The sequence below is a fragment of the Prochlorococcus marinus str. MIT 9313 genome, assembly GCF_000011485.1.
In the GTDB taxonomy this organism is placed as follows: domain Bacteria; phylum Cyanobacteriota; class Cyanobacteriia; order PCC-6307; family Cyanobiaceae; genus Prochlorococcus; species Prochlorococcus marinus_D.
In genome coordinates this window covers 1,807,454-1,861,382 of record NC_005071.1, presented here as the reverse complement: position 1 = coordinate 1,861,382, position 53,929 = coordinate 1,807,454, and the positions used below count along the sequence as shown (strand labels likewise).

The following is a 53,929-nucleotide window of genomic DNA, read 5'->3' as shown; positions in this document are numbered from 1 at the left end:
CACAGTTCTCCCACACCCTGAAGGGTTGACCCCATTCTTCACAGGAAACTGGGGAGCCTATGCACAGAATCCTGATTCTTTGAATCATGCCTTTGGTACTTCTGAAGGCGCTGGCACGGCCATCCTTACTTTCCTAGGTGGTGTTCATCCACAGAGTGGTGCCCTTTGGCTGACTGACATCTCGCACCACCACATTGCGATCGGTGTCTTCATGATCATCGGTGGCCATATGTACCGGAATAGTTTCGGTATCGGCCATACCTTTAAGGAAATCACCGACGGTCACAACACCAATCATCCCAATGATCCTCATAAGGATGGTTTCCGAGAAAAAATCGGTCACTACGGTCTCAATCACAACGGGATCACCGACACGATCAACAACTCCCTGCACTTCCAACTTGGTCTTGCTCTTGCCTGTCTAGGTACAGCAGCAAGCCTTGTAGCGCATCACATGGGCGCCTTGCCCTCGTATGCCTTCATTGCGCAGGACTACACCACTCAGGCAGCTCTTTACACCCACCATCAGTACATCGCCATCTTCCTGATGTGCGGTGCCTTCTCCCACGGAGCAATCTTCTTTGTCCGTGACTATGACCCTGAGGCCAATAAGGACAATGTTCTTGCAAGGGTCTTAGAAACCAAAGAAGCACTTATCAGTCACTTGAGCTGGGTTTGCATGCTCCTCGGTTTCCACACCCTGGCGCTGTATCTCCATAACGATGTGGTGATTGCTTTCGGAACCCCCGAAAAGCAGATCCTTGTTGAGCCCATCTTTGCTCAGTTCATTCAGGCCGCTAGTGGCAAGGTCATGTATGGCCTTGATGTGCTGCTGGCGAATGCAAATAGTGCCCCTTCCTTGGCTGCGGCTGGGATGCCTGGGGATCACTACTGGATGGATCTGATTAATGCCAGTCCAGAGGTTTCCAACTTCATGCCTATTGGCCCAGGAGATTTCCTGGTTCACCATGGCATTGCCTTGGGTCTTCACACCACTGCATTGATCTTGATCAAGGGAGCACTTGATGCAAGAGGTTCCAAGCTGATGCCCGATAAAAAGGACTTCGGCTATGCCTTTGCTTGTGATGGCCCTGGACGTGGCGGCACCTGCGACATCTCTGCGTGGGACTCCACTTACATGGCTATTTTCTGGGCACTGAATACCATTGCTTGGGCAACTTATTACTGGCACTGGAAGCACCTTGCCGCTTGGCAGGGCAACATGGCTCAGTTCAATGAGTCCAGTACCCACTTAATGGGTTGGTTCAGGGATTATCTCTGGATCAATAGTTCCCAGATCATCAATGGCTACAACCCATTCGGGATTAATAATCTCTCCCCTTGGGCATACATGTTCCTTGCAGGCCATTTGGTCTGGGCAACAGGATTCATGTTCCTGATCTCTTGGAGGGGTTATTGGCAGGAGCTGATCGAGACTCTCGTTTGGGCTCATCAGCGCTCTCCGATTGCCAACCTGGTTGGATGGCGTGATAAGCCAGTAGCTCTTTCGATCGTGCAGGCCCGTCTGGTTGGCGTGACTCACTTTGCAGTGGGCAACATATTTACCTTCGGTGCCTTTGTGATTGCATCTACAGCTAGCAAGTTTGGATAACATCCCCTCTCGCTAGTTAGTTAGTCGATTCATCGGCAGAAATATAATTCCCCGTCAGGTTTTACTTGACGGGGTTTTTTTCTTGCTTTATTGGATGCATTTACTCTTAGAGTATTGGCTCGTACAACGCCTTATTGGTCAAGTAATGCCATGGAAAATGGTTGGTCAAAATCTTTGAAGCTGTCTGGCCAAAGTGTTTGGCTTTGATTGGATTAATTGAAAAAAGGATGCCAATTGAAAGCCGTCAAAAGTTTGTTCATGCCCGATAGAGGGTTTCTTTTTATTCGCTTTCTCTGGACTATCTTTTCTCTGAGTTAATCCGTTCTGTGTATATAAGTCGACTCAGGGAATCTTGTTAGGTGTTTTGCCCAGATTAGACTTTCGCCTCTCTTTGTATTGGCGAATACCAAGATGCGAATGTAGGCCCATTTGTTCTGTAAGCCTGCTCGCTTTGAGGAGGCGCCAATGCCTCTCTAATTGTCTATCCGATCTTATTCGAGTCTTTAGGCTCGCCTTAGTCTTCTTAGTGCCTTTTTCTCCCCTCCCAAGGCCTGAGATTTTGAAGTTGGGTGGGGATTTTCTGCCTCGCCTTGGCGAGGCAGAAAATCCTTAAAGCGATTGGCTTAAGCGGGCTAGAGGCAGGTTTCTTATTTCAACCTTGCCAGACCTGTAATCATTGGCCTTTCAGCATGCCTTGGCATTCTTGAAGCAATAAAAAACCTGGGGAAGCAATCAAGCCACCCCAGGAGAAGATTTTTTACTTTTCGATTTGATGATGTGAAAGCTTCTTGATTCTTAAGAAGCCCAGACATTCATGGGAACATTCAGCAGTGGTTGCATGTGCAAAGTGTTGCATAGGAACCATGCAAAGGCCGCGCCCGCGCAGCCACCCAGCCAAAAGCCACTTGTGAAGTCTGCCCAGCCTTTCCTTGTGAACAGGTCGGCAGGAGGGTTAGCAACAGTGACGTCCGGGGGTGGCACGGTGGGTGCCTTGCCGGGGACGTTGTAAAGCACTAAAAGAGCAGTAAGGATATGCACTGCTCCAACTGTTGCCAATAAAGCTGCTGTTGTAGCAAAATCGGTTGTTCTTAACGGACCCATTACAAGGAAGGGACCGTAAATGAAGTAGCCGATCGCGGCACCAGTTTCCAAGCCGCGGAAGTTTGCAGAAATACCCTCGCGATAGAGGGGAAGATTGTTGACTAAGGCTTTCACGAAGTAGCCACTATTGACTGGAGTGGCCAGGTTTCCGACGCAGGGGTCAGCAGCAGGCTGCACAGCCCACTCTTCTACGTGCCCTCGGTCACGGTACTTTTCGTTGAGCGTCTTGGGGCCTAGGGGCAGGTTCTCGTCAGTCATTCGGCATTAGGGGAGTCGGTTGGCTGGGGTTAAGCGTCTACAGCTCAGTCGGTAGCTGTGATATGGCGACCCACTAGGACAATGAAAATTGCCGGTGTCACTAGCACGATAAGGGGTACAAACACCGCAGGCAGCCAGGTGGCAGCAAAATCACTTGTCATGGCGTCAGCCAAAGGTTCCATAGCTACTGTATAGATCGCCTTTGAATAGGGCCTATTCAGGCCCTGTTGGCGACATAAAAGTTCAATCCATCACTATCGGGCTCATCATCGGTTACCGCTGTTTCCACGAGCCATCTTTCAATGAATCAACTGTTTGCTGGTGCTGCTGTTTTAGCTCTCACGCTGGTGCTCTGGGGTTTGGGTAGACGCCCTCGCAAGCTCCTGCTGAGCAGTACCGACGCCAGCAGCGTGGCTGCTTTGAATCGTGTTCAGCTAACGCTAGCCAAGCCTCAATCGCAGGGATCTGAGGATTCCACTTCGTTAGCCCTTGAGAGTCCGGTTACATGGAATTCGCCGGCTACATCTCTTGAACGCATTGCTCTGCAAAGGCAGTTACGTGAGGCCATGGCTGCCGGCCCTGAGCAACGATTAGAGGCTGTGACCCTGGCAGGCCTGTGGGGTCATGTTTCAGTTATGTCATTGCTGCGGCAGGGGCTGCACGACTCCGATGGCCGTGTTGTGGCTGCTGCAGCGGCAGCACTTGAAGGCTATCGAGGTAAACCGCGTGCAGAGCTAATTCAGGATGTACCGCCGCCGCGCAACGTCGCCCGTATGCGGTAGATCGGTCGCCCTTGGCTTTCGTGGTAGGTGCGCATGACCAACTCGCCTAGTAGACCAAAGCAAAACAATTGGACTCCAGTCAGGCCGAGTACCACTGCCATGGTGAGTAGTGGGCGGTTGCCAATGTCTTCTCCCATCAGCTTGATCGCCAGTAAATAGATACTCGTCAGCAGGCTCCCGCCCATGGCGAGCAACCCGCCGAAACCGAAGACGTACATCGGTCTGGTCAGAAAGCGCTTCATAAACCACACCGTGAATAGGTCCATCAACACGCGGAAGGTGCGATCGATCCCGTACTTGCTATTGCCGTATTGGCGTGCACGGTGGTTGACTTTCACTTCTGTGATCAGAGCCCCTTCGATAAAGGCCAAAGCCGGCAGGAAGCGGTGCAGCTCTCCATAGAGACGCATATCCGTCAGGATTTCTTTCCGATAGGCTTTCAGTGAGCAGCCGTAGTCATGCAGCCTTACACCGGTAACTCGGCCGATCAGGCGATTGGCAATTTTTGAGGGCAGTTTGCGCTTTAGGGCAGCATCCTGGCGTTGATGACGCCAGCCGCTTACGAGGTCGTATCCCTCACGCAACTTCGATAGGAGTAGCGGGATATCGGCGGGATCGTTTTGGAGATCGCCATCGATGCTGACAATCACTTCACCTTGGGATACGTCGAATCCTGCAGCCATGGCAGCCGTTTGGCCATAGTTTTTGCGTAGAAGTACGCCTACCAGTTCTGGCGTTTTAATACTTAGCTGCTCCAGCACCTTGGCGGTGCCGTCGGTGGAGCCATCATTCACGAGCACTAGCTCGAAGATTTCACCAGTAGGGCGTAAGGCTGCAAGGAGTTGATCTATCAACTTTGGCAGGCTTTCCTCTTCGTTGAAGAGGGGTACTACGACTGAGAGGTCCATGGGCGAGGGCATGCCGGAGGCCTTCCGCAGTAGAGAGCAACTTAGGCGCTGCCCTTCAGGGGAGGGTGGTTCCGTCATGGCAGCGTTCCACTCGCCCCGCCCCGCGCAGCTCAGCTCGGTAGTAGCAGGCCACTGGATGGGTGTCGTTGGCAGGCAGCCGATCGCAACCGATGCCGTTGCGTCCATGCTCTTGACCGGAGCTATGCCAGTAGCTTCCGTTGCCTCCATATACGCCAACGTGGCTGCAGTGTTTTCGACTGCCGAAGAAAATCAGATCTCCAGGGCGGAGTTGTTTGGTGTTGTCAGGTTGCACAGTTATTGGCGTACAGAACCTTTCCTGCTGATAGGCGTCGCGCGGTAGCCAGATGCCTTGACTAGCAAAGGCGGTCTGTACAAGGCCAGAGCAGTCAAAATCTGGCCCGATGCTGCCGCCCCATAGGTAAGTGTTTGGCTGGTTGGCTGCTGCCTCCACCCAGGTCATCACAGCCGCTAGTCGTTGCCGGATCTCTCTGATGGCAAGCAGTTGAGGTCGCCAGCGTCCCCGTTGAATGATCTGGCCGTTCACTTCGCGCAGATCAATCCAGCAGGGGTATCCGTCTTCCAGTAGCCGCACCCGTAGCCGTGTTACTGGCTGTTGATATGTGTTGGGCTTCGCTGCATCGAGCACTTCAAAGCTTCGGCCTGCGGCCGCCTGGGTGGCCAGTCCTGCTCCTTCGACACCGGCATAACCGTTGACTCCCTTTTGCAGTTGCCAGCAGCTGCCTGGAGCAAGAAGGTCAGTGGTGATTGGGGTGCCTAGGGTCGGCATTGCCTGAAGTGATTAGCAATGGCGTTCTACCGCCCCGATAGTGCTATGCAGGCTCAGCTAAAGGGGCTGTTAGATCGATTGGCGGCAGAGAGGCGCCCTGGCCTTCATAACAGCGTGGCGATCAGTTGGGTTCGTTATGACTGTTCTGATCCAACTCCCGGCAGTGGCTCGGGGGCCGGTTGGTCGGATCAGCGCATTCTTTTCCCTGCCAGTGTGGTCAAGCTTGTCTATGCCCTTGCTGCTGAGGCATGGCTCCAGCGGGACCTGTTGCCAGAGGCCGATGAGCTTCGTCGGGCGATGCGAGACATGATTGCTGATTCGAGTAATGACGCCACCAGCCTTGTGTTGGATTTGCTTACCGGCACGACAAGCGGCCCATCGCTGCTGGGAGAATCCTGGCAGACTTGGCAGCAGCAGCGGCACCTGGTGAACGACTGGCTGCAAGGGTTGGGCTGGGAAGAGTTGGAAAAGGTGAACTGTTGCCAGAAGACCTGGGGTGATGGACCTTATGGTCGAGAACGAGATTTTTATGGTGTAGGTCTCGGGAATCGCAATGCGTTAACCACTGCAGCTACAGCTCGCCTGCTTGAGTCAGTGATGACTGATGCTTTGGTGTCTCCGTTGGCCTGCAAGCGCTTGCGTCAACTTCTTTCAAGGTCTATTGATCTCATGCAGCGCAAGGCTGATCCAGAGAATCAGGTGGATGGATTTCTTGGAGAAGGTTTGCCGGTGGGATCCCGTTTGTGGAGTAAGGCTGGCTGGATGAGTCAGGCTCGTCATGATGCGGCTTGGTGGTCTTTACAAGGAGGCAGGCCGATGCTTTTGGTGGTCTTCACTCAAGGAAGGGAGCGAGCTAATGACACAACCCTCTTGCCGGCAATAGCTCGCGAACTCAGCAAGCTATAGGGTTAAAAGAATTGAGACCTCTAAGTAAATCAAACGAGAAAAAGTTGAATTTGAGTGAAAGCGGTATAAAGCAGACAGCACATGCCTAAATAGTATTTATCTATACAGATAAAGCCTTTAATAGTAAGTGATCTGGTGAATTCATATCCTTTTATCTTTTTAAAAGTGCTCCCGCCTTTCTCGTTTGGCGGGGCTTGAGTGGATCGATTCAGTTAAGTCGGTTAAAGCGGAATTGGTTTGGAGAAAAGCTACATATATTATGCTTGAAGTCAAAGTCTAACGCATGCTTTGGAGGTTCTCTGCTTAAGTAGAGAGGGCAAAATCTCCTGTTATAGCCCGTTTAGCAAATCGCCTTTAGAGGGGTAAAACGGTAGAGAATTTGTTAGATGTTTAATGCTTTTCAGCCCCAGCTTGGTTAGTTGAGTAAAAAATAATAAGCTTTTTAGATGTGTTCATTGCCTGCTTTTGTCGAGCTGGAGAGCCTTCCGTTGAACGTTACGCAGAATTGGATAACGAATTCCTTGCATGCCTTTGCAGTCAAAGCGATTTGCCATGCCACGAAGAAAAATTCTTGCCGATTATTGGATAGCTTCTTGGACAACACAAGCTTGCAGCTGGTCTAAACGGCGCAAATCCGTTTGACACGCAGGAACTGTTTGAGGGCAGTCGATTAAAGCCGTTTGAGGAGTGCCTGGCACTCTCGGAAACTGACTTTCAACGGAGAGGGAGGGATTCGAACCCTCGACAAGAGTTGCCTCCTGTAACTCCTTAGCAGGGAGCCGCCTTCAACCACTCGGCCACCTCTCCAGCGGCCTACATACCCTACCAATACCCACCTCTAGTGCTTTGTTTTAGTTGTCTGGGTTTGGTGTCAAATCACCAGTCTGGGTAGTCGATGTTTGAAGCTGCAGAGCACCTCCCATGGAATTGATCCACTCAGATCACTCCATTGTTGTGGTGTAATACAGGCGTCACCGTCCTTGCCTAGGAGGGTCACGATGCTTCCCACCTCTAGGTCGGGATGATTTGTGGCATCAAGCACGAGTTGATCCATGGTGATGGCGCCAACCTGTGGGAGAAGCTGACCATCGGCTATGGCAGAGATTTGGCCTGATAGGGATCGGCTAACCCCGTCGGCATAGCCGATTCCTACGACTGCTAGGCGACTGGGGCGTCGTGTGGTGAAGCGATGGCCGTAACTCACTCCCACACCTGCAGGCACATCCCTTATCAATGTCACCCTTGCTTTGACGCTGAGAGCTGGCTGAAGGTCTACTTTTCCTTGTAGTTGGAGGTTGGGGCTGTGGCCATACAGAGCAAGACCAACGCGCACCATGTCGTAGTGGAGTCCGCGATCGCGAAGGGTGCCGGCGGAGTTGGCAAGGTGCCGCGTAAATCCATTGTGTTGCTCTGGCAGCGTTCTTAGCACCGTCTCAAAGTGTTGCTGCTGCTGATCCGTCACCATTGCGGCTTTCCCTTGGAGATCCCCATCTGCCAGGGCTAAATGGCTATAGATACCCTTTAATTCCAGTTGATTGAGGTGGCCTATCGCCTCCACCAGCATGGGAGCTTCCTTTAGCTCGCAGCCGAGGCGGGTCATCCCAGTATCGATTTTGAGCTGAATCCTGAATTGCCGGCCGCTGCCATCTGCAAGGTTTTGGCAGAGCAGAGCCTCTCGCATACTGCTGAGGGTGGGCATGAGTTGCCAATGGAGGCAAGCTTTCAGGTCTTCGCTATGGGTGAGATTGCCTAGCACAAGCACTGGGGCATTGTGGCCGGCTTGACGAAGCTCAATCCCTTCTTGGAGGGTTGCTACTCCAAGGCTTTTTGCTCCTCCTTGCAAGGCGGCTCGGGCTACGGTTAAAGCGCCATGGCCATAGCCATCAGCTTTCACCACGGCCATCAGGGCACAACTTTCACAAAGGTGTCTCCGAAGGCTGCGGCAATTGGCTTCCACAGCTGCGGGGTTAACTTCCACCCAGGCGCGCTGACGTGGATCGGCTTTTGCAATCTGCTCAGGGTTTTTGCCCCTAGGTAGATCACCGTGTGGGGCGATCAGGTCTCGCATGCTGGCAGGGTAAACAAGGGAATCACCTCACCCTTGGAGTGTCGGTAGCATGGCGCTTAATCAGGGGGCTGGCATGAGCCAGGTTCTCGTACTCAACGCGTCCTATGAGCCTCTGAATATCACCACCTGGCGACGCGCCCTGGTGATGATGTTCAAGGGAAAGGCGGAGAGCCTGGAACAGGATTCTTCACGCATGGTTCGCGAGGACACCATGCTCCCTACGGTGATTCGGTTGCGGCATTTTGTTCGGGTGCCTTTTCGGCAATTGCCCCTGACGCGTCGAAATGTGTTTTTTCGCGATGGTCATTGTTGCCAATACTGCGGTTACCAAGGAGAGAAACTCTCCATAGATCATGTGATCCCTCGCAGCCGTGGCGGAAGCGATACCTGGGAAAACGTCACCACGGCTTGCTTGATTTGCAATGTACGTAAGGGCAGCCGTACTCCTCAGGAGGCTGAAATGCCTCTGCATCGGTTGCCGCGGCGACCACTCAGCAGTCTCAGTTTTGAGGCGACTCGACAGATTCACTCGGGCCGACACAGCGAGTGGGAAAAGTATGTAATCGGCTGGGGCTCTGGTGATACCAGCCTCAATGTCAGTCTTCCTCCTGATGACTGAGTTCTTCCAGTTGATGGCGTTGCTCTTCGGCAATGCAGGCGCCGATCAGCTCTTCCAGCTGGCCAGTCAGCACTGGCTCGAGGGAGAAATTGCGTCCTAATCGGTGGTCAGTGGTGCGATTGTCTTTGTAGTTGTAGGTGCGGATCTTTTCGCTGCGGTCGCCAGTTCCCACTTGGGCTCTTCTCGTTGAGCTTTCACGCGCGTTGGCTTCTGCAATTTGTCTTTCCAGCAACTTCGCTCTCAGGATTTCCATGGCACGTTCTCGGTTCTGCAGTTGGGAGCGTTGCTGGGTGCAGAACACCCTGATACCGGTGGGCTTGTGGAGCAGGTCCACTGCCGTTTCAACCTTGTTGACATTTTGTCCGCCAGCCCCGCCTGAGCGAGCAGTGCTGATTTCTAGTTCGCTGGGATCGATCTGCACTTCCACTGCATCAGCTTCTGGCATCACAGCCACTGTTGCTGTGGAGGTGTGCACTCGACCTTGGGATTCTGTAGCAGGAACTCGTTGAACTCGATGCACGCCGGCTTCGAATTTCAGTTGGCTGAAGACAGCATCGCCTTTGATTGAGAGGATGAGCTCACGGAATCCCCCCAAATCGGCCTCTGTTGCACTCAACGGTTGGACTGACCAGCCAATGCGTTGACCGTAGCGCTCATACATGCGGGCTAAATCACCTGCCCATAGGCAGGCTTCGTTTCCGCCTGCACCGGCGCGGATCTCCAGCATGACGCTGCGTTGATCACGAGGATCACTTGGGAGTAGGGCCAGGGTGAGGCGTCTCACCAAGACTGTTTTGCGTGCCTCTAGTTGTTGCAACTCTTCCTGGGCTAAAGACTCCATGGCGTCATCACCCCTACTTTCTCGTAGTAGCTGCTTGGTCTCTTGCCATTCCTGCTCCACATGCTGGAGGGCTTCAAAATCGAGTACGAGGGGTTCCAGTCGTGCTCTTTCTCGCGCAATACTTTCAAGAAGTTTGGGATCAGCTGCCACATCGGGATCAGCTAGCTGGCGCTCCAGACTTTGAAAACTGGTCTTGGCTGTTTCCAGCCGAGTGATGAGGGTTGAAGAGTCCATACCCATCAACAGCGGATGTTATTGGCACCCGGCGAAGTCTTTGAGGACAACAGCTCAGTCTTCTTTAGAGGTGTTGTCCTTGTTGTTGTTTTTGGCGTCTGGTTTTTTTTCATCCGCAGCAGCATCGGCACTGCCCATGCCGTACTTGCGCATGAAGCGATCCACGCGTCCTTCAGTATCAAGAATTTTCTGGGTACCGGTAAAGAAGGGGTGATTACCACTCCATACATCAACGTGGAGTTCTGGTTGGGTGGACCCGGTGGTCATCACCACCTCTCCATTGCAGATCACCTTTGCGTCGGGATACCAGTTGGGATGAATATCAGGTTTAGGCATATCAGGATCAGGAGATGGCAGTCCGGGAAAAGTAGGAGGGGTGAAGGATCAGCGCTTGGAGAACTGAGGAGCTTTGCGAGCTTTCTTGAGGCCGTACTTGCGACGTTCCTTGGCGCGGGGGTCTCTGCTGAGATGGCCTTCAGTTTTGAGCGGTTTACGGTTGTCTGCTGATAACTCACACAGGGCGCGTGCCGCACCCTGTTTGATGGCGTCGGCTTGGCCGGTGAGTCCACCACCGTGAACGTTGACGAGGACGTCGTATTGCTCGTTTAGACCAAGGGTTTGCAGGGGTGCTTTCACTGCCGCGAGATAGGCGGGATTGAAATTCAGATAGTGGTCACCGGGGCGTCCATTGATGGTGATCGTGCCAGAGCCAGGGACAAGGCGAACGCGGGCAACTGAGGTCTTGCGGCGGCCAGTGCCCCAGTAGACAACGCTGTTATTGGAACTGCTCATTGCGATGAAGCGGCGGGATTGAGCTGAAGGGTTTGGGGTCTCTGTGCGGAATGGGGATGTTCCGGGCCGCGGTAGACCTTGAGTTTGCGGAACAACTGTCTGCCAAGGGCGTTGTGAGGAAGCATCCCTTTAATGGCTTTTTCGACGATGCGTTCAGGTAGACGATCCTGCAACGCTTGGAAGGTTTCAACCTTCATCCCCCCGGGACGACCAGAGTGACGGCGGTAGAGCTTTTGATTTGCCTTGTTGCCGCTGACTCTGATTTTGTCCGCATTGACAACCACAACAAAGTCACCTGTATCCAGGTGAGGGGTGAAGCTTGGCTTGTTCTTGCCGCGCAGCACGGAGGCCACCTCAGTAGCAAGTCTGCCGAGTGTCTGATTCTCTGCATCCACCAGAAACCACTGGCGTTCGATCGAATCAATTGAGGGAACGGAGGTCTTGTTCATCACGCCGGCATGCCGGTTCGGAGATGCACTTATCGCAAGGGATAGTGCTGGGCAGGGAGCATCAGGCACATTTAGGACTGAGCCTGATCAAGCTCGATCTTTAACTTTAGCCTTTCATGGGAGCAAATCCAAAAAGATCACTCGTGGAATGGTTCGCGAAGCCCTTGTGTTTGCCTTAGGGGTGAGGCGTTGTAGTGGGAGTTCAGCTTGACTCCGGTGCAGATGGAGGATCCAAAGGAGGATCATTTGCTCCGAGGGAATAGCGCGGTTGGCAGTCATACCAACCGCCTTTAGAAAAAATGTCTTCTTCGTATCCTGCACGCAGGAGGCAAAGACCCTGAGCTGGTGCCGCTTCTTTCACTTCTTGACGGCGTTTCTCCTTCCAGCGCCGCTCAAAGGTCTCAAGATTAAGTCGGTGTTCGCCTAAGGCCACCAATTGGCCCATCAACAGCCGCACCATGCCGTAGAGGAAGCCGCTGGCTTGGATCTCAATCATTATTAAATCTCCCTGCCGCTCAATCTTTACTTCCTGAATTGTGGTGCGGGCATGGGCTCGTCGACTACCAGTTCGTTGAAAAGCGCTGAAGTCTTGCAACCCAAGGAGCCCCTCTAGAGCTATTTGCATCATGGTTTCATCAAGACGAACTTGGTAGCGGTGCCAGCTCCAGGGGGTGAGGAACAGATTGGGTCGCCGACCGTTGTAGATCGTGTAGCGATATCTTCGGTATATGGCTGAATGACATGCATGCCAGGAGGCTGGGCGCGCTACTGCTTCCCGCACACGAATCGTGCTAGGTAGTCGTCCGTTTAGAGCAGGTGCCCAGCGTTCGGCTGGGATGGGCCCACAGCAGTCGAAGTGCACAACTTGGCCCGCAGCATGGACGCCAGCGTCTGTGCGACCTGCTGCAACGGCTTGAATAGGCCTCTGAGGATCAAGCTGGGAGATTGCATCTTCAAGCACTTGTTGAACGCTCACCGCTTGTGGTTGACGCTGCCAACCGCAAAAGTTTGAGCCTTCATATTGCACGCTGAGGCCAATACGTCGAACTGGCGTACTTTTTGGCAGTTCGACTTTGGAGTTAGGGAACATTGCTGATCAGTTCAGCATGTTGTCACTGTTCCCAGGCTTTAGACCAACTCTATGATTGCCATCTCAGCATTGTCGCCGCGGCGAGGCACCGTACGGATGATGCGTGTATAGCCGCCTTGACGATCGCCATAACGGTCTTGGGCCTTGTCGAAAAGCGCATGAACCAGTTGCTTGTCGTAGATGTATCCGATGGCGCGGCGTCTTGATGCCAGGCTTCCGTTCTTCGCAAGAGTGATCATTCGTTCAGCTTCGTCCCGAAGGGCCTTGGCTCTGGCTTTAGTTGTTGTGACACGGCCTTCACGGATGAGTTGAGTGGTTAGACCGCGAAGCATGGCTTTGCGTTGATCAGTTGGGCGCCCAAGCTTTGGGACTCGACATTGGTGACGCATGGTTCTCGTTGGTGCGCTGGGGCGGGAATGGAAAAACGGCTAGGCGCTGGTGCGGCTTTGTGGAATTGAGATGCCGATGCGCTCTAGGGCTTCGATTACCTCGTCTGCAGACTTGGAGCCGAAGTTCTTGATCTCAAGCAGGTCTTCGTAGCTGAAGCCCATCAGATCAGAAACTGAGTTCACCTGGGCTCGCTTGAGGCAGTTGTAAGCCCTTACAGAGAGGTTGAGCTCTTCAAGGGGGATCTGTGATTCAGCGGAAGGCTCGGGTTCCAGGCCTGGTTCTTCCACCATGGTGACGGTGGCAAGGGGCTGAAAGAGTTCGATCAGTTGGTTGGCTGACTCTGCAAGGGCATCATCTGGTGTAGTTGAACCATCGGTGACAATTTCTATGCGCAGCCTCTCGCGGGTCGATCCTCCTTCGGCGACGGCAGTCTCGTCGATGGTGAAGTTCACCCGACGGACGGGCATGAACACAGCATCGATCTGTAGTAGATCAATGGCGCTTACATCTTCGTTGTGGCGATCAACAGGCCGGTAACCGATCCCCCGCTCAACATGAACTTCTAACTCAAGGCTGTGACCCTCATGCACAGTGGCAATTTGGCGGTCTCCATCCACTACTTGGACTTGTGAGGAGAATTGCAGGTCTTTAGCTTTGACCTGGGCAGGGCCAGTAACCACAAGTCGCCCAATCTCTAGTTCACTCGTTCGACTGTTTACCGACAGTTGTTTGCAGTTCAACAGGATGTCGAGCACATCTTCTCGGACTCCTGGGATGGTCGCGTACTCGTGGTTGACACCGGCTATGCGCACAGCGGTGATGGCGCTGCCCTCAAGGCCCCCCATCAGCACCCTGCGGAGGGAATTGCCAAGCGTGGTGGCTTGCCCGCGTTCGAGCGGTCCAATGAGGAAGACGCCTGTTTGGGCGCGATCATCGGCAACTTGATGCTCGATCCGGTCGATCTGGTATTGCAGCACGGTCTGAAGCGGGGAGAGAGGGCAGGAGCTAGGGAGTGAAACGTGGTTCAGACGCGCCGGCGTTTGGGCCGACGGCAACCGTTATGGGGGAGTGGGGTGACGTCTCTAATAAGAGTGATTTCGAGGCCTGCCACCTGCAGGGCGCGGATGGCTGTTTCACGGCCGGAGCCGGGTCCACGGACTAGTACCTCGATCTGACGCATGCCCTGTTCGAGTGCCCTACGCGCTGCAGCTTCAGCTGCAGTTTGAGCGGCAAAGGGGGTGCCCTTACGAGCACCCTTGAAGCCACTGGCTCCAGCAGATGACCAGGCAATAACTTCCCCAGCTGTATCGGCGATTGAGACGATCGTGTTGTTGAAGGTGCTCTGAATATGTGCAACGCCATTGGGGACGTTGCGCTTGGTCTTTTTGGAACCTGTTTTTTTGGTGGGTTTGGCCATGGGCTGGGGCCTGGTAGATACGGTTTTGGGAGGGTCTGCCTGGGCAGCTCAAATAGATGTTGCTTATTTTTTCTTGCCAGCCACGGTTTTGCGTGCGCCGCGCCTGGTACGTGCATTTGTTCTGGTGCGTTGACCGCGAACTGGGAGGCTCATGCGGTGTCGACGTCCCCGAAGGCAACCGATATCTTGCAGTCGCTTGAGGGCCATGCCTTCTTGGCGTCGAAGGTCTCCTTCAATCGTGAAGGCTTCTAAGGCCGTACGCAGCTTCTGCACATCTCCATCTTCCAGATCCTTGACTCGGATGTCCGGATTGACGTCAGATTTGGTCAGGATGGTTTTGGCGCGGGTTAGACCAATTCCATAGATGTAGGTGAGTGCAACTTCAACCCGCTTGTCACGGGGTATGTCTACGCCAGCAATCCGTGCCACTTAGCAGTTAATCGAGGGGGATAGGGGTCGCCGATGGTGGCGAGAAAGGTTGGTGATGATTGAAGGTCCAATTCAGGGGTGTTCAATCAACATTGAGCAACAGGGAGTTATCCCTGACGCTGCTTGTGCTTAGGGGTGGAGCAGATCACCATGACCCTGCCGTGGCGGCGGATCACCCGGCATTTGTCACACATTTTCTTGACCGAGGCACGCACCTTCATGGAGTGTGGCTCTCCAAATTTCCAAACGGCAACCATACCACGTAGGTCAACATAAGGATTTTTCGATGCTGATAGCGATTGATTCGATACTGCCGTGGGCTTCCACCGTTTGCAGCAGTCCTTGTTGGCGGTAATGGTCGATGAGGGGGGCTGTTTTCTCGCGGTAGACCTCAAGGCGATTACGAATCACGCTCTCGTTGTCATCACTGCGGCCTCGGGAAATTAACCGTTCAATTAAGACTGCATCGTTGAGTTCCAGTAGTACAACAGCCTCAATTGGTTGCTTGAGTTCCTCAAGTAAGGGTTCGAGTGCTTTGGCTTGGATCAAGGTGCGTGGAAAACCATCCAAGAGCCAACCACCATTTTGGTTCTTGAGTTGATTTTCGACGATGGCGAGCACCAGCTCATCGCTGACCAGCTCGCCTCGGTTCATAACAGCAGCCGCCTCCTGACCAAGGGGTGTTTTGGCGCCGACCTCAGTACGCAGTAAATCACCAGTAGATAGGTGCATTAATTCATGAGCTGCGCAGAGACGTTCAGCCTGGGTCCCTTTGCCTGCGCCAGGGGGCCCTAGGAATAGGAGACGTTGCTTCATGGATGGCAAAAAAGGGCTTTCAGACGGAGTGGGGAATGGTTCATTGGCGGACAAGGCCTTCGTAGCGTTGAGAAATCACATAGGTCTGAACTTGTTTTGCGGTGTCGATGGCAACACCTACAAGGATCAGCAGTGACGTAGCTCCGAGGCCTTGAAAGGTCTGAACGTTGGTGGCGCGTTCCACCGCGGCGGGAATGATCGCAACTGCACCGAGGAACAATCCGCCCAGCAGGGTCAGTCGGTTCTGAACTCCGGATAGGTAGTTCGCTGTAGCACTGCCTGGCCTCACTCCTGGGATGGCCACGCCTCCCCGTTTGAGGTTTGTGGCGATGTCTATTGGATTGATGGTGAGTGAGGCGTAAAAGTAAGAAAAGCCGACAATCAGCGCGAAAAACACCAAGGCATAGGGCCATGGATTAGCGGCACTTGGGTTAAGAGTGCTTGCAGCCCTGATGAGTAAAGGGTTTTTGGTGAAGTTTGCAATGGTGATTGGTAGAAAGATCAGTGCAGAAGCAAAGATGATTGGCATCACACCACCAGCATTCAGCTTCAGAGGTAGATAGCTCTGGCGGTTTGGTAGCAAATTGGTTCCACCTATCTGTCTTTTTGCGCTCACAATCGGCAGACGGCGTGATCCTTCCTGCACGAAGATGATCCCAACGATTGTCATTAGGAAAACCATCACGAGCACAATGATGCCGACCACATCGCCGCGATCGCCGGTTTGTGCTTTTTCAATTGTTGAAGCCAGTGCTTTTGGCAGGGTGGCAACGATGTTCAGGAAGATCACAAGGGAGGCCCCTTGACCAATCCCTCGGTCAGTGATGATTTCGCTCATCCACATCACGATCATCGAGCCTGTTACTAATGCCAGGGCTGTCTGCACGACAAAGACGACCTCACTGAGCCCTTCAACGGCGTACTGGCGGAGGATCAGGGCAAAAATCACACTTTGAACTAGACCCCAGCCAAGAGCTACATAGCGGGTGATCTGTGCGATCTTGCGACGACCAGCCTCGCCTTCGTTTTTTTGCAGGTCCTCGAGTTGGGGTAAGGCTGCGGTGAGTAACTGGAGAATGATTGAGGCGTTGATGAATGGGAGGATCCCAAGAGCGAAAATCCCCAGGGTGGAGATGCCTCCACCGGTGAAAATATCTAGAAAGCCGATCAGTTGTCCGCCCTGTTGTAGGAAGCTTTGAAAGGCCACCCGATCAATACCTGGCATTGGGATGTAGATGCCGAGGCGAATAAAAAGAAGTAATCCCAGTGTGGTCAGCACTCTGCCGCGCAGCTCTGGGTTGCGCACCAATTGGCTTATGACTTCAGCGGCACTGGGGTTGCGACCCCGACTGACGAACATTGAGAGAAGGGATTGGGTGGGTTTGAAGCAATAGAGCAGTCCGTTGACTGAAGACTTATCGGACTGCTCAGACCATAGATATCCAGGTGTATTGACTTGGCATCGTTTCAGTCAAGGATTTCGCATGTGCCGCCAGCGGCTTCGATCTTGCTGCGGGCTGTAGCTGTGAATGCAGCGGCCTGAATGGTCAGCTTGACTTTGAGTTCTCCATTGCCAAGTACCTTTAAAGGGTATTTGGGACTAGTGACAACACCATTTTTCACAAGGGTGTCGAGATTGATGGTGCTACCCGCCTTGAGCTCATTGAGGGCCGCTACGTTCACCACAGTGAACTCTTTTGAGTTCACTGTGGTGAAGTGTTTGAGTTTGGGTACGCGCCTATAGAGAGGCATCTGGCCCCCTTCGAAGCCCGGGCGGGTAGGGCGACCAGATCGGGACTTTTGGCCACGCATGCCGAAACCACAGCTTGCTCCTTGGCCAGCGGCAATACCGCGACCTTTACGCATTTTGCGGCGCCTTGCACCTACGTTGGCTTTGAGAGAGTCGAGTCGAAGAGTAGTCATAGGGGAATCAGGAGTAGATCTGCTCGAGGGAGATCCCCCGTTCCTTTGCGGTCTCCTTATGGGTGCGGAGACTTGCCAGAGCCACCATGGCAGCTCGGGCATTGTTTAGAGGGGTTTTGCTGCCAAGACGCTTGGCTAGAACGTTTTTGATTCCGGCTAATTCCAGAACTGTGCGAATTGAACCGCCCGCGATGACCCCTGTCCCTGGGGCAGCGGGGCGGATGAGAACGTTGGCAGCACCATCGCGTCCGTTGGACAGGGTGGGGATGGAGTTGTGACGAGTGAGAGGAACCTTGACCAGGTGCTTCTTGCCATCAGCAACACCCTTGCGAACAGCACCGATCACATCGCCGGCTTTACCGACTCCAACACCCACTTGGCCACGCTCGTTGCCGACAACCACAATGGCCCGGAAACTCATCTTTTTCCCACCTTTTACGGTCTTGGAGACGCGGCGAATCTGAACGACTCGTTCTTGCCATTCGGAATCACGCTCTTGGCCACGGCGGTCGCCACGGCGTCCGCCACCTCTGCGCTCTCGTCCCCCGCCACGGCGTTGCTGTTGTTGTTGTTCTTGTTGGCCTTCCGCAGCTGCGGGGACGTCATTTGGGGTGGTCTGGGTGTTGGGTTGGGTCATGGTGAGAGCAGGGATCAGAACTGAAGGCCCGCCTCACGGGCGGCATCGGCGAGGGATTTCACTCGGCCGTGGTACAGGTTGCCACCGCGATCGAAGACCACCTGTTGGATGCCCTTGGCGAGGGCGCGTTTTGCGACTAAGTCCCCGACGGCATTGGAGGCGTCACAGCTGCTGCCATCGGCTTTAAGGCTGGTGCGTAAGTCCTTGTCGAGAGTCGAGGCGGCGCAAAGGGTGTTTTGGGCCTCGTCATCAATAACCTGGGCATAAATGTGGTTGTTGGAGCGGAATACAGCCAGGCGCGGACGCTGGGCGGTGCCCTTGAGATGGCGCCGCAGGCGCCGATGGCGCTTTTGGGTCTGCTGCTTTCGGGAGAGGTTAGACATGGTGGGTAATGCGGAGGGAAGTCAGGCAGACCTCTATTTCTTGCCGGATTTGCCGGCTTTGCGCAGGATCCGTTCGCCCTCGTATCGGATCCCCTTGCCCTTGTAGGGCTCAGGAGGACGAATGGCTCGGATCTTTGCAGCTTCGTTGCCCACCAGCTCCTTGTCTGCACCTGAGACGGTGACGTTGGTGTTGTTCTCTACTGCAAAGGTGACTCCTTCGGGTGGGTCCATTTCTACCGGATGGCTGAAACCGGCACTCACTACCAGCTTTTTGCCTTTCACTTGTGCACGTGAGCCCACCCCGATGAGTTCTAGTTTGCGCGTGTAGCCCTTGCTCACCCCTTCAACCATGTTGGCGACAAGCGAGCGACAGAGACCGTGACGCTCACGCGACTTACGTTTCTGACTTGTGGGTGTAACCACAATTGTGTTCTCCACCTGACTGACGCTGACGCCTTCGGGAAGGGTGCGGCTCAGCTCTCCTTTGGGGCCCTTGACGCTGACTGCAAGACCATCAAGGGTTACAGCCACCTTGTCGGGGATGGGGATGGGATTCTTACCGATACGAGACATGGTTCAGGTTCCGGGTCAGTACACGTAACAGAGCACTTCTCCGCCAACGCCCTGTTTGCGGGCATCGCGGTCGCTCATCACGCCTTTGGAAGTGGAGATGATTGCCATTCCAAGGCCACCAAGGACTTTGGGCAGGGCGCGGGTGTTCTTGTAGATGCGCAGGCCTGGTTTGCTCACCCGCTGCATTGAGCGGATGGTGGGATGGCGGTGTTTGCCGCTGTACTTCAATTCGAGGACTAGATGGGTGCGTACACCTTCACCTTCTTCGCTGATTTCAGAGATGAAGCCCTCTTGCTGTAGGACTTTGGCAATACTGCGTGACATGCGGGAGGCAGGAACGCGGGTGGTTTGGTGACGTTTTTCACTCGCATTGCGGATGCGAGTGAGCATGTCTGAGATTGGATCGTGGTTGGCCATAGTTCAGTCGTCTCCGAAGAGGGCTTAATTGCTGCGGAACGGCATTCCCATCTCTCGGAGGAGGGATTGGCCCTCTTCATCCGTACGGGCGCTGGTCACGATGGTGATGTCCATACCCCTGATGGCATCGATCTTGTCGAAGGAAATCTCAGGGAAGATGAGTTGCTCCCTCACTCCAAGGGTGTAGTTTCCACGGCCGTCAAAACTCTTTGGGCTGACACCGCGGAAGTCCCGGATTCTGGGCAGTGCAAGATTGATCAGGCGCTCCAGGAAGGCATACATCCGCTCTCCGCGGAGTGTGACGGCGCAACCTATGGGCATTCCCTGCCTGATTTTGAAGCCAGCGATGGCCTTCTTGGCCCTAGTCACGACAACTTTCTGGCCAGTGATAGTAGCCAGTTCAGTAATTGAGGCCTCCAAGGACTTGGCGTTTTGGGCGGCCTCACCGAGCCCTCGGTTGACGGTGATTTTTAGCACCTTGGGGACTTCGTGAATATTCGAGAGACTTAGGTCCTTCAGCAGTTTGGGCTGAATGGTCTCCCGGTAGCGCTGTTTGAGTGACATGGCTTGGTGGAAGGGTTCTTCTGGACGTGGTCAGAAGATCGGGGATTGGGAAGAAAGGGAAGTTGGTGGGCTGGAAATTGTGATTTAGATGGCCCAGGGTTCTGTGGTTTGAGCTGTGATTAGTCGATCAACTCTCCGGTTTTTTTGAGGCGGCGTTTTTTGCTGCCGTCTTTTTCGACAACCAGCTCCACACGACTGGCGATCTTTTTTTTATTGGAATAGAGCATCACGTTGGAGGCGTGTACGGACGCTTCCTCTGTGACAATCCTGCCGCTTTCTCCCTCTTGGGTGGGTTTGACGTGACGGGTGCGAATGTTGACGCCCTGCACAATGACGCGGTTCTCTATGGGCAGAGTGCGTAACACTTCGCCAGTTTTTCCTTTGTCCTTGCCTGTGATGACTTGGACGGTGTCCCCTTTATGGATGCGCATCTTGATGCGCTGAGTGGTTTTTTGTTTGGGGGTTGCGATAGGCATTTCAGATCACCTCCGGAGCGAGGGATACGATTTTGGTGAAGTTGCGCTCGCGAAGTTCCCGAGCCACCGGTCCAAAAACACGCGTGCCTCTAGGGTTTTTGTCTTCGTTAATGAGCACTGCGGCGTTGTCGTCGAAACGAATCGAGTTGCCAGTATCTCGGCGCAGGGTTGCTTTTGTGCGCACCACCACAGCTTTGACGACCTCGGATTTCTTGACGCTCATATTTGGCATCGCGTCTTTGACGGCTGCCACGATGACGTCGCCTACATGGGCATAGCGACGGTTTGAGCCCAGCACACGGATGCATTGGATTCGCTTGGCGCCACTGTTATCGGCAACAGTGAGGAAGGATTCTTGCTGAATCATGTGGAGACCTCTTGAGCTTTGGGACTGTGGCTGAGGACTTCAGCAACCGTCCAACGCTTTGATCGGCTGAGAGGGCGTGTCTCAGTGATGCGCACGCGATCACCAACACGGCAGGTGTTACCAGCGTCGTGGGCTTTATATCGGGTGGTTCGGCTGACCGTCTTCTGATAGATGGGATGGGGGAAGCGGTTCTCCACCGCTACCACTACTGTTTTGTCCATCTTGTCGCTGACGACGGTGCCGAGCCTTTCCTTGAGTGCCATGGGTTCTAAGGGGAAAATCAGGAGGAGGCGGCGGAGCGGCTGCGCTCCTTCTGCACCGTCAAGAGCTGCGCCAGCTTGATGCGGGCCTCTTTGAAGCGGTGCGTATTGCTCAGCTGCCGGGTGGCTTGCTGAAAGCGGAGATCGAACAGCTCTCGGCGGATGCCATCGATCTGCTCTGTGATGTCGGCGTCGGTGAGTTTGCGCACCTCGGCGGCTTTGGGATGGGCCATGGGTTAGGACTCCGCGGTGATGGCGGGCACACTGGCAGGCTTGTCGCTACCAGCAACCTTCTCTTGGTCGTCCAGGCCGATGAACTTTGTTTTGATGGGCAGTTTGTACTGGGCAAGGCGCATGGCTTCCTTAGCAATGTCTTCGGTGATCTCTGCACCGCCCATTTCGAACAGAATCCGACCTGGCTTAATGACGGCAACCCAAAATTCAGGGTTGCCCTTGCCAGAGCCCATGCGTGTTTCAGCGGGACGCATAGTGACTGGCTTGTCTGGGAAGATACGGATCCAGATCTTCCCACCCCGTTTGACGTAGCGGGTCATGGCTCGGCGGCTGGCCTCGATTTGGCGTGAGGTAATCCAGCCACATTCCTGGGCTTGCAAGGCAAACTCTCCAAAGGCAATGGTGTTGCCCCTGGTGGCGACGCCGCGCATACGGCCTCGTTGCTGTTTGCGGAATTTGACGCGTTTTGGACTCAGCATGGTTCAGGCCTCCTCATCAACCCTCGTTTGAGCGATCTTCGAATTGTTGGGGTCGACGATTCCCCCTTCGCCGGGGGCTTGCACCCACAGGCATTGTCTGGGCCTCGTCTCCCAGTACTTCGCCTTTGAAGATCCAGACCTTGATGCCTAGGACTCCGTAGGTAGTGCTAGCCACTTTTGTGGCGTAGTCGATCTCGGCGCGAAGGGTGTGTAGAGGCACACGGCCTTCGCGGGTCCATTCGGTGCGAGCGATTTCGGCGCCGTTGAGCCGACCACCAACCTGGATTTTTAAGCCCAGTACACCCGCTCGCTGGGCCCGTTGTACGGCCATGCGGATGGTGCGGCGGAAGGCGACTCGCTTCTCGAGCTGCTGGGCGATGTACTCGGCCAGCAGGAAGGCATCGGCATCGACGCGCTCGACTTCGACGACGTTGATCCGAACCTGTCGGCTGTGATCACCGATGGTTTTTTGGATGCCGGTTCGCAGCTCTTCGATGCCACTGCCCTGGCGGCCAACGAGGACACCTGGTCGTGCAGTCTTCAGCTCCACTTCGAGTTGATCGGCCTTGCGGGCAATCAACACATCGCTGATGCCTGCTGCGCCGTACTTCTTATGGATGAATCGACGGATCCTGTCGTCCTCCTGAAGGAGGATTGGGTACATCTTGCTGGTGGCGTACCAGCGGGATCGGTGCTCCTGGGTGATCCCCAGGCGTAAGCCGGTTGGATGGATTTTGTGTCCCATCGGTCGGTGTCCTCGGGGGTCAGGAGTCGGTCTGGGCTGCCACAGCAATGCTGATGTGGCAGGTTTGCTTCTTGATCGCGAAAGCGCGACCTTGAGCTCTGGGCCGATAGCGCTTCATGGATGGACCCATGTCGGCGCTGGCTTGGGCTATCACCAGCGATGCTGGATCAAGACCCAGGTTGTGTTCTGCATTGGCCACAGCTGACCTCAGAACTTTTGTGATCGGGCCAGTGGAGCGGTAAGGCATGAACTCGAGCATGATCAGCGCGTCGCGATAGGTGCGACCGCGGATTTGATCGAGTACTCGCCGTACTTTTGATACGGATCCGCGGATGAAGCGTCCGTGGGCCTTGGCGATAGTTGTCGTCGTGGGGGATGAGGTCGTCATGGTCTCAGCGGCCTCCTTTTTTGTCTTTGATGTGGCCTTTGAAGGTGCGGGTGGGAGCAAATTCACCCAGCTTGTGTCCAACCATCTGCTCGGTGATGAACACCGGCACATGGCTCCTGCCGTTGTGAACGGCAATGGTATGGCCGATCATCATCGGCAGGATGGTGGAGGCTCGAGACCAGGTTTTGATCACCGACTTGTCATCGTCAGCATTTTGCTTTTCCAGCTTGCGAAGCAGGCTGTCAGCAATGAAGGGGCCTTTTTTTAATGAACGTCCCATGGCGGGTTAAGCGAACGGCAGAACAGTGATTGGCATCAGGAATCGCGTCCTCCTCGGCTGCGTTTGGAGGTGCGGCGACGTTTCCGTAGAACGAACCGATTGCTGGGCTTGTTCCGCTTACGCGTCTTGAGACCCAGGGCAGGTTTGCCCCAGGGTGTCACCGGGCCTGAACGGCCGATCGGTGCACGTCCTTCGCCACCACCATGAGGGTGGTCACAGGGGTTCATCACACTGCCGCGAACTTGGGGGCGCCGCCCTAGCCAGCGCCGACGCCCAGCCTTGCCCAGGCTGGTATTGCGTACTTCCGAGTTGCCTACTTCGCCGAGAGTGGCGTAGCACTCATGGCGCACAAGGCGGACTTCAGTGGAGGGCAGCTTGAGAGCGACGTAGTCACCCTCCTTGGCCATCACTTGTGCACTTGAGCCGGCCGTACGTGCCATTTGGCCACCCCTGCCGGCATAAAGCTCAACGTTGTGGACGCTGGAGCCAAGAGGGATGGCTGAGAGTGGCAAAGCATTGCCTGTCTCGATCGGTGATTCCGGGCCTGAAATCAGCTGCTGACCAATGGCGATCCCGGCGGGAGCAAGGATGTAGCGCTTCTCGCCATCAGTGTAGAAAAGCAGTGCTAGGTGGGCCTTGCGATGGGGGTCGTAATGGATCGCCGCCACTTTGGCCGGAATGCCGTGCTTATTGCGACGGAAATCGACGATGCGGTATAGGCGCTTGTGCCCGCCACCGCGATGGCGGCAGGTGATCACACCTCTGTTGTTGCGACCCTTGCGGCGATGTTTGGCCACCACAAGAGAACGCTCGGGTTTACGGCCGGTGACCTCATTGAAGTCTGTGACCACCCTGGTGCGTGTTCCTGGGGTGTAAGGGCGGAAGGTACGGATTGCCATGATGTTTTCAGACCCCTCAGGACTCAGGGAAGAGTTGGATCGTGTTGCCTTCGGCAAGCCGCACGATGGCTTTTTTGACCTGGGCTCGCTTGCCAGTGAAACGACCCACTCGACGGCTGCGCCGTGGAGGATTCATGGTGCTGATGCCCACCACACGGACATCGAAGAGTTGTTCTACGGCTGCCTTGATATCAGGCTTGGCGGCACGATGGTCAACCTCAAAGGTGTACTGGTTTTGTTCCAGTGCGCTGGTCGCCTTTTCCGTGATTAGTGGACGGCGGATCACATCCGCCAGCCGATCGTTGAAACGTTCAGTCATCTCCGTAAACCTCCTGGATCTTGGCGAGAGCCTCCTCGCTCAGCACCAGAGAATTGGCGTGGAGCAAATCGAAGACGTTGAGTTGATCGGCGGCGATCAGTTTCACCTTTTCGAGATTGCGCACGGAGCGTCGGATGATCTCGGAGGGTGTGGAAAGAATGATCAAAACCTTTGCATCTGCGGCAAGGCCGAGCCTTATAAGGGCGTCTGAGATCTCTCTGGTCTTGGGGACCTTCAGGCTGTTGCCAAAGTCTTTGACCACAATGACGTCCTCAATACGGGCCATCAGCGCGGTGCGTAGGGCCAGACGACGTTCCTTTCGGTTCATCGCCAGGTTGTAGGTCCTTGGCTTTGGTCCGAAGATGATGCCGCCGCCTGGGCGTAAGGGGGTGCGGATCGTTCCCTGGCGGGCACGGCCGGTGCCCTTTTGCTTATAGGGCTTGCGTCCACCACCACGAACCTCGGCACGAGTGAGGGTGCTTGCCGTTCCCTGACGGCTATGGGCCTGCTGCCTGAGCACTGCACGGTGCATGAGATCAACAGCCGTGGTTTCTTTAGAAACTTTGAGTTCAAGGCTTGCCTTGCCGGCTTCCTTGCCCTGCCAGTCGTGAACAACACATTCAGCCATCACTTACCTCCTTGAGCAGGCTTGTTGCCTACGCGTTTTGCGGGTCTGATGTTGAGCAGGGCGCCTGGCTTGCCAGGCACCGACCCCTTCACCACCAGGAGATTGCGGTTGCTGTCCACTTTGAGGATGGTGAGTCCACGGGTGGTGCGCTTTTTGCCGCCGTAGCGGCCAGCCATGCGTTTTCCTGGATAAATCCTTCCTGGCGTGGTTCCAGCACCTGTGGAGCCTGGCTCTCGATGGTTTTTGGAACCGTGGCTCATCGGACCACGGCTGAAGCCGTGGCGCTTTTGATAACCAGCGAAACCACGCCCCATCGTGTCGCCACTGACGTCTACCTTCTGGCCAGCTTCAAAGCTGCCGACGGTGATCGCTGCTCCCAGCTCTAGCCCTTCAAGGCCCTCGACGCGATATTCGCGTAGATGCTTCAAGAGAACCTCGCCAGATTTGGTGAGGTGCCCTTTGGAAGGCTTGTTGATCAATTTTTCGCGGGTATCACCGAAACCGATCTGAACGGCGGCATAACCGTCGATTTCAGAAGTCTTGAGTTGGGTGATGCGGCAGGGACCCGCCTCGATCAGGGTGACCGGGATGGCTCTGCCTTGATCGTCGAAGAACTGAGACATGCCCAGTTTCTTCCCAAGGATGCCGATTGACATGGAAGGTAAAAACGCCAGCGTGGATGTCCGCCGTCCGTTTTCCGGTCGGGGGGTTGTGATTCAGTGCTGATCAAGGGAGCGCAGTCGTCGCCGAAAGACCTTGTGCCGTAAGAAACGGCGGCTGAGGCAATTTCGGATAGGGCTAGCGAGCAAATCAGCTGGCTGGGACTTGGTCGACCTTTTGAGTCAATCAGTTTCCCGGCAGTTATAGGGATAAATCCCTTTTCTGCTCTGGCCAAGGGATCCGGCGCAATCGTCGGATCTGATTCGTCTTCTGGAGGCCCGGCTAGCGGACGGGCACAGAAATAGGAACCAAACTAGGACCTTACACCACTACTTACTCCAGTGAAATATTTTCCGAACCTGCTGGCAGACTCATGGCTACTTGAGTGATGTCGTCATGCCGCTGTTGCTTTCTGGTCGGGTGTTTCGCCGTGACCTGGATGCTTGCGGCTGTCTGGCCATGCATGTTCCCCTTGAAGGTGGCAGTGAAACCCGTTTGCTGCGAAGGCTTCGGGCTGCTGGATACCGCACCCAGCTCAGCTCAGCTCGGGGGCTTGGCGATCCGGAGGTGTTTCTGTTTGAGCTGCACGGTATTCGGCCTCCTCATCTCGGTCATCAAAGCGTTGGGCGCAATGGGGCTGTCGGTGAGGTTCAGCAGGTGATGCCCCAGTTGGCTGAATTATTTGTCGACAACGCTCCTGTGGTGCTCTGGCTTTTGGAGGGGCAGGTGCTGTCAAGATCTGAGCTCTTGGCGCTTTGTGATCTTTGTAAGCGTGAGTCGCGTTTACGGGTCGTTGTTGAGATGGGTGGTGCTCGCAGTTTGAATTGGCAGCCGATGTCCACTTTGCTCGGGGACTGAACACTATTCCTTGTCACCCTTTCCAGCAGAGTGCTCTTCGCGGTGAGCTCGCCCTGGCCAGTGGGTCTTGGGTGAAGTTGATCTGTGGTGCCAGCAATCAGGATTTGCTTGCCATTACAGACCTTTGTGCGGTTTTTGCCGCGGCTGGTATTCACTGTGTGGATGTGGCGGCCGATGCTGCCGTTGTCAGGGCAGCTCGTCAGGGGCTTGATTGGGTGCAAGCTCGGAGTGGTTTTCGTCCTTGGTTGATGGTGAGCATCAGCGATGGCAAGGATGCCCATTTTCGAAAAGCTTGGTTTGATCCTGCTCGCTGTCCAAGCGATTGTTCGCGGCCTTGTCAACATTCTTGTCCTGCTGAGGCTATTGGTGAGCAAGGGGGGGTTCAGCTAAGCCGTTGTTACGGCTGTGGACGATGTCTGCCGACTTGTCCGCTTGGTTTGATCGATGAACATGACCGGCGACTTGAACTGAAAGATTTCGGACCTCTGTTGGCGGAATTGCATCCTGATGCAGTCGAGATTCACACGGCACCTGGGCGGGCTGAGGCCTTTGAATCCACAGTTGCAGAGCTGATGTCGGCTCAGGTGCCTCTGCAGCGGATTGGGGTGAGTTGTGGCCTTGAGGGGCATGGGCTCACGGTTGAGGCTTTAGCAAGTGAGTTGTGGCAAAGATATGTTTGTTTAAGGCGTTCTGGGCAAAGACCTCTTTGGCAGCTTGATGGCCGACCCATGAGTGGCGATATCGGGTCAGGAACGGCTCGAGTTGCTATAGCGCTTTGGCGGAAGCTGCGGCCATTGGCTCCGCCTGGCCCCCTCCAGTTAGCGGGGGGCACCAATGCCCACACGATCACCTATCTCTCTAGTGAGCATGGGCCGGCAGGCATTGCCTTTGGCGGCATGGCTCGTCGTCTCCTTCAGCCCTGGTTGCTTGAAGCACAGGCCAGGCATGTGAGCCTGAGAGAATGGCCTGAGGGTTGGCAAGCTGCTCTTGCGCAGGCAGAGCAGCTTGTTCGTCCATGGCTGTTCCGCCAATCTGGGTCGTAAGCCTGCTAGAAGGCCATTAGGGGAGCCATCTCTGCATGGCTGGGGCTGAGGGCCATGAAGCCAAAGCGTATTACTGATGATCTAGACCGATTGTTGGATTTGTTGCCTCTTGCGGTTCAGCAGGCTTTAGCGACACCCAATAGCCGGGAGCAGTTACTCGAGGTGGTCTTGGATCTCGGCAGAGTGCCTGAAGCACGCTATCCAGGACGAGCGCTTGCTTTAGGAGAGCAGTGCCTCACGCGCGATGACCTGCAAACCACTGTTGATCGATTGGGCCAGTTTGGTGCTGACAACCGTGCTGGTATTGAACGAACTCTGCATCGCATCAGTGCTATTCGTAATCGCCAGCGAGAGGTGGTGGGCCTCACCTGCCGTGTGGGAAGGGCCGTTTTTGGCACCGTGGCGATGGTGAGAGATTTACTGGATAGTGGACAATCGCTCTTGTTGATGGGGCGCCCAGGAGTTGGTAAGACCACCGCGCTGCGTGAGATTGCCAGGGTTCTTGCTGATGATCTGCAACGCAGGGTTGTGGTGATTGACACCAGTAACGAGATTGCTGGTGACGGGGATATTCCCCATCCAGCTATTGGTCGGGCCAGGCGCATGCAAGTGTCTCTGCCAGAACAACAACATCAGGTCATGATTGAGGCCGTGGAGAACCACATGCCGGAAGTCATCGTGATTGATGAAATCGGTACGGAGCTAGAGGCCCAGGCTGCGCGCACGATCGCTGAACGGGGGGTGCAGCTTGTGGCTACGGCCCATGGCAATGCTTTGGCGAATTTGATCAAGAATCCAACCCTTAGTGATCTTGTTGGCGGGATTCAGGCTGTCACTCTTGGAGATGAAGAGGCAAGGCGACGACGCACGCAGAAGACTGTGCTTGAGAGGGCTGCTGAGCCCACTTTCCCTGTGGCAGTTGAAATGAATACTCGCAATCGTTGGTCGATTCATGCCGACGTGGCTGCCACTGTTGATCAGTTGCTGCGCGGACAGTTGCCACGCCCCCAGTTGCGGGAGCTGGGCTCTGATGGATCGGTGCGGCTCGTGGATGCGCAGCCGAGTCGATCATCTTCACCACGTCCTGCTCTGGCAGCGGTCCCTTTGCCGGATCCACAAGCACCTTCTCCTAGAGCGGCTCCACCTGCCCAAGATCATGCTGAGGCGATCTCTGCTGAGCGTGCAGATCACAGAGCACTTCAGGTGCTCTGTTGTGGAATCACGCCCCAACTGGTGGATGAGGCTATTCGTCGTCATGGCTGGCCTGTTCGTTGGGTGGATGACCTCCATGAGGCTGACGTTGTGCTCAGCATCCGTAAGGGACTCGGCCATCAGCCAACTCTGAGACGTCAGGCGCGTGAATCACGTGTGCCGGTCCTTGTGATTAAGTCCGACACATTGCCTCAGGTAGAGCGTGCGCTGGAGCGGCTGCTAGCACGTCGCGCTGGGCCGCAAGATCAGATCTCACATTCAGAGTCTCAGGATGGTGATCAGGAAGATGCCCTGGCTGCACTTGAAGAGTGCAGATTGGCTGTGGAAAAGGTAGTGCTGCCCTATGGACGACCGGTGGAGCTCTTACCCCGTAGCGAGCAGGTTCGTCAGATGCAGGTTGATTTGGTGACGCGCTATCGCCTCAGTAGTGATGTTTTCGGCCAGGCGGAACAACAGCGATTGCGGGTTTATCCCCCTTGAAATGGCTCTGCTTGAAAAGCATGCATTGACGAAGGTAGCTTCAATGTGGGTAACTATCTGGATTCCAGTGAAGTCTCCTCTGCGCGGCTAATGATCTGGATCATTGGGCCGTCGCCAAGTGGTAAGGCAGCGGGTTTTGGTCTCGCCATTCCTAGGTTCGAATCCTAGCGGCCCAGTTTCTCAATCCTCAGTTGACGTCTCGCTCCCTGTTGGTTTTCGACTTTGACGGTGTCATTGTTGATGGGATGGGCGAGTACTGGTGGAGTGCCCGGCACGCTTGTCTGCAGTTAGTGGGTCTTGACTTTGGTCCAGACCCTTTGCCCGATGCTGCTCCTGAAGCTTTTCGTTTGCTCCGGCCCTGGATCCATCAGGGTTGGGAGATGGTGCTTTTGGCGGCAGAGCTGCTGCGCTCTGATGGACCCTTGCTGAGGCATGGAGCTAAGGCCTTTTCGGTCGATTATCACTTGCGATGTCAGCAGGCTTTAGATGCTTGGGGATGGCAGCCAGGTCAGTTGCAGGAGGCCTTGGAGCAGGTGCGGCGGAGTGCGCTGGAGGCCGATCGGTTGAATTGGCTGGCCCGCCACCGCCCTTTTCCTGGTGTGATTGAGCGTCTTCGTGGCCTCCACGATGAAGGCTTCGACTTGGTGGTGCTCACCACCAAGGGGGCCGAGTTCACCGCTGAACTGTTGAAGTGCTTTCAACTTGCTCCTCATGGGTTGTACGGCCATGAGTCGGGCAGTAAGACTGAGGTGCTGCTGCGGTTGGCGGCGGAGCGACCACTGCGGGGCTTCGTTGAGGATCGTCGTGTCACCCTCGAGACGGTGCTCGCGACGCCCGGACTCTCTTCTCTGCCTTGCTATCTGGCGAGTTGGGGCTACCTCAAGCCGGAAGACTCTCGGGCCTTGCCCATGGGTATTCGCCTGTTGGAGCCAGAAGCTTTGGCGGCACCCTTGGCGAGCTGGCCCTGATCCGTTAGGGTACGTCTGTACTATCTGGGACGGTTCGCGGTTGTGGTGGTATTGGACTCTTTGATCGGTGTCCGTCAGCTTTGCCGCAGTGTTTTTTGCTTCGCCTAGGTCAGCAGTCGACGGTACTCGTTTGATCCTTTATTTACCATTGCTATGTCAGTTGACGTGAAATCAGCCCAATCCTCTAAGTCTGATTCCCTCCAGGTTGAACCCCGTCCAGGTGAGCGGGACAAAGCTCTCAATTTGGTGCTTGGTCAGATTGAACGCAATTTTGGCAAGGGTTCGATCATGCGCTTGGGGGATGCCTCTCGGATGCGGGTGGAGACCTTCCCTACAGGGGCGCTGACCCTTGATCTTGCCCTTGGCGGTGGGTACCCGAAAGGACGAGTCGTGGAGGTGTACGGCCCGGAGAGTTCCGGTAAAACCACCCTTACCCTGCATGCCATCGCCGAGGTACAGCGTCGTGGTGGCGTCGCAGCTTTTGTGGATGCCGAGCATGCGCTCGATCCGGTCTACGCAGCCTCTTTAGGAGTGGATATTGAGAACCTGCTGGTCTCGCAGCCGGACACGGGGGAGATGGCTCTGGAGATAGTCGACCAGCTTGTGCGCTCTGCCGCCGTTGATATCGTTGTTGTGGATTCCGTTGCTGCGCTCACTCCTCGGTCTGAGATCGAAGGTGAAATGGGCGATTTAGCTGTGGGTAGCCAGGCCCGTCTGATGAGTCAGGCGATGCGCAAGATCACTGGCAACATCGGCAAATCTGGCTGCACGGTCATTTTTCTCAACCAGTTGCGTCTCAAGATAGGCGTCACTTACGGCAACCCGGAGACGACGACTGGTGGCAATGCTCTCAAGTTTTACGCCTCCGTACGTCTCGATATCCGTCGTATTCAAACGCTCAAACGCGGCACGGAGGAGTATGGAATTCGTGCCAAGGTGAAGGTGGCTAAAAATAAGGTAGCCCCTCCGTTTCGTATTGCTGAGTTCGATATTCTTTTTGGTCGTGGCATCAGTACCTTGGGTTGCTTGCTTGACCTAGCTGAAGAAACCGGTGTTGTTATCCGTAAGGGTGCCTGGTACAGCTATGAGGGCGACAATATCGGTCAGGGACGTGACAACACGATTACTTGGCTTGAGCAGAATTCTGAAGCCCAGGAGCAGATTGAAGTTCTTGTGCGTCAGAAACTCACTGAAGGGTCTGAGGTGACCGCTAATTCCATGCGTCCGTTGGCGGCTGCGGCGCGCACTGCGGCTAAAAAACCTGCCGTCAGCTTGGCATCTGAAGCTGCTTAAGACTGGCTAAAAGAACGGAACGAGACAACCCAAGAGCTCTTTGAGGGTCTTGGGTTTGTTCCTGAAGAGAGAGATTTGGGATGATTGATGTTTTCTTTCCTCAGTAGTTTCTTTTACCTGGCATCGGCGGGGGTCCACCACCCAGCGGCTGGGCCTATGAAGCGCGCTACGACCCACAAAGCCACCATGAAGCCGATGCCAATCCAGGCGCCACGGGTTGTGATGGCGTAAAAACGCTCTTTATCACGTTGGGTAATGGGCAGCCAGGAGACGATTCTGGGGGAGTCATCTTTTTTGGATTGTTTCTGGCGTGGTGCTAGGCCCTGTTCGGATCGTCGTCTGGCTTCTCCCATGGCCTTCCTCGTTGCTGTTTGGTTGTTAAAGAGTAGTTGGCTTAATCCGGTAATAGGCGTTGCAGGGGTGTCCAGGGCTCGAGTGTGCTCAGCACTTGCTTCCCCCAGCTCCGTCCTCGTAGACGTCCGTCCAGGATTGCTAGTCGTCCGTGATTTTTTCGGAGCGGAGCTATGGCTGGTGTAAGCAGGCTGAGAGCTTCAGGCAAGAGAAGGTCTCGGAACCAGTCAAGACCTTGATTCTTGAGGGATTCTACTCTTGCTGCTGTGAGTGGTGACTCTACGCTCGCCAGGGGAAGCAAGGCCACGATTAGTTGTTCTGGGAGAGGGAGTTGATCCTGGTGATGAAGCCACCAAGCCCAGCGGCAACAGACAACACCGTTGGATTCGGGAGCGGTGGTTTCATGAACGACTCTGCGTCCAAATTCCGCCGCCAACTCACTTGTGAGTTGGCGGCGCAGTTGCTGATCGTCAAGTAACACCACAGTGATGCCCGGACGCCCCAGGATCAGACGGCGGCATTGATCGAGCAGATGCTCTGCATAGATTTCGGTATTCGGTAGTGGTTGGCGGCGCGGTGCAAAAAGAGGTATTGGTTCCTGCAGGTTGGGTTCATTCAATCTGGCTATGACGGTGGCAGGAAATGCTGCAGCGTCCAACTCAGTGCGGACCAGTTCGTGCTCCCGTGATCCGCTCAGCAGGACAGACGGTTGGTCTCGTAACAGACCTGGAAGATTTTGAAGGGGTTCGAGCGGTTGTAGATGCCATTGCCATTGCAGTAGTCGGTGATCGAGTTCGGCCCAGCTTGCCCAAAAACGGCTATCGGCCTTCAGCACTGCAGGCCAAGGGGAAGGTGAGGGGCCTAGAAGTCGCATGAGATCTTTGAGAGCCTGAATTTCGCTGCCATCAAGGCGAACCTGGGCATTGGCTCGGGTGGCGTGAGTAAACAGGCTGCGGCTTAATCGTTCGTGCAGTTGCATGAGGGAAGCCTCCGCAGAAGGATGTGCCCGCCGCAAACGCTCCCAGTCTTGAGGTGTGATCGACAAAGCCATGCTGTCCCTTAGTCGCTGGCTTAGTTGGTCTGCTTCTGGAATGATCAACTGCCTTGATTTGAGATGCCCCTGGTGGTGTGCCTCAATCAACTCACTGTGGTTCATCAACCACAGTTGATTCCCTGAGGGCGGAAGGTGCCCTTCCCAGCAGGGGAGTTTGATGCCTTTCGTCAGCAGTTGTGGCAGTTCTACCTTGAGGAGTCGCCGTCGCTGCTGATCGGAAAGGATCATCACAGCATCCTTGGCCTCCAGGCAGAGAGGAACCAGCAGACCAAGCCACCAGAGGTCTTTGCTACGAGGGTCGAGCTGGATCAGGGTGTGATCTTTGCGCCTGAGACTGCGGGCAACAAGACGGCTCAAAGTGAGGTGATGAGGCCAGGGCGAGGAGTTCTGCAGGAGCAGGTGCTTGAGTTGCTGATGGCTGCGGGCTTCGAGCATTGCCAGAGCCTAGGAAGCTGTAAACCCGAGAAAGCTCCATGTTGATTGGTCGATCAACATGGACTGCAGTGCGAGAACCGTAGGGATGGAGCAGAACAAAAACACATCACTTTGCGCTGGAGTCGTAGGGCTTGGGCTGATTGGTGGCTCCTTGGGATTGGATCTGCAGGCGCTTGGTTGGAAGGTCAATGGTCTGGTGCATCGTTCCACTACTGCTGATAGGGCTCGCGCTAGGGGTTTGGCTCACTTGGTGAGTACCGATCCGGGCATTCTCGCGGATTGTGATTTGGTGATCCTGGCGCTGCCTTTGGCTCAGCTGCTCAATCCAGATCCGAATCTTCTAAAGGCTTTGCCTGCAGCTGCTGTGGTAACTGATGTGGGTTCAGTGAAGATGCCTGTTTTAGAGCTCTGGCGCGACCTACACCCCCGCTTTGTGGCTAGCCATCCCATGGCAGGCACCGCTGAAGCAGGAGTGGACGCAGGGCTGCGGGGCTTATTTCAGCAACGTCCTTGGGTAGCGACACCTGACAATCAAACAGACCTTGAGGCGCTCGAGTTGGTGCGTCGATTTGCGGTGTCTTTGGGCAGTCAATGGTTTACGGCGGATGCAGCTAACCATGATCAAGCGGTGGCGCTGATTTCCCACCTGCCTGTGCTGGTGAGTGCTGCGTTGCTACGAACAGTGGGTGAGGAGCGTGATCCTGCTGTTCGCGAACTCGCCAGAGTGCTGTCTTCTAGTGGTTTTGCTGATACCACCAGGGTGGGTGGTGGCAATCCCCAGTTGGGGACATCTATGGCTGAGAGCAACACCGCAGCGATCTTGCGTGGTTTGGCTGCTTATCGCTGGAGCTTGGAGCAGCTTGAGGAGGCCGTTTTGAATGGGCACTGGTCGCAGTTAAAGGCTGAATTGGAACGTTCCCAGGCATTGCGACCCAGCTTTCTTGTTGCTGCTAACAACGACCTCAATTCGCCACCCGCAACTGATGACCTCGCTGAGCCATGAGCTGGCGACAGGTCATGAGTGCCGAGATGCTCACCCCTGCAGTACCTTCACCAGGGTGAATTGAGTCGCCACAGAGCCAGAGCCCTCGCATGGGAGTGCGGCTTGCTAGTCCGAAGGGCCCAAATTGTGAAGGGTGCTGCCCAAGGCCACCCACAATTCCATTGGGCCGACCAGTCCAATGTGCAAAGCTCCTGGGTGTGGCTAGTTCTTGATGCTGCCAAGCTTCAGGTGCGAGATCTAACCAACTTTCAAGTGTTTGGCGGATGGCTAACAGGGCTGTTTGCTTGCGTTCTTGATAGGTGGATTCAGTTAGGCCCCACCACTCCGCTGTGGCGGTGAACACACTTGCAATCACTGTGGCTTGACCAGCGGGAGCACGGCCATCTCCCTCACGGCTGATTGATACGAACAGGGAGCCGGGTGTCTTGGAGGCTCTTTGCAGATGGACAGGACAGTTCTTAGGCAGGGCGCTGCGATCGATGGCTCCGTAGAACACCAAAGCTCCACTGGGTTGAGGTAATTTCATTAGCCTTTGGCGATAGGCCTTGGGCATGCCTGTTCCTTGTGGCATCAGCGATCTCAGGCATTGAGGAGGCAGACTGCATACCACATCTGGTGTGGTCAGTTCTAAAGCCTTGCCATTGGGGGTTTTGATGCTGACTGTCCAAGCCATGCCCCGCGTAGCTAGTTCTAGGCCCACCACACGATGGCGCAGCAATACCTGGCCGCCATCCCGCTGCAGGGCATGCATTAGGTCATCGCTGAGTTTTTGCATCGATCCCTGCAGATGCCAGAGCCCAAGAGGTGCTTGAGCCATTTGCAACACGGTGGCTCCATAGAGGGCGGCTGTGCGATCGAGCGGTTCTTGCGAATAGAGCTTGATCTGGAGGTCTAAGAATTTGCGAAGGCGCTGATCCTGCTCACAGCCGCATAGCTTTAAGAGATCTGCCACTGTCAGGCTGCTCAATAGCCCTGAGGTGATTGTTGCTGGACGCAGAGCTTGAAGCAGTTGGCCTAAGTCCCAAGCGTTGCGGGGTGTGACGACCGGATCATGGCTGGCAAAGCCCCAGTTGCTTTGGTGGAGCTTGGCAGTCAGAGCCCAGAAGGAGTCACTGCCAGGGAAGTGATATCGCCATTCTTGTTCCCAGCGCTTTGGATCATGCCAGAGCTGAATGGGTTGGGATCCGTCGGCGAGATCCACTGCACAAGCGGGGTTGAGTAGCTCCGCTTGTGGCATGGGCAGGTTCAGATGCCTATAGATGCGTTCATGGCTGCCACTGGGTTCTAGGCCAGCAACCTGGGTGGCACCCACATCGAAGATATAGGGACCTCGTCTGAAGGTGCCGGCACACCCTCCAGGTTGATGGTGCGCTTCCACCAAGGTGACGGGTAATCCTTGCTTGGCTAAGAGGGCTGTTGCCGTTAGGCCGGCAATGCCGCCCCCGATCACGATGATTGAGTCCTCAGCCATCCGGTCATGCTGGCAAGGTTTAGAGAGGTGTGGGTATGAACGAGCGTCTGAGACAGGGCTTGGTAGCAGCCGAGGGACCTTTGAGTGGTGAAGTGATTAAGGATGTTGAGTGCGTCGCAGGCGGATGCATTCATCAGGCCTGGTGTTTGCAGTTGAAGGGTGGTCGGCAACTGTTTGCCAAAACAGGTGGGGCAGATGCTTTGCCAATGCTCAAGGTCGAAGTTGAGGGGCTAAAGGCTCTTAAGGCATGGGTTGATCCGGGAGTGTTGGAGGTGCCGGAGCCTTTGGCGTTTGATCAGGTCTGTGGTGAAGCCGTGTTGTTGCTGCCTTGGTTGGATTTTCGGGCGGGTAATCAGGCATCCCTGGGCCGTGGATTGGCTCTTTTGCATCGGGCGTCTGCCGCCGAAAACCCCGGACGCTTTGGTTGGCCCGTGGATGGTTTTATCGGTGCGGGCTCTCAGCCAGGGGGGTGGAGGGAGCAGTGGGGCGACGCATTCGTGACGCTGCGCTTGCGTCCTCAGCTCAGAGAGGCGGCTCGATGGGGCTTGGATCTGGTTGATGTTGAGCCAATCCTCGCGGCGTTAATCCCTTGGTTGGATCGCCATCAACCAAGTCCAAGTCTCGTGCATGGGGACCTTTGGAGTGGCAATGCCAATGTTCTCTCAGATGGGCGGGGAGTCTTGCTAGATCCTGCTACCTGGTGGGCCGATAGAGAAGTTGATTTGGCGATGACTCAATTATTCGGTGGTTTTTCGCAGGATTTTTATATCGGATATGAGAACGTATGGCCACTACCAGCTGATGCAAGCCAAAGGGTGGAGGTTTATAACCTTTATCACCTCATCAATCACGCCAATCTGTTTGGAGGCTCATATCGAAATCAGAGCCAAGCCATTCTGAATCGTTTGGCAAGTTGGTTGCTGACTTGAATTGCATTTGGATTTGCAATGTTCAGCCTAAATATTCCTTGCGGAGGTTCTGAACCCTTTCAGACAGTGCAGAGCGCTTCTCACTGGTGGTGAGGTTTTGCCAGCTCCATTGGCCCACCATCACCACACCAAGCAGTTCGAGCAGTCCAGGCACGATTGGTAGCAAATTGATTGTGTCCATCACTCCCTTGATCAGGATCTGGGCAACAATCACAGCTGCAAAGATGCCTAAAACCTTGCCGATGCGCCCCATCTGGCTCCAATCGAGCTTGTTTAGGGTTTCGTTGACCTTGCCAACGGCTTCGCTGTAACGCTCTGAGAATTTAATCTCCTGATCTGCGTTATCAACGCTGTTTGTGGTGGTCTTTTCTGTGGTGGATTGTTCGTTTGTCACGGTGTTGATGTCGCTCATGAACACGAAACCGATGGCAAATCTTTGCCGAGCGTATCGAAAGGATCTTTGTTATGCCAGGGCTGCTGGAGTTTGATCGTAATTGCCTGATGGTTCTTCGTCGCAGCTTATTGGCTGTGGCGCCATTTGAGGGATGTGCTCTTTTATTGGGTGATCAAGATGATTCTAATAGTGATAAAGGCTGCAGTATCTGGAATGTTCGGCTGATTTGGCCCTGCTGCAATGTATGGGAGCCGGGAATGTCAAGCCTCCCTGAAGGCTCGCTTGATCCGAATCTTGGGGCTGAGTTGCTGCCATCACGCAAGTGTCGCTTTGCTTTGGATCCTCGTGAACAGTTGCAGGCTCAACGCTTTGCCAGAGAGCACAATTGGCAGGTGTTGGGCAGTGCCCATTCGCATCCTGGCGGTGAGGCTGTGCCGTCCGTTATGGATCATCGCTGGGCCATTTTGCCGTCGTTACTGGTGATCGTGGCTGGTTCAGGCAATGTGCGCGCTTGGTGGATGACAGGAGTGCAACCTGGCCAGCAGCATGAGGTTGCGCATTTGGGACAGTGGTAAGGGCATAGCTAGCGGCACTCTTTCCCCTATGGGTCTTCACGAAACCGTTGATGTTGACCTGAGCCCCGATGAGTTAGAGCGTTTTTCTCGTCATCTCACCCTGCCAGAGGTTGGGATGAATGGTCAGAAACGACTCAAGGCGGCTTCTGTGTTGTGTGTGGGTAGTGGCGGGCTCGGTTCGCCGTTGCTGCTTTATTTGGCTGCTGCTGGTGTAGGCCATATTGGGATTGTCGATTTCGATGTTGTTGAGCTCTCTAATTTGCAGCGCCAGGTGATCCATGGCACGAGTTGGGTAGGTCAAGCAAAAACGCATTCTGCTCGGGCTCGCATCCTTGAAATCAATCCCCATTGTCAAGTGGATGTCTACGAGAAAGCGCTGAGGCGAGATAACGCTTTTGAGATCATTCAGCCGTACGACATTGTTTGTGACTGCACTGATAATTTCCCTAGCCGTTACCTGGTGAATGACGCTTGTGTGCTTTTAGGTAAGCCCAGTATTTATGGATCGATTCATCGCTTTGAAGGTCAGGCCACGGTGTTTAACCTTGATGCTGAGAGTCCTAACTATCGTGATCTGGTGCCCGAACCGCCACCCGCTGGCTTGGTGCCTTCTTGCATTGAAGGCGGTGTGATGGGGATCCTTCCGGGATTGATTGGTTTAATTCAGTCCGCGGAGGTCATTAAAATCATTACTGGTATCGGCACGACGTTGAGTGGTCGGCTGCTGGTTGTTGATGCCTTGGCGATGACGTTTCGGGAGATGGCTTTACGCCCGAGTCAACCGCGAGTTGTGATTGACCAGCTCATTGATTATCAAGACTTTTGTGGTTCTGGGGCTGATAAACCAGCTCACGAGAAGGTTGCTGGGTTGGAGAGTATTTCAGTTAAGGATCTCAAGTCTTTACTCGATCTTGGCGCTGAGGATTTTGCCCTGGTGGATGTGCGTAATCCCAATGAGGCTGAGATTGCTTGCATTGCTGGTTCAGAATTGATCCCGTTGAACAAGATTGAGAGTGGTGAGGCGATTGAGAAGGTCCGGCAGTTGGCCTCTGGCCGGCGATTGTATGTCTATTGTAAGCTGGGTGGTCGCTCGGCAAAGGCTTTGACCACTCTCAAACGTCATGGCATTGAAGGTGTCAATGTGACTGGTGGCATTGATGCTTGGGCCAAGGAAGTTGATCGCTCATTGCCTCGCTACTGAGTGGATCGTGATTTATATAGGCACTCATTGTTGAAGGGATTTCAATCAGCCCGCTTCAATTATTACCAGCTGAGGCAGGTGTTTAGGACAGTCAATTAAAAAGCTTCTTTGTTGAGGATTGCCTTAGTAATCCACGCCTCGCTTGAGGTCTACGCCCTGTTCGGCGTAGTGCTTGTGGCACACCATTTCTGAGTGGACGCCGGCCAGATCGAAGTAGGCAGGTTGGTTTTTGCAGCGGCCGGTGATGATGACTTCGGTTTCGGCCGGCTTGCGCAGCAGGGTCTGAACAATCGGCTCCACAGGAATCAGTTCAAGATCCACGCTGGGATTTAGTTCATCGAGGATGACAGTTTTATAGAGCCCACTGGCGATGGCGGCTCTGGCAATTTCCCATGCGCGCTCTGCTTCGACGTAATCGATCGGTTGTTGTTGACCTCGCCAGACGATGGCATCCCGGCCGGAGCGAAGATGATCAACAAGGTGGGGATAGCTTTCTCTTAAGGCTGCAATGGCAGCGTCTTCGGTGTAGCCATTGCCACCTTTAAGCCACTGCAAGATCAACACGCGATGGCTTTTGTCTTGGCTGATGCCACGGCCAATGGCCTGTAGAGCCTTGCCTAGGGCACTGGTGGATTTGCCTTTGCCCTCACCGGTGTAGATCTCAATTCCACCGGTGGGAAGGAAGGGAATGACGCTGTCATCCTGAGGCTCCGGACGACGATGGGCGCGCATTTCGGAATGCAGATCGGCTACTTGAACCAGGGCTCGTGGCGCGGCCCGTCCGGTGACGATGATCTCCATGCCGTCAGGTCGGTCGGTGAGTGTTTTGACCACATCGTCAACAGCCAGCAGGCCTAGATCCAGCACGGGATTGAGTTCATCAAGCACAACGACTGAATAGAGGGCGCTGGCGATGGCTCCCTTGGCGATATCCCAGCCGCGTTGGGCTTCTTGGCGATCAAAATGGGTAGCGTCCTCGGCGATGAAAAATTCACCCCGACCTGTGCGCACTTGGTCGATTAGGTGAGGGAAGCCCTGTTGCAGTGCCTCAATAGCAGCATCTTCGTCGTAGGCGCGGCCTGGGCCTTTGAGGAATCGAAGCAACAGCACCCTGGTTCGTCGTTGCTCGCAGATCCCGAGCCCGATGGTGCGAAGGACAACACCAAGAGCGGCTTGACTTTTACCTTTTCCCTCGCCGTCATAGATGTGCAGTTGGCCATGACTGCGTTCATTGCTTTCGGCTGCGGTCGCGATGCCAATCCCACGTCCTCTTCTGCCGCTTGATGTTTGGCGATTTCTGGGTGTCTTGGATGCTGCCGTCTGCGAAGCCATTGACGGGTCCTCTACGGTTGGAGCTTAACGAGATCGATGGGCTGAGAAGGTGGTTGCTGGGACGGCTGGTGCAGCGGTGTTTCGGCAGTTGGAACCTCTGCCGGAGCGGGAGTATGCCCAGTTGCAGATGTTGCGCAAGCGTCTTGTCAGTTTTGGACGTGTTTGTGTGGCCTATTCCGGTGGAGTTGATAGTGCACTAGTGGCAGCGATTGCGCGGGAACAACTTGGACCTCAAGCCTTTGCTGTGACAGGGGTTTCTCCTGCACTTGCCCCTGAGCTTCTCGATGAGGCCCGTCAGCAGGCTGCCTGGCTTGAGATTCGTCACCAGGAATGCATGACTCAGGAATTGGATGATCCGGCCTATAGCAGCAATCCCACAGACCGTTGTTTTGCTTGTAAGCGTGAGTTACATCGGCATCTGGGCTCGATTGCGCAATCAGCCGGTGGAGCTCAGGTGGTGGATGGCGTGAATCACGACGACTTGGGAGAGCATCGGCCTGGCATTGAGGCGGGCCGTCAGGCGGGTGTGCGTTCTCCGCTGGCTGAATTAGAGATCGGCAAGGCAGGTGTACGTCAGATGTCACGAGCTCTTGGATTCCCTTGGTGGGATAAGCCTGCGCAGCCCTGCCTGGCATCACGTTTTCCCTATGGCAATAGCATCAACGCTCAACGATTGCGTCAGGTTGGTCTGGCTGAAGCCTGGTTAAGAACGCTTGGTTTTGCTGAGGTGCGAGTGCGCAGCCAGGGCTTGGCTGCACGCATTGAAGTTCCCGCTGATCGGATTGAGGATGTGCTGCTTGAGTTGGATCGTGAGCAGGTCGTCGCGCATTTCCTTGCGCTGGGTTTCACCTCCATCAGCCTTGATCTGGAAGGTTTGGTCAGTGGCAAGCTCAATCGCACTGGCCAAGTGAATTGAAGGCTTGCAATGGCTTGCGGCTGTATCCCTTTCGCGACTCCTCTTGACTGAGTTGCTATCTGTGGATGATTGAACTTGCTGCTGTGGCTGATGTGCCATAGACCACAATCCTGAAAGGTCGTTCTCGCTGCTTAATCAGCTGGGCGAGTAGCAACAACAGCTTGATTTGAAGATTGAGAGGGAATCAGCTAGCTAGAGCTAGCTTTGCCGGCTCTTAGGCCGCGATGGCTAACAAGGGTGGCTGTTGAGATGCCCTATTCCTTGTAGGCCTGCATCTTGATAAGGCAGGAAAAACGGAGGACTTTTAGTTTTGCTTTGAGCTTGATTCAGGGCGAGCAGAGCGACTACTAGTCGTTTTCTTGGTGGCTGGGAGGTTGGCCAAGGTTGGTTGGCTATGGGGCTTTGCGGCAAGGGATGCCTCAATCCGAAGCACCTCTGCCTCACGAATGGCTGTGTTCTTATCCAAGTACTCAATGCTGTTTGGGTGTGCTGGTGGCAAACCTTCGGCTGCCCTTCCAGCTCGCAAACAATACAGACTTTTGCAGAATCAACCATGAGCATTTCTGCACATCAAATGCCAGCAGCTAGTGAGGCTGCTTGGGAGCCACATGGGAGGGAGAATTAGCAGTTTTTTCCTGCTGAACGCCCTTTCCCTCTCGGTGAAAAACGGAACTTGAAGACCTAGCTCTTAGATGCCCTGGCAACTACCCCTTGACTTATAAGGGCCTTTAAGCAGATGGTATTTATAACATTGCTAATGGCTAAGAAATGGAGAGTAAACCGAACCTGTGTTCATGTTGAATCATTCTCTCGCTCCGGGATTTGTATTGACTAGGCTCTTATCTTCCTTCTCTAAATATCCAGTGTTTGTTGTGGTTGTAGATAAGTGGTTGGAACGACTTGGTCAAATGGTTAGAACGTTGTGGTCACTATTTAGCTAGGAAATTTCTTTGTATTCAAATACTTTTCAAGATTTGCGATGAAGCCTACGTCGGAACTGCTGAAGGAGTCTCAAGAACAGCTCAGTCAAACAGAATTAGCCATCAAAGACTTAGAAAAAATGCTAGGGCTAATGAACAAAAGATTTGATGAGCTGAATGGAATGATGATTGGGTTGGGGCAAGCTCTTAATTCAGAAGAGAGAAAGAGAGACGATTATCCCAAAAGGGAATAGCAAAGTTTGAGGTTAGAAGAAGAGTATTTGGATAAGTTTGAGCATGACAGGAGGCTTGACTAGTCACCAGCCTCTGAAGCTCAAGCCACTACGAACCGGAAGGTGGATGAATGGGGCAATGTGAGTAGGTGTTGAGATACACCTTGCCTTTTAGAAGTGCCTGTAACGATCACTCAAATGCTTCAGTATTGGTTTAAGCAGGTCGCTGTAGCTAGCTGATTAAGCCTTTGGATGGCGTACTGCGGTCGCTAGAGCTGCTGGTGTTTCCCGTTGGAAGCTCTTTAATGCATGGTTTTTGGCGCCAAGTTCCTGGCGTAAGAGCTCACAAGCTTGTTCCGGCATCGTTTGATCGCCGCAAGTGAAGACATCCACCGCGGCATAACCATTCTCAGGCCATGTGTGGATGGAGAGATGCGATTCAGCTAGAAGGGCAAGCCCTGTGACCCCCTGAGGTTCAAATCGGTGGGTGATCAGATTGAGAAGAGTGGCACCAGCACGCTTGGCTGCTGTTGTGATCGTGGTTCTCAGAAAGGCTTCGTCATTGAGCTTGGCGTGATCGCAGTCATAAAGCTCGAGGATGCAGTGCTTGCCCACCATGTCGGTGGCGCTGTGATTGATGGAGCTTGTGTTGTCTTGGCAATTGGTGTCTTCCCATCCTGGATTGGGATGCAAGCAAGACAGGGTTCTCTCCATCAAGGCAATAAAAATCAGCTCGCCACCTTAGCGGACCTCTTCCGATCGATTTAAAGATCCTGCTTCGATGATCTGTGATTGTTGTTGCCATTCATCCTGGAAGCCTTCCAAATGGGTCGCGCTAACGAGGCACTGATGTTTCTCTCCTACAGCCTCGAGCAGCAGCAACTGTCTGCCGGGATCCAGTTCCGCAAGCACGTCATCCAATAACAGCAGAGGGGGTTCACCGCAGAGTTCGCCTACGAGTTCTAGTTCGGCAAGCTTGAGCGCCAGCACCACGGTTCGTTGTTGTCCTGCTGAGCCAAAGCGGCGCGCTTCTGAATCGTTGAGTAGCAATCTCACCTCGTCGCGGTGAGGACCGATCCGGCAACTTCCTAACCGTTCCTCCTCACTGCGCTGGCCGAGGAGTTGCGTTTCGATCGCCAACCTCCAAGGTTCTTCCGCTTCCTCACCTTCGAGTTGGCTGCCTGGCTGATAGTCGAGTCGCAACCGTTCCTTGTGTTTGCTTAGGGTTTCCTGCCATCGGGCTGCAAGTGGTTCAAGGCGGGCGAGAGCTCGACTGCGACGTCGATGAATGCGTGTGCTGACTAAAGCCATCTGTACATCGAAGGCATCCAAGAGGGAATCACGCTCCTGAATCGGGATGTGGCGCCACTGACGCCACAGCTGGCTTCGCTGACGCAGCAGCTTGTTGAAGCGACTGATCAGATCTGAATAGATCGGTTCAAGTTGTTGTACGACGCGATCAAGCCATTGGCGCCGCAGGGCAGGCTCGCCTCGAACGAGATTGAGATCGAGAGCGCTAAACCCCACGCAACGCAGTGGACCTATTAGATCCAATTGGCGGGTGAGCGTTTTGCCGTTGCGGCGGGCTTGTCGACCTCCTTGCCGCCGCAATTCCAGTTCGAGCTTCTCAGTGTCATCAGCGATGGCGCGAAGTAGGGCCCGCTGTTCTTCCCAGTGGATCAAGTCTTGATCGCTGCTGGCGCGATGCGAGCGCAGGCTGCCGAGTAGCTCTATGGCTTCGAGAAGGTTGGATTTGCCGATGCCGTTGGGGCCAATGACCAGCAGCCGATTTTCCGTCAACTCCAGCTGAAGCCTGCTGTAATTGCGATACCCCTGCAGTTCGAGCTGTTGAAGCCGAATCGGTCTTGGAGCGGCATGAGGTTAAGGTACCTTGATTGAGGGGGCTTGAGAGTTGCTCTCATATAGCGGCATCCAGCCGATATTTGTGGGCATGTAGCTCAGTTGGATAGAGCATCAGATTCCGGTTCTGAGGGTCGGGGGTTCGAGTCCCTCCATGCTCGTATTTGCTTTAGCTCCCATACTCTTCTAGAGCTTTCAGTGGTATCGTTCAGTTGAGGAGCTGATTTCAATTCAGGCTGTAGTCGGTCAAGCAAAGATGGGCAGAGAACTGCAGGAAGGATCCAATAACGATGTTGACTCGACGACTTAGCGGAGTCGATAACTCATCGCTCTTATTCCATCTGGATCAATAATGAAGCCTTGAGCCTGCAATGCTTTGAGGGAGATGGAAGGTGCTAATATTGAGATGCTGCAACCAGGCAGAATTCGGCGCAAATTGTCAAGCGCTTGATGTACGAGAACTGCAAGCAATTGTGCTTGTAATGAGCCGGGTTGGGCGACGAGATTCCAGAGGTTGACATTGAGGCCATGGTCGCTTGTGGCGCGCACAAAACCAACCAGGGTTCCTTTTTCTTGTTCAATAATGCTTAGATGCCAAACGCTTCGCTCAAAGGCCAGGGCCCATTGCTCTGAAGTGTGAGTGGCTTCTCTGCAACGAGCGAGAAGTTTGTTGAGTGCTTGAGGATTGGGTGGCTGTTCAAGGTCTAGCCGGAAGCCGGGGGGGAGTTCGGGCTGTTGAAGAAAGGCAAGCAAGGTGGTTTCAACCGGTGTTGCGCATGCCTGCAGCAATGCCGTTAATGGTGAGCAGTGCGCCTCTTAGCAGTTCGCTGCGGCTGTAAGTGCGACCATCGCCAGCATCGTTCATGGGTGGCTGCCGGTTCTGATCACGCAGCTTGCGAAGCAGGGCCACTTGCAGAAACCCAAGGGGCACGATCGTGCGATTGCGAAGATCTACTGATAGCTGTAGGGCGGGATCGGCCGCGAGCAACCTGGGTTGTCCTGTGATGTTTAAGACCAACCGGCGGGTGAGGCTGTACTCCGTTTCGATGATCTCGAAGATACGGTTAAAGGCTTCACGGTAATCTTCGCGGCCAAGGCTAGTCATGTAGTGATGGGCCAGGTCTAGGTCTACTTTTGAAAGGGTCATCTCCACCTTGGAGATCAGCATTCGGAAGAATGGCCAGCGTTGGTGCAGTCTGCGTAGAAGGTCAAGCTGGTCAGCGTCTGATTCGACTTCAGCGGCTAAGGCTGTTCCAACGCCAAACCAGCTCGGTAGCAGGAATCGACTTTGCGTCCAGCCAAATACCCAGGGGATCGCTCTCAGGCTAGAGAGGTCCTTGGCGCCGCTTTTGCGTCGAGCAGGACGGCTGGAGATTTGCAATTTGCTGATTTCTTCGATCGGCGTGACCTGTTGGAAGAAGGCCACCAGATCAGGGTTGTTGTGGACGAGGGCCCGATAGTGCTCACGTGAACGGCCAGCCAGTCTGGTCATCAGTTGATTCCAACTTGGGGTGGCATCTAGCTGGTTGGTTACCAGACTGTTTTGCAGGACAGCCGTTGTGAATGTTTCTAGGTTGTAAAGGGCTAGCTCGGGCAGGCTGTATTTCGATGCCAGTACTTCTCCCTGCTCAGTGATCTTGATTCGGCCGCGCACGGTTCCGCTTGGTTGGGCAAGGATTGCTTGGTAGGCAGGGCCACCTCCTCTGCCAACAGATCCACCGCGTCCATGGAAAAGGCGCAGAGCCACACCCTGGCGGTTAGCTAGATCTTGCAGGGCAATTTGGGCTTGATGGATCTCCCAATTGCTGGATAGAAATCCGGAGTCTTTGTTGCTGTCCGAATAGCCAAGCATCAGCTCCTGCAGAGGTTGGACCTGTTCGCTGACACGAGGGAGCAAATTGCGGTAGACAGGTGAACTCAAAAGTGCCTCCATTACTGCTGGAGCCCGCTGGAGATCCTCTACGGTTTCGAAGAGGGGCACCACAAGCAGTTCGGCATGGCCAGCAGCCGGATCCACGAGGCCGGCTTCTTTGGCTAGCAGCAGCACCTCGAGTAGATCGGAAACTGTGTGACTCATTGAGATCACATATGTGCGGCAGATTCGGCTGCCGAATTCCTCCTGCAGTCGGTGCAGCATGCGAAACACGGCCACCGTTTCGGCTGTACTGGGCGACCAGATAACGGCAGAGGGGATCAGGGGGCGGCGAGTCTGTAGTTCCTCCATTAACCATTGCACTCGCTCATTTTCGGCCATGTCGCCATAGGCCTTAGGGAGGTTTAGGTAGCGGGTTAATTCGTCGAGAGCATCGCTATGGCGATTGCTCTCCTGGCGGATGTCAAGGCTGGCTAGTGAGAAAGCGAAGATGTGGACCTGATTTAAGAGGGTATCCAGAGGCTCACAGCTCAGATCTGTGCTGACCAGGCTGTTGCGGATCAGTTCTAGGTCGCTGCGGAATTCTGCTACTGATTTGTAGTGAAGGGCTTCTCCCGCATTAATTAGATTGGGGCTGGGGTTTAGGCCTTCTGGTGGGGTTTGCCAGCCTGCTTCGGCCAATTGCTGGTTGCGATGTTGAGTGAGTTTCAACCTCTCCAGGGTGTAGCTGAGTTTGAGGCGATAAGGCTCGAGTCGATAGCGGGCTGCGCGTTCCTCGTAAACCTCGGGGAATCGAAGCCGGTCCATTTCCAGTGACTCCAACAGTGGAGTACTTACCTGGCTCCATTGCATGGAGATGCTGAGTTGATCACGGAGTTTTTGAACGGCATTGACATAGCGCTCCAGCATCAGCTGACGTTGATAACAGGCGGTGCGCCAGGTGATTTCTGGCGTAACGGAAGGATTGCCGTCTCGGTCTGATCCAACCCAAGATCCAAACGTGCAGAAGGCAGCTTGTGGAATGTGTACGTCCGGATAGCTCTCGGCCATTGCAGTGATCAGGCGACGCCGTAGCTGGGGCATGGCATCAAAAAGCACCTGTTGGAAATAGTGGAGGGCGTAATCCACCTCATCCAGAACGGAGGGCTTGAACTGATGAAGCTCATCGGTCCGCCACCAGAGCCTGATCTCCTCCTCAAGCTGCAGTCTCAGGCTTTCTTTCTCAGATGTCGATTTTGTTGGATCTGATTGAAACTGCTGCAACAGGCTTGCAACCTTGCGTTGCTTATGGCGAACGGTATGACGGACGATTTCAGTGGGATGAGCAGTGAAAACTAGGCGGATATCCATCTCCTGTAGAAGGGTCTCCAGCTGAGCTGGTGGCACGTTGAGACGGCGAAGTCGTTCGAACAGCTCCCTGAATGTGGCTGGGTCTGTCTGCGTGGCGAGCGGTGGAGCAAAGGGGTCATAGGGTTTGTCTTGGCGGTTGTTTTCTTTGCCAGAGGACATACTTGCGAGGTAGCTGTCTTCCTCGATCCGTTGTTCGAGGATATTCACCAGTTGGAAATAGAGGGAGAAGGCGCGTGCTGCGGTGATCGCTTCTGCCAGGTCCATCTCTTGGATCAACAGCACGATTGCTCTGCTGGCACTGTTCTCATCTGCACCTTCAAGGGCCAAAGGTTCACTGAGTTGCTTCAGTCGAAGTAGTCGTTCTGCCTGATCCGGTGGACATTCGCTGCGTAGTACCGTTTGCCAAAGGTCTTCCACCAGTTCAAGGCGGTTCTGCAGTAAGCGTCCTGCCTGCTGCCCTTCTCCGATTGCTCTGGGTTGTTCGCAATCAGTTTTTTGGGCGGAAGACTGCTGCATCGATGCGCTAGTGGACTCAGGTTTGGCCATGATCATCCCAAAATGGCCTCGGCTTTGCTTGCGTTGAGCTCTTCGGCGTTCATTTCGGCAATGCTGTCTTGAATGACAGCCTCCACAGACTTGCCATCGGCATAGCTCTGTAGCCATTGCATGGCTTGATTGCCCTTATTTAGGACTGTATGCAGCGGTGCAAGTTGTTTCTCCAGACCTAGATCTTTACTGATCGGAATGATTCCCTCGAGCATTGTCTCGATCCAGGAGCGGCACAGGATGGGGCTCCCATCTCGCCAGTGGTGCAGGGTTGCGTCCAGGCTCATTTGAGCGACAGCAGAATCATTTGCATCACAAAGATCAGCAAGTTCATCGGTGGTTAGTCGACTCACTTTGAGTGGATCCAGTTGGCTTGGGTTCTGAAGAAGGCTGAGCACGCGCAGTTCGATTAGGGCAGTCACTGCAAGCAGAACATCGGGATCGGTGATTAAGTCGCAGATGCGCAGCTCTAGACGGTTGAGTTGATATGGGCGGCGAGGTCCGTTTGGCCGTACTGAGGTCCATAGATGACGCTCATTTTGCATCGTGCCAGTGGCTAGTTGTGCTTCAACCCAAGCGACATAGTCAGGATGGTTTTGGAAGAGTGGTACCCGCTCTGGAGTGAGTGGAAATTGCAGCCATCGCTGAGAGTGGCTTCCCGTGGGCTGGCCATCTAGGAAGGGGGAGCTTGCACTCAGGGCAAGAAAGAGGGCTGCTTCACAACGCACCAAGCGCAGCGCAGCAAACAGCAGCGGTAGATCTTCAAGCCCTAGGTTGATGTGAACACTGGTGGTGACCACCCTGGTGCCGTAGTTGGCCTCAATCAAATCGTGATAGGGGTTGAGCGGATCAGATCGTTCAAAGTGATGACTGTCGCCCAGGCTGAGGGTGCTACCAGGAATCAATGTGAGCTGCCGTGGAACCAACCATTGGCGTAGTCTTCGCCTAGGAGCCAGCAGGGCTTCCCTCAATGGGCCGTAGTGTTGATTTGGCTCAGTGATGTATTCCAGATTTCGGTGGTCTGGTTCTGTGACGAAATCAGCAAGATCGCTTGCTACGGCAGTAGCTACGCCGACGTGCTCACCGCTGAAGCGTCCTGTGAACAGCTCCACTTCGAACCCCTTAAGTAGCAGCCGGGTACTCATGACTTGTGGGACTCGAGGCAGGCCAGGGCTGTGAGCATTCCCCTTGCCTTGTTGAGGGTCTCTTCGTATTCCTTGGTGGGGATGGAATCGGCCACCACACCAGCGCCTGCTTGAACCTTGACTTGCCAGCCGCCTTCAGGATGGGGCCGCACAATCATTGTGCGAATGGTTATAGCTGTATTCAGAGCACCGTTGAGATCGATGGACCCATACACACCTGAATAAGGTCCTCTTGAGTCGGGTTCGAGCTCATGAATGAGCTGCATGGCTCTGATTTTTGGGGCGCCACTGACCGTGCCTGCTGGGAATGAGGCCATGAGTAGATCCCAAACATCCTTGCCTTTGGCAAGCACACCTTCCACTGCACTGACGATGTGCATGACGTGGGAATATTTCTCGATCACCATCAGCTCTTTCACCATCACACTGCCCGGCCTGCAAACGCGTCCAAGGTCATTGCGGCCAAGATCAACCAACATCACATGCTCGGCACGTTCCTTGGGATCTGCCATCAACTCTGCTTCAAGATTGTGGTCCTCAAGTTCGTTGCCGCCACGCTGACGCGTGCCGGCAATAGGCCGAAGGCTGGCCTTAATGCCATCGGCGACAGGCTCCGCCTTGACCATGACCTCCGGGCTTGAGCCAATCAGCTGCCAGTCGCCGAAGTCAAAGAAAGCCATATATGGAGAAGGATTCACCATCCGCAGACTTCTGTAGAGCTCAAGTGGCTGTTGAGGAACTCTGGTCTCCAGCCGTTGACTGATTACAAGCTGGAACACATCACCTGCGGCGATGTGTTGCTTGGCGGTTTGAACTGCCTCCTCAAAGCCTTGTTGGCTGTAGTTACTGATGGTGGAAGGTGGAGATTGACTTTTTGGTTGCCATTGCAGTGGCTGAATCGGCGCAAGTGGTTCCGCCATGCACTTTTCTAGGTCTTGAATGCGTGCTTGTGCCTTGTCCCAAGCTTCGTTAGCCGTTTGCTCGACACTCAGGTCTGCGTATGCCACGGCAGTGATGAGGCGTTTAACTTGATCAATGATCAAGATGCTGTCCATCAGCATCCAGATGCCATCAGGCGGATCGTTGTTGTCCCTTAAGTGAACGGGCACTGTGGGTTCAACCCACTTGATCAGTTCAAAACCCCACATTCCATAGAGCTGGCCAAGGGGGGGTAGGCCTGGCAGGGTTGCGGTGCGATAAGGAGCAAGCCATTGCCTGAGGCCTTCAAAAGGGTTGCCGATGGCTTCATCGGTTCGTCCTTCTCGCCAACGACGTGTGAGGTGTTTCCCTCGGCAGGTGGCTGTCCAAAGTGGATTGCAGGCCACCACACTCCAGCGCCCAAGAGTTTCACCCCCTTCGACCGATTCGAGTAAGACCCCAGGGGGATGATCTGCCCCAACTTTTAACCAAGTTGTTAGAGGAGTCTCCAGATCCGCTGGCCAACTGCGGGCCAAAGGAATGAAATTGGCACCACTAGCAGCCATCTCAAAGAAATGGTCACGATCAGAGCTGAGCATGAGGGAATCTTCGCAGCTGGTGCCGAGTGGTTGAAGATCCCCGTACCCTTCAGGCGAAAGGGACTCAGGCGTCGTAGGTGTTGCGCCCGCTGAATTTTAATTTCGCTGGATTGGCGTTTTCTCCGATCCGGCGATTGTTGAGGTTCACTGTGACTCTCCCTTCATTGACTTTCTCGGGGAATACGCCGTCTTTTGGATGCAGGAATTCGGTGTCACCACCTGGGAAGACGCGATAAATTTTGTAGTCTTCAATCTTGGGTTTGAAGGTACGCAGTTGAGTGCCTAACGCGAGGCATTGTTCTTTGCGAGCGAAATACATGAGGTTCTCGCCCTCATTCATTTCAGCTGCGCCGCCAGTGGGTAGTTCGAATACCTGAGCTGTTGAGCTGCTCCAAGTGATGGCGTACTTCTCTTCGGTTTCAGCGGAATTTAGAAGGCCCCCGGTGCTCCCTAGATACTTGGGATACTGACCTGTTAACGCCGTTGCTGTCATGAGTAACCTCGAGAATCGGCATACCGTTACTGGTGAAAAGTAGCACTGCGTTTTGTGCCCTATGGCACTGCTTGGCAGCAAGCTTCACACCCGTCAACATTGTGGCTTGTTTTGGAGTTCAAAGTTTTTCCTCAGCGATGGGAAAAAATACTGTGAGCCCTTTGTCCCGACGCTGTGTTAGCCACCCACCCAAGCTAGCCAGCATTCGTTGGGTTGCTGCTTGGCTGAGTTGCAGGCTGCCGGTTTTGGGGTCCCAGCTCAGCACTGGGCCTAGAGCAGCCTTTTGATCCCTACTGCTGGCTCCTTGATCTTCATGATTTGGTATTTGGCTGAGGATTTGAAGCTTTAGGCGGGGGCCCGCAGGGCGAAGCGTGAGCGATAGGCTGCCACCTGCTGGCAGGCCGCGGCTCGTGCGATCAATTAATCCACCCAGCATCGGTTCAAGACGTCTTGGATCACTAAGAACTTCTGGCAAATCAGGGGTGATATCGATCTGGAGTCCTACCCCGCGGCGTTCGAGCTGCTGACGCCAGGCTGGATGAAGCATTATCAGCATGGCGCCGAGGTCGGTATGGGCGAGCATGGACGCTTCTGGCGGCTGCCGCTGAAGTTCTGCGGCATGAAAAATGAGGCCGAATCGATCAATTTGCTCAGTGCACTCAGCATCGATCTGTTTGAGACGGTTGACTACGACACCAGGAAGGTCACTTCGCCGCAGCAGGGAGTGGATCAGGGTTCGGATGGTCGCTAGTGGGGTTCGCACCTCATGAGTGAGTGCCTCCAGCAGAATGAGTTCAGCACTCGTTTCTTGATTGGTTTCTCCTCTGGACTTGGCCGGGTGTGATCTTTCAGGAATCGGTTGCATTGTGAGACTTGGGGCCATGCCGGCCAACCGTTCCGCAAGTCGAGGCCAGAAGATTTTTTCTAGTTCAGGATTACTTTGTAAAGGTCCTAGGTTTGCCAAAGCCTGACGAAGCTCAATGGCATGGCCAGGGTCTTCGCTGTTTAGTCTCAGGTCCAGCATCTTCAAGAGATCACTGAGGGTTTCTGGATCACTGCGCATTAACAGATGGCGCTCTGCGGGTTTGCCATGCAGGGCCAGGGCAATTTGAACATCCGGGGTAATGATCAGCAGAAGGGGCTCATGACCATCGTTTTGGCGCAGTGGTAACCGTTGATAGCCCCCGACAGCTGAATTGCTTCTCTCATTGATTGATGACCTGACGCGACTGGGAGGCAAGAGGCCGCCTTGAGGAGAATGGAGTGTTTCGAGCTCGTCTGGTGCCCAGACCCATCCTTTTAAGCGTTCGAGCAGTCTTGGCTCATAGAGCGCAGGTAGGGGTGCTGCCAGCCAAAGCCCCTTTTCAGGATCCATGGGCAGCAGGATGTCGTCTTGCAAGGTGTCCAGAGCTGCCCACCACAGGCGTCGAACGGTGGCTTCATCGACGCGGCCAGGAGTGACACCTTCTGCAAGCCGTTGTTGGATCGTGATGAGCGAGATGGAATCGCTCACCAGTTGTTGAGTCTTGTGTGACCTCGGCGTGCCACCGAAAGGCAGAGTCCAAGTGCTACGAAGTTCACCACCATTGCTGAGCGGCCATAGCTCATAAATGGTAAGGGGATGCCAGTGACAGGGCCAAGGCCAATGGTCATAAAGATGTTCACGACCACTTGGAACATCACCATCGTGGCGACGCCTATGACAACCAGTGATTCGAAGTCAGTGCGGGCTTCTCTGGCAACTTGTAGTAGGCGTCCCATGAGTAGCGCGAAGCCTGTTACGACAAGGATGGTCCCGATGAAGCCAGTTTCTTCCCCTAGGGCACTGAAGATGAAATCGGTGTGCTGCTCGGGGATGAAACGGAGCTTGGTGAGTTGACCTTGCAGCAGCCCTGTGCCAAATAGCCCGCCAGAGCCAATGCCCACAGTGCTTTGCAGGAGGTGATAGCCACCACCTAGGGGGTCTTTGGTGGGATCGAGAAACAGCACTAGCCGTTCTCTTTGATAGTCCTTGAGGCCATGCAACCAAAGCCAAGGGGTGGTAACAGCCACGATTCCTTGCAGCGCCAAAGTGAGCGAAGCGGCCAGGCGTTTCCATGGCAGTGAGCGATAGGCCAGCAAACCCATCAGAGGGAGCCATGCGCAGAGAGTCCAAGGCCATAGCCCCGCAAGGAGTGCTGTGGCTAGAGGTGATAGGAGCAACAGGACCCATTCCCAGGGCATGTCAGCCCAATAGAGCATTGTCACTAGCAGGGCGCCGAACACGAGTGAACTGCCGAGATCCGGTTGCAGGAAGACCAGTGTCCAGGGCACAGAAATCACGGCCAAAGGCCTCATCAGGTCGATGGGGCGTTCTATCGGGTGGCGGTCGAGTACTGCTGCCAAAAGGAGTATTGCTGCCAGTTTGGCGAATTCAGATGGCTGAACATTCACCCCAGCGATGCTGATCCACCGCTGAGCGCCTAGGGCGGAGGTGCCGATTAGGCGAACGGCTACCAGGCTCAGAACTGTAAGTGCGTAGAGGGGAATTAATAGCGGCCGCAGTCTCTGGACTGGCAATCGGGCCAGCAACAGAGCGACCAAGCATCCCAATCCAGCGGTGATCCAGTGGTGATACCAGTCGGCGTAATCAGCCTGTCTTTGAGTGCTGGCGATCAGGACGCCCGCAAGGATCACCATGGCCACTGGCACCCCCCAGAGCACTAGATCCAGTTCTTTCCACCAT

Annotated in this window: 65 protein-coding genes and 3 tRNA genes (2 of these 68 cut by a window edge); 17 read left to right on the top strand and 51 right to left on the bottom strand. The window is 54.6% G+C overall.

The genetic code is table 11. The features are described 5' to 3' along the window. Positions 1-1,612 carry the 3' portion of a photosystem I core protein PsaB gene (psaB, locus tag AKG35_RS09470; protein WP_011131136.1) on the top strand. The gene continues 638 nt to the left of window position 1, outside the view, so only the last 1,612 of its 2,250 coding nucleotides appear in the window; its start codon lies beyond the left edge, outside the window; it ends in the stop codon at positions 1,610-1,612. Between the two features lie 795 nt (positions 1,613-2,407). Here the strand turns inward: psaB and AKG35_RS09465 are convergent. Then, a complete protein-coding gene (locus AKG35_RS09465; RefSeq protein WP_011131135.1) occupies positions 2,408-2,971 on the bottom strand; it encodes a photosystem I reaction center protein subunit XI in 564 nt (187 codons plus the stop codon). 44 nt (positions 2,972-3,015) lie between these two features. Beyond that, entirely contained in the window at positions 3,016-3,132 is a 117-nt protein-coding gene (locus tag AKG35_RS09460) for a photosystem I reaction center subunit VIII (RefSeq protein ID WP_011131134.1), read from the bottom strand. A gap of 141 nt (positions 3,133-3,273) precedes the next feature. Here AKG35_RS09460 and AKG35_RS09455 point away from each other — a divergent pair, with 141 nt between their 5' ends. Next, positions 3,274-3,753 (top strand): hypothetical protein, encoded by a 480-nt coding sequence (locus tag AKG35_RS09455; protein ID WP_041384663.1) that lies wholly within the window; start codon positions 3,274-3,276, stop codon positions 3,751-3,753. Here the strand turns inward: AKG35_RS09455 and AKG35_RS09450 are convergent. Both AKG35_RS09450 and AKG35_RS09445 read right to left on the bottom strand, forming a co-directional pair. After that, on the bottom strand, positions 3,711-4,673 hold the full coding sequence (locus AKG35_RS09450; RefSeq protein WP_011131133.1) for a glycosyltransferase family 2 protein: 963 nt from the start codon (positions 4,671-4,673) through the stop codon (positions 3,711-3,713). The two genes, AKG35_RS09455 and AKG35_RS09450, sit on opposite strands and share 43 nt — an antisense overlap. Positions 4,674-4,716: 43 nt before the next feature. Beyond that, the gene (locus AKG35_RS09445) at positions 4,717-5,469 is read right to left on the bottom strand and encodes a C40 family peptidase (protein ID WP_011131132.1); all 753 of its coding nucleotides are present in this window, start codon (positions 5,467-5,469) and stop codon (positions 4,717-4,719) included. Between the two features lie 18 nt (positions 5,470-5,487). On the opposite strand from AKG35_RS09445, the gene AKG35_RS09440 reads away from it, so the two are divergent. Then, positions 5,488-6,375 (top strand): serine hydrolase, encoded by an 888-nt coding sequence (locus AKG35_RS09440; protein ID WP_011131131.1) that lies wholly within the window; start codon positions 5,488-5,490, stop codon positions 6,373-6,375. Between the two features lie 718 nt (positions 6,376-7,093). On the opposite strand, the gene AKG35_RS09435 is transcribed toward AKG35_RS09440, so the two are convergent. Beyond that, positions 7,094-7,182: transfer RNA gene (locus AKG35_RS09435), tRNA-Ser, on the bottom strand. A gap of 64 nt (positions 7,183-7,246) precedes the next feature. Next, on the bottom strand, positions 7,247-8,443 hold the full coding sequence (gene alr / locus AKG35_RS09430; RefSeq protein ID WP_011131130.1) for an alanine racemase: 1,197 nt from the start codon (positions 8,441-8,443) through the stop codon (positions 7,247-7,249). 73 nt (positions 8,444-8,516) lie between these two features. Between alr and AKG35_RS09425 the strand changes: the two genes are divergently transcribed. Continuing rightward, complete coding sequence (locus AKG35_RS09425; protein WP_011131129.1) at positions 8,517-9,062, top strand: HNH endonuclease; 546 nt, start codon at positions 8,517-8,519, stop codon at positions 9,060-9,062. Here AKG35_RS09425 and prfA read toward each other — a convergent pair. The 30 genes from prfA to rplC all read right to left on the bottom strand — a co-directional run bounded on the left by prfA (position 9,040) and on the right by rplC (position 25,748). Then, a complete protein-coding gene (gene prfA, locus AKG35_RS09420; protein WP_011131128.1) occupies positions 9,040-10,137 on the bottom strand; it encodes a peptide chain release factor 1 in 1,098 nt (365 codons plus the stop codon). The two genes, AKG35_RS09425 and prfA, sit on opposite strands and share 23 nt — an antisense overlap. A gap of 54 nt (positions 10,138-10,191) precedes the next feature. Next, entirely contained in the window at positions 10,192-10,473 is a 282-nt protein-coding gene (gene rpmE / locus AKG35_RS09415) for a 50S ribosomal protein L31 (protein WP_011131127.1), read from the bottom strand. A 48-nt stretch (positions 10,474-10,521) separates the two neighbouring features. Further along, positions 10,522-10,929 carry a 30S ribosomal protein S9 gene (gene rpsI / locus AKG35_RS09410; protein WP_011131126.1) on the bottom strand — a complete coding sequence of 136 codons (408 nt, stop codon included), beginning with the start codon at positions 10,927-10,929 and terminating at the stop codon, positions 10,522-10,524. Next, positions 10,926-11,378, bottom strand: coding sequence for a 50S ribosomal protein L13 (rplM, locus tag AKG35_RS09405; protein WP_011131125.1), 453 nt, complete (start codon positions 11,376-11,378; stop codon positions 10,926-10,928). The genes rpsI and rplM overlap by 4 nt, the downstream gene beginning before the upstream one ends. 202 nt (positions 11,379-11,580) lie before the next feature. After that, a complete protein-coding gene (gene truA, locus AKG35_RS09400) occupies positions 11,581-12,468 on the bottom strand; it encodes a tRNA pseudouridine(38-40) synthase TruA (protein ID WP_011131124.1) in 888 nt (295 codons plus the stop codon). 38 nt (positions 12,469-12,506) lie between these two features. After that, positions 12,507-12,857 (bottom strand): 50S ribosomal protein L17, encoded by a 351-nt coding sequence (gene rplQ / locus AKG35_RS09395; RefSeq protein WP_011131123.1) that lies wholly within the window; start codon positions 12,855-12,857, stop codon positions 12,507-12,509. A 39-nt stretch (positions 12,858-12,896) separates the two neighbouring features. Beyond that, positions 12,897-13,835: a DNA-directed RNA polymerase subunit alpha gene (locus AKG35_RS09390; RefSeq protein ID WP_011131122.1), complete on the bottom strand. Its 939-nt coding sequence runs from the start codon at positions 13,833-13,835 to the stop codon at positions 12,897-12,899. Positions 13,836-13,882: 47 nt separating this feature from the next. Next, a complete protein-coding gene (gene rpsK / locus AKG35_RS09385) occupies positions 13,883-14,275 on the bottom strand; it encodes a 30S ribosomal protein S11 (protein WP_011131121.1) in 393 nt (130 codons plus the stop codon). 63 nt (positions 14,276-14,338) lie between these two features. Further along, a complete protein-coding gene (gene rpsM, locus AKG35_RS09380) occupies positions 14,339-14,704 on the bottom strand; it encodes a 30S ribosomal protein S13 (RefSeq protein WP_011131120.1) in 366 nt (121 codons plus the stop codon). A 107-nt stretch (positions 14,705-14,811) separates the two neighbouring features. Further along, positions 14,812-14,925, bottom strand: coding sequence for a 50S ribosomal protein L36 (gene rpmJ / locus AKG35_RS12455; protein WP_011131119.1), 114 nt, complete (start codon positions 14,923-14,925; stop codon positions 14,812-14,814). Positions 14,926-14,971: 46 nt separating this feature from the next. Then, positions 14,972-15,520 (bottom strand): adenylate kinase, encoded by a 549-nt coding sequence (locus tag AKG35_RS09375; RefSeq protein WP_011131118.1) that lies wholly within the window; start codon positions 15,518-15,520, stop codon positions 14,972-14,974. Positions 15,521-15,560: 40 nt separating this feature from the next. Continuing rightward, positions 15,561-16,880 carry a preprotein translocase subunit SecY gene (gene secY, locus AKG35_RS09370; protein WP_011131117.1) on the bottom strand — a complete coding sequence of 440 codons (1,320 nt, stop codon included), beginning with the start codon at positions 16,878-16,880 and terminating at the stop codon, positions 15,561-15,563. Positions 16,881-16,987: 107 nt separating this feature from the next. Next, positions 16,988-17,443, bottom strand: coding sequence for a 50S ribosomal protein L15 (gene rplO / locus AKG35_RS09365; RefSeq protein WP_011131116.1), 456 nt, complete (start codon positions 17,441-17,443; stop codon positions 16,988-16,990). Between the two features lie 7 nt (positions 17,444-17,450). Continuing rightward, positions 17,451-18,080, bottom strand: a complete 630-nt coding sequence (gene rpsE, locus AKG35_RS09360; RefSeq protein WP_011131115.1) for a 30S ribosomal protein S5 — start codon at positions 18,078-18,080, stop codon at positions 17,451-17,453. Between the two features lie 14 nt (positions 18,081-18,094). Next, the gene (rplR, locus tag AKG35_RS09355) at positions 18,095-18,463 is read right to left on the bottom strand and encodes a 50S ribosomal protein L18 (RefSeq protein WP_011131114.1); all 369 of its coding nucleotides are present in this window, start codon (positions 18,461-18,463) and stop codon (positions 18,095-18,097) included. Between the two features lie 33 nt (positions 18,464-18,496). Then, positions 18,497-19,036, bottom strand: coding sequence for a 50S ribosomal protein L6 (gene rplF, locus AKG35_RS09350; RefSeq protein ID WP_011131113.1), 540 nt, complete (start codon positions 19,034-19,036; stop codon positions 18,497-18,499). 15 nt (positions 19,037-19,051) lie between these two features. Beyond that, positions 19,052-19,453 (bottom strand): 30S ribosomal protein S8, encoded by a 402-nt coding sequence (rpsH, locus tag AKG35_RS09345; RefSeq protein WP_011131112.1) that lies wholly within the window; start codon positions 19,451-19,453, stop codon positions 19,052-19,054. A gap of 24 nt (positions 19,454-19,477) precedes the next feature. After that, positions 19,478-20,017 carry a 50S ribosomal protein L5 gene (rplE, locus tag AKG35_RS09340; protein WP_011131111.1) on the bottom strand — a complete coding sequence of 180 codons (540 nt, stop codon included), beginning with the start codon at positions 20,015-20,017 and terminating at the stop codon, positions 19,478-19,480. 119 nt (positions 20,018-20,136) lie between these two features. Beyond that, on the bottom strand, positions 20,137-20,493 hold the full coding sequence (gene rplX / locus AKG35_RS09335) for a 50S ribosomal protein L24 (protein WP_011131110.1): 357 nt from the start codon (positions 20,491-20,493) through the stop codon (positions 20,137-20,139). A 1-nt stretch (position 20,494) separates the two neighbouring features. Continuing rightward, positions 20,495-20,860, bottom strand: coding sequence for a 50S ribosomal protein L14 (gene rplN, locus AKG35_RS09330; RefSeq protein ID WP_011131109.1), 366 nt, complete (start codon positions 20,858-20,860; stop codon positions 20,495-20,497). Further along, positions 20,857-21,123 (bottom strand): 30S ribosomal protein S17, encoded by a 267-nt coding sequence (gene rpsQ, locus AKG35_RS09325; RefSeq protein ID WP_011131108.1) that lies wholly within the window; start codon positions 21,121-21,123, stop codon positions 20,857-20,859. Before rpsQ ends, rplN begins: the two co-directional genes overlap by 4 nt. 17 nt (positions 21,124-21,140) lie before the next feature. Beyond that, complete coding sequence (rpmC, locus tag AKG35_RS09320; protein WP_011131107.1) at positions 21,141-21,353, bottom strand: 50S ribosomal protein L29; 213 nt, start codon at positions 21,351-21,353, stop codon at positions 21,141-21,143. 3 nt (positions 21,354-21,356) lie between these two features. Further along, positions 21,357-21,833 (bottom strand): 50S ribosomal protein L16, encoded by a 477-nt coding sequence (gene rplP, locus AKG35_RS09315; RefSeq protein WP_011131106.1) that lies wholly within the window; start codon positions 21,831-21,833, stop codon positions 21,357-21,359. Between the two features lie 16 nt (positions 21,834-21,849). Further along, on the bottom strand, positions 21,850-22,578 hold the full coding sequence (rpsC, locus tag AKG35_RS09310; protein WP_011131105.1) for a 30S ribosomal protein S3: 729 nt from the start codon (positions 22,576-22,578) through the stop codon (positions 21,850-21,852). Positions 22,579-22,597: 19 nt separating this feature from the next. Beyond that, positions 22,598-22,966 (bottom strand): 50S ribosomal protein L22, encoded by a 369-nt coding sequence (gene rplV, locus AKG35_RS09305; RefSeq protein WP_011131104.1) that lies wholly within the window; start codon positions 22,964-22,966, stop codon positions 22,598-22,600. A 4-nt stretch (positions 22,967-22,970) separates the two neighbouring features. Beyond that, positions 22,971-23,246: a 30S ribosomal protein S19 gene (rpsS, locus tag AKG35_RS12450; protein WP_011131103.1), complete on the bottom strand. Its 276-nt coding sequence runs from the start codon at positions 23,244-23,246 to the stop codon at positions 22,971-22,973. Between the two features lie 35 nt (positions 23,247-23,281). Further along, positions 23,282-24,145: a 50S ribosomal protein L2 gene (gene rplB, locus AKG35_RS09295; protein WP_011131102.1), complete on the bottom strand. Its 864-nt coding sequence runs from the start codon at positions 24,143-24,145 to the stop codon at positions 23,282-23,284. A gap of 16 nt (positions 24,146-24,161) precedes the next feature. Beyond that, on the bottom strand, positions 24,162-24,464 hold the full coding sequence (locus tag AKG35_RS09290; protein WP_011131101.1) for a 50S ribosomal protein L23: 303 nt from the start codon (positions 24,462-24,464) through the stop codon (positions 24,162-24,164). Continuing rightward, positions 24,457-25,092 carry a 50S ribosomal protein L4 gene (gene rplD, locus AKG35_RS09285; RefSeq protein WP_011131100.1) on the bottom strand — a complete coding sequence of 212 codons (636 nt, stop codon included), beginning with the start codon at positions 25,090-25,092 and terminating at the stop codon, positions 24,457-24,459. The genes AKG35_RS09290 and rplD overlap by 8 nt, the downstream gene beginning before the upstream one ends. Continuing rightward, the gene (rplC, locus tag AKG35_RS09280) at positions 25,092-25,748 is read right to left on the bottom strand and encodes a 50S ribosomal protein L3 (protein WP_011131099.1); all 657 of its coding nucleotides are present in this window, start codon (positions 25,746-25,748) and stop codon (positions 25,092-25,094) included. The genes rplD and rplC overlap by 1 nt, the downstream gene beginning before the upstream one ends. 400 nt (positions 25,749-26,148) lie before the next feature. On the opposite strand from rplC, the gene AKG35_RS09275 reads away from it, so the two are divergent. From AKG35_RS09275 to recA, 6 genes are all read left to right on the top strand, one after another. Next, complete coding sequence (locus tag AKG35_RS09275) at positions 26,149-26,610, top strand: NAD(P)H-quinone oxidoreductase subunit N (RefSeq protein ID WP_011131098.1); 462 nt, start codon at positions 26,149-26,151, stop codon at positions 26,608-26,610. Between the two features lie 71 nt (positions 26,611-26,681). Beyond that, positions 26,682-27,653 (top strand): LdpA C-terminal domain-containing domain, encoded by a 972-nt coding sequence (locus tag AKG35_RS09270; protein ID WP_011131097.1) that lies wholly within the window; start codon positions 26,682-26,684, stop codon positions 27,651-27,653. Positions 27,654-27,707: 54 nt separating this feature from the next. Beyond that, positions 27,708-29,345, top strand: a complete 1,638-nt coding sequence (locus AKG35_RS09265; protein WP_011131096.1) for an AAA family ATPase — start codon at positions 27,708-27,710, stop codon at positions 29,343-29,345. 104 nt (positions 29,346-29,449) lie between these two features. Then, positions 29,450-29,521, top strand: a tRNA-Gln gene (locus tag AKG35_RS09260). 15 nt (positions 29,522-29,536) lie between these two features. Further along, entirely contained in the window at positions 29,537-30,313 is a 777-nt protein-coding gene (locus tag AKG35_RS09255) for an HAD family hydrolase (protein ID WP_041385202.1), read from the top strand. Between the two features lie 153 nt (positions 30,314-30,466). After that, positions 30,467-31,606: a recombinase RecA gene (gene recA, locus AKG35_RS09250; RefSeq protein ID WP_011131094.1), complete on the top strand. Its 1,140-nt coding sequence runs from the start codon at positions 30,467-30,469 to the stop codon at positions 31,604-31,606. A gap of 113 nt (positions 31,607-31,719) precedes the next feature. Here recA and AKG35_RS09245 read toward each other — a convergent pair whose 3' ends face one another. Both AKG35_RS09245 and AKG35_RS09240 read right to left on the bottom strand, forming a co-directional pair. Then, a complete protein-coding gene (locus tag AKG35_RS09245) occupies positions 31,720-31,959 on the bottom strand; it encodes a DUF2839 domain-containing protein (RefSeq protein ID WP_011131093.1) in 240 nt (79 codons plus the stop codon). 41 nt (positions 31,960-32,000) lie between these two features. Beyond that, the gene (locus AKG35_RS09240) at positions 32,001-33,446 is read right to left on the bottom strand and encodes a helicase (RefSeq protein WP_011131092.1); all 1,446 of its coding nucleotides are present in this window, start codon (positions 33,444-33,446) and stop codon (positions 32,001-32,003) included. A gap of 58 nt (positions 33,447-33,504) precedes the next feature. Between AKG35_RS09240 and AKG35_RS09235 the strand changes: the two genes are divergently transcribed. Continuing rightward, positions 33,505-34,449, top strand: a complete 945-nt coding sequence (locus tag AKG35_RS09235) for a prephenate/arogenate dehydrogenase (RefSeq protein WP_011131091.1) — start codon at positions 33,505-33,507, stop codon at positions 34,447-34,449. Here AKG35_RS09235 and crtD read toward each other — a convergent pair. After that, entirely contained in the window at positions 34,409-35,920 is a 1,512-nt protein-coding gene (crtD, locus tag AKG35_RS09230; protein WP_011131090.1) for a C-3',4' desaturase CrtD, read from the bottom strand. The genes AKG35_RS09235 and crtD overlap by 41 nt on opposite strands. A 35-nt stretch (positions 35,921-35,955) precedes the next feature. Between crtD and AKG35_RS09225 the strand changes: the two genes are divergently transcribed. Then, the gene (locus AKG35_RS09225) at positions 35,956-36,849 is read left to right on the top strand and encodes a fructosamine kinase family protein (RefSeq protein WP_011131089.1); all 894 of its coding nucleotides are present in this window, start codon (positions 35,956-35,958) and stop codon (positions 36,847-36,849) included. 22 nt (positions 36,850-36,871) lie between these two features. Here the strand turns inward: AKG35_RS09225 and AKG35_RS09220 are convergent, their stop codons facing one another. Then, complete coding sequence (locus AKG35_RS09220) at positions 36,872-37,261, bottom strand: CAAD domain-containing protein (protein WP_011131088.1); 390 nt, start codon at positions 37,259-37,261, stop codon at positions 36,872-36,874. 89 nt (positions 37,262-37,350) lie between these two features. Here AKG35_RS09220 and AKG35_RS09215 point away from each other — a divergent pair, with 89 nt between their 5' ends. Both AKG35_RS09215 and moeB read left to right on the top strand, forming a co-directional pair. Further along, positions 37,351-37,818, top strand: coding sequence for a M67 family metallopeptidase (locus AKG35_RS09215; protein WP_236069586.1), 468 nt, complete (start codon positions 37,351-37,353; stop codon positions 37,816-37,818). Positions 37,819-37,846: 28 nt separating this feature from the next. After that, positions 37,847-39,019, top strand: a complete 1,173-nt coding sequence (moeB, locus tag AKG35_RS09210) for a molybdopterin-synthase adenylyltransferase MoeB (protein WP_041384658.1) — start codon at positions 37,847-37,849, stop codon at positions 39,017-39,019. A gap of 123 nt (positions 39,020-39,142) precedes the next feature. On the opposite strand, the gene AKG35_RS09205 is transcribed toward moeB, so the two are convergent. Beyond that, the gene (locus AKG35_RS09205) at positions 39,143-40,351 is read right to left on the bottom strand and encodes a cob(I)yrinic acid a,c-diamide adenosyltransferase (protein WP_011131085.1); all 1,209 of its coding nucleotides are present in this window, start codon (positions 40,349-40,351) and stop codon (positions 39,143-39,145) included. Positions 40,352-40,427: 76 nt separating this feature from the next. Between AKG35_RS09205 and larE the strand changes: the two genes are divergently transcribed. After that, the gene (gene larE / locus AKG35_RS09200) at positions 40,428-41,267 is read left to right on the top strand and encodes an ATP-dependent sacrificial sulfur transferase LarE (RefSeq protein WP_041385199.1); all 840 of its coding nucleotides are present in this window, start codon (positions 40,428-40,430) and stop codon (positions 41,265-41,267) included. 304 nt (positions 41,268-41,571) lie between these two features. Here the strand turns inward: larE and AKG35_RS09195 are convergent, their stop codons facing one another. Continuing rightward, positions 41,572-41,733, bottom strand: coding sequence for a hypothetical protein (locus AKG35_RS09195; RefSeq protein WP_157859871.1), 162 nt, complete (start codon positions 41,731-41,733; stop codon positions 41,572-41,574). 513 nt (positions 41,734-42,246) lie between these two features. On the opposite strand from AKG35_RS09195, the gene AKG35_RS09190 reads away from it, so the two are divergent. Then, a complete protein-coding gene (locus AKG35_RS09190; protein WP_041384654.1) occupies positions 42,247-42,441 on the top strand; it encodes a hypothetical protein in 195 nt (64 codons plus the stop codon). Positions 42,442-42,660: 219 nt separating this feature from the next. On the opposite strand, the gene speD is transcribed toward AKG35_RS09190, so the two are convergent. Both speD and recF read right to left on the bottom strand, forming a co-directional pair. Further along, on the bottom strand, positions 42,661-43,134 hold the full coding sequence (gene speD / locus AKG35_RS09185; RefSeq protein ID WP_011131083.1) for an adenosylmethionine decarboxylase: 474 nt from the start codon (positions 43,132-43,134) through the stop codon (positions 42,661-42,663). 27 nt (positions 43,135-43,161) lie between these two features. Next, entirely contained in the window at positions 43,162-44,259 is a 1,098-nt protein-coding gene (recF, locus tag AKG35_RS09180; RefSeq protein ID WP_011131082.1) for a DNA replication/repair protein RecF, read from the bottom strand. Positions 44,260-44,367: 108 nt separating this feature from the next. Between recF and AKG35_RS09175 the strand changes: the two genes are divergently transcribed. Continuing rightward, positions 44,368-44,441, top strand: a tRNA-Arg gene (locus AKG35_RS09175). Positions 44,442-44,586: 145 nt separating this feature from the next. Here the strand turns inward: AKG35_RS09175 and AKG35_RS09170 are convergent. The 7 genes from AKG35_RS09170 to rodA all read right to left on the bottom strand — a co-directional run. After that, positions 44,587-45,069 (bottom strand): hypothetical protein, encoded by a 483-nt coding sequence (locus AKG35_RS09170; protein ID WP_011131081.1) that lies wholly within the window; start codon positions 45,067-45,069, stop codon positions 44,587-44,589. Then, positions 45,041-48,055, bottom strand: a complete 3,015-nt coding sequence (ppc, locus tag AKG35_RS09165; protein ID WP_011131080.1) for a phosphoenolpyruvate carboxylase — start codon at positions 48,053-48,055, stop codon at positions 45,041-45,043. Before ppc ends, AKG35_RS09170 begins: the two co-directional genes overlap by 29 nt. Beyond that, the gene (gene gshA, locus AKG35_RS09160) at positions 48,052-49,194 is read right to left on the bottom strand and encodes a glutamate--cysteine ligase (RefSeq protein WP_011131079.1); all 1,143 of its coding nucleotides are present in this window, start codon (positions 49,192-49,194) and stop codon (positions 48,052-48,054) included. The genes ppc and gshA overlap by 4 nt, the downstream gene beginning before the upstream one ends. Further along, positions 49,191-50,711, bottom strand: coding sequence for an anthranilate synthase component I (locus AKG35_RS09155; protein ID WP_011131078.1), 1,521 nt, complete (start codon positions 50,709-50,711; stop codon positions 49,191-49,193). Before AKG35_RS09155 ends, gshA begins: the two co-directional genes overlap by 4 nt. Positions 50,712-50,775: 64 nt before the next feature. Continuing rightward, entirely contained in the window at positions 50,776-51,204 is a 429-nt protein-coding gene (locus AKG35_RS09150; protein WP_011131077.1) for a photosystem I reaction center subunit II PsaD, read from the bottom strand. Between the two features lie 118 nt (positions 51,205-51,322). Continuing rightward, complete coding sequence (locus AKG35_RS09145; RefSeq protein ID WP_011131076.1) at positions 51,323-52,717, bottom strand: HAMP domain-containing histidine kinase; 1,395 nt, start codon at positions 52,715-52,717, stop codon at positions 51,323-51,325. Beyond that, positions 52,714-53,929: the 3' portion of a rod shape-determining protein RodA gene (gene rodA, locus AKG35_RS09140; RefSeq protein ID WP_011131075.1), read on the bottom strand. It continues 68 nt past the right edge of the window; 1,216 of the gene's 1,284 nt are visible here — the last part of the coding sequence; the start codon falls outside the window, past its right edge; its stop codon occupies positions 52,714-52,716. Before rodA ends, AKG35_RS09145 begins: the two co-directional genes overlap by 4 nt.

Excerpts from the sequence above, each read along its gene's own strand:
- AKG35_RS09465 (WP_011131135.1), bottom strand. The coding sequence starts at position 2,971 with ATGACTGACGAGAACCTGCCCCTAGGCCCCAAGACGCTCAACGAAAAG.
- AKG35_RS09460 (WP_011131134.1), bottom strand. The coding sequence starts at position 3,132 with ATGACAAGTGATTTTGCTGCCACCTGGCTGCCTGCGGTGTTTGTACCC.
- AKG35_RS09455 (WP_041384663.1), top strand. The coding sequence starts at position 3,274 with ATGAATCAACTGTTTGCTGGTGCTGCTGTTTTAGCTCTCACGCTGGTG.
- AKG35_RS09450 (WP_011131133.1), bottom strand. The coding sequence starts at position 4,673 with ATGCCCTCGCCCATGGACCTCTCAGTCGTAGTACCCCTCTTCAACGAA.
- AKG35_RS09445 (WP_011131132.1), bottom strand. The coding sequence starts at position 5,469 with ATGCCGACCCTAGGCACCCCAATCACCACTGACCTTCTTGCTCCAGGC.
- AKG35_RS09440 (WP_011131131.1), top strand. The coding sequence starts at position 5,488 with ATGGCGTTCTACCGCCCCGATAGTGCTATGCAGGCTCAGCTAAAGGGG.
- alr (WP_011131130.1), bottom strand. The coding sequence starts at position 8,443 with ATGCGAGACCTGATCGCCCCACACGGTGATCTACCTAGGGGCAAAAAC.
- AKG35_RS09425 (WP_011131129.1), top strand. The coding sequence starts at position 8,517 with ATGAGCCAGGTTCTCGTACTCAACGCGTCCTATGAGCCTCTGAATATC.
- prfA (WP_011131128.1), bottom strand. The coding sequence starts at position 10,137 with ATGGACTCTTCAACCCTCATCACTCGGCTGGAAACAGCCAAGACCAGT.
- rpmE (WP_011131127.1), bottom strand. The coding sequence starts at position 10,473 with ATGCCTAAACCTGATATTCATCCCAACTGGTATCCCGACGCAAAGGTG.
- rpsI (WP_011131126.1), bottom strand. The coding sequence starts at position 10,929 with ATGAGCAGTTCCAATAACAGCGTTGTCTACTGGGGCACTGGCCGCCGC.
- rplM (WP_011131125.1), bottom strand. The coding sequence starts at position 11,378 with ATGAACAAGACCTCCGTTCCCTCAATTGATTCGATCGAACGCCAGTGG.
- truA (WP_011131124.1), bottom strand. The coding sequence starts at position 12,468 with ATGTTCCCTAACTCCAAAGTCGAACTGCCAAAAAGTACGCCAGTTCGA.
- rplQ (WP_011131123.1), bottom strand. The coding sequence starts at position 12,857 with ATGCGTCACCAATGTCGAGTCCCAAAGCTTGGGCGCCCAACTGATCAA.
- rpsK (WP_011131121.1), bottom strand. The coding sequence starts at position 14,275 with ATGGCCAAACCCACCAAAAAAACAGGTTCCAAAAAGACCAAGCGCAAC.
- rpmJ (WP_011131119.1), bottom strand. The coding sequence starts at position 14,925 with ATGAAGGTGCGTGCCTCGGTCAAGAAAATGTGTGACAAATGCCGGGTG.
- AKG35_RS09375 (WP_011131118.1), bottom strand. The coding sequence starts at position 15,520 with ATGAAGCAACGTCTCCTATTCCTAGGGCCCCCTGGCGCAGGCAAAGGG.
- secY (WP_011131117.1), bottom strand. The coding sequence starts at position 16,880 with ATGTTCGTCAGTCGGGGTCGCAACCCCAGTGCCGCTGAAGTCATAAGC.
- rplO (WP_011131116.1), bottom strand. The coding sequence starts at position 17,443 with ATGACTACTCTTCGACTCGACTCTCTCAAAGCCAACGTAGGTGCAAGG.
- rpsE (WP_011131115.1), bottom strand. The coding sequence starts at position 18,080 with ATGACCCAACCCAACACCCAGACCACCCCAAATGACGTCCCCGCAGCT.
- rplR (WP_011131114.1), bottom strand. The coding sequence starts at position 18,463 with ATGTCTAACCTCTCCCGAAAGCAGCAGACCCAAAAGCGCCATCGGCGC.
- rplF (WP_011131113.1), bottom strand. The coding sequence starts at position 19,036 with ATGTCTCGTATCGGTAAGAATCCCATCCCCATCCCCGACAAGGTGGCT.
- rpsH (WP_011131112.1), bottom strand. The coding sequence starts at position 19,453 with ATGGCCAACCACGATCCAATCTCAGACATGCTCACTCGCATCCGCAAT.
- rplE (WP_011131111.1), bottom strand. The coding sequence starts at position 20,017 with ATGTCACTCAAACAGCGCTACCGGGAGACCATTCAGCCCAAACTGCTG.
- rplX (WP_011131110.1), bottom strand. The coding sequence starts at position 20,493 with ATGCCTATCGCAACCCCCAAACAAAAAACCACTCAGCGCATCAAGATG.
- rplN (WP_011131109.1), bottom strand. The coding sequence starts at position 20,860 with ATGATTCAGCAAGAATCCTTCCTCACTGTTGCCGATAACAGTGGCGCC.
- rpsQ (WP_011131108.1), bottom strand. The coding sequence starts at position 21,123 with ATGGCACTCAAGGAAAGGCTCGGCACCGTCGTCAGCGACAAGATGGAC.
- rpmC (WP_011131107.1), bottom strand. The coding sequence starts at position 21,353 with ATGGCCCATCCCAAAGCCGCCGAGGTGCGCAAACTCACCGACGCCGAC.
- rplP (WP_011131106.1), bottom strand. The coding sequence starts at position 21,833 with ATGCTGAGTCCAAAACGCGTCAAATTCCGCAAACAGCAACGAGGCCGT.
- rpsC (WP_011131105.1), bottom strand. The coding sequence starts at position 22,578 with ATGGGACACAAAATCCATCCAACCGGCTTACGCCTGGGGATCACCCAG.
- rplV (WP_011131104.1), bottom strand. The coding sequence starts at position 22,966 with ATGACGACCTCATCCCCCACGACGACAACTATCGCCAAGGCCCACGGA.
- rpsS (WP_011131103.1), bottom strand. The coding sequence starts at position 23,246 with ATGGGACGTTCATTAAAAAAAGGCCCCTTCATTGCTGACAGCCTGCTT.
- rplB (WP_011131102.1), bottom strand. The coding sequence starts at position 24,145 with ATGGCAATCCGTACCTTCCGCCCTTACACCCCAGGAACACGCACCAGG.
- AKG35_RS09290 (WP_011131101.1), bottom strand. The coding sequence starts at position 24,464 with ATGACTGAACGTTTCAACGATCGGCTGGCGGATGTGATCCGCCGTCCA.
- rplD (WP_011131100.1), bottom strand. The coding sequence starts at position 25,092 with ATGGCTGAATGTGTTGTTCACGACTGGCAGGGCAAGGAAGCCGGCAAG.
- rplC (WP_011131099.1), bottom strand. The coding sequence starts at position 25,748 with ATGTCAATCGGCATCCTTGGGAAGAAACTGGGCATGTCTCAGTTCTTC.
- AKG35_RS09275 (WP_011131098.1), top strand. The coding sequence starts at position 26,149 with ATGCCGCTGTTGCTTTCTGGTCGGGTGTTTCGCCGTGACCTGGATGCT.
- AKG35_RS09265 (WP_011131096.1), top strand. The coding sequence starts at position 27,708 with ATGAAGCCAAAGCGTATTACTGATGATCTAGACCGATTGTTGGATTTG.
- recA (WP_011131094.1), top strand. The coding sequence starts at position 30,467 with ATGTCAGTTGACGTGAAATCAGCCCAATCCTCTAAGTCTGATTCCCTC.
- AKG35_RS09245 (WP_011131093.1), bottom strand. The coding sequence starts at position 31,959 with ATGGGAGAAGCCAGACGACGATCCGAACAGGGCCTAGCACCACGCCAG.
- AKG35_RS09240 (WP_011131092.1), bottom strand. The coding sequence starts at position 33,446 with ATGCTCGAAGCCCGCAGCCATCAGCAACTCAAGCACCTGCTCCTGCAG.
- AKG35_RS09235 (WP_011131091.1), top strand. The coding sequence starts at position 33,505 with ATGGACTGCAGTGCGAGAACCGTAGGGATGGAGCAGAACAAAAACACA.
- crtD (WP_011131090.1), bottom strand. The coding sequence starts at position 35,920 with ATGGCTGAGGACTCAATCATCGTGATCGGGGGCGGCATTGCCGGCCTA.
- AKG35_RS09225 (WP_011131089.1), top strand. The coding sequence starts at position 35,956 with ATGAACGAGCGTCTGAGACAGGGCTTGGTAGCAGCCGAGGGACCTTTG.
- AKG35_RS09220 (WP_011131088.1), bottom strand. The coding sequence starts at position 37,261 with ATGAGCGACATCAACACCGTGACAAACGAACAATCCACCACAGAAAAG.
- AKG35_RS09215 (WP_236069586.1), top strand. The coding sequence starts at position 37,351 with ATGGTTCTTCGTCGCAGCTTATTGGCTGTGGCGCCATTTGAGGGATGT.
- moeB (WP_041384658.1), top strand. The coding sequence starts at position 37,847 with ATGGGTCTTCACGAAACCGTTGATGTTGACCTGAGCCCCGATGAGTTA.
- AKG35_RS09205 (WP_011131085.1), bottom strand. The coding sequence starts at position 40,351 with ATGGCTTCGCAGACGGCAGCATCCAAGACACCCAGAAATCGCCAAACA.
- AKG35_RS09190 (WP_041384654.1), top strand. The coding sequence starts at position 42,247 with ATGAAGCCTACGTCGGAACTGCTGAAGGAGTCTCAAGAACAGCTCAGT.
- speD (WP_011131083.1), bottom strand. The coding sequence starts at position 43,134 with ATGGAGAGAACCCTGTCTTGCTTGCATCCCAATCCAGGATGGGAAGAC.
- ppc (WP_011131080.1), bottom strand. The coding sequence starts at position 48,055 with ATGATCATGGCCAAACCTGAGTCCACTAGCGCATCGATGCAGCAGTCT.
- gshA (WP_011131079.1), bottom strand. The coding sequence starts at position 49,194 with ATGAGTACCCGGCTGCTACTTAAGGGGTTCGAAGTGGAGCTGTTCACA.
- AKG35_RS09155 (WP_011131078.1), bottom strand. The coding sequence starts at position 50,711 with ATGCTCAGCTCTGATCGTGACCATTTCTTTGAGATGGCTGCTAGTGGT.
- AKG35_RS09150 (WP_011131077.1), bottom strand. The coding sequence starts at position 51,204 with ATGACAGCAACGGCGTTAACAGGTCAGTATCCCAAGTATCTAGGGAGC.